Here is a 57,671-nt window from a genome sequence, read left to right on the forward strand (position 1 = left end):
GACCAAAACAGCGGAACTGCCCGGTGGCGATTTCGATACCCAGGACAATCTGGCGGCGCGCATGCAACATGATTTCCCATGGCTGCCCGATGCCATTATCAGCCGATATGTTCGCACCTACGGGACCTGTGCTTACCAGCTGCTGCAAGACGCGAAGTCCGTCGGTGACCTGGGGCAGCACTTCGGAGGCACCCTGTACGAAAAAGAGGTGGACTACCTGCGGGCGGAAGAATGGGCCGTTGATGCCGAAGATATTCTATGGCGCCGGACAAAACAGGGGCTGTATCTCGACGACGAGGGCGCCAGAGCATTGCAGGCGTTTCTCGACAACACATCCGGCGGATCGGATAAGTCAGCAACCACCCAGCAGCTCGCCTGAGCTATGCAGTATTAGATAGCACCATAGAGACCTGCTCTCTCAGGGCGGGTACGGCTTCGGCCTCGAACCAGGGATTGCGCCTAAGCCACAGATTGTTGCGAGGGCTGGGATGAGGCGTGGGCATCATCCGCGGCCAGTAAGTTTGCCAGTGCCTGACGGTGTCCGTCACCGTGTTTCTGCCCTCCGGCAGATGCCAGTTCTGGGCGTATTGGCCGATCAACAAGGTCAGTTCGATATTGGGCAACCGGTCCAGTAATGCCTGCCGCCACGTCTCAGCACACTCCGGCCGAGGCGGCAGGTCGCCAGACTTTCCCGTTCCCGGGTAGCAGAAGCCCATGGGCAAAATCGCCAGTTTCTGCTCATCGTAAAAGGTATCCCGGGTAACCCCCATCCAGTCCCGCAGACGATCTCCGCTCGGGTCGTTAAAAGGCAACCCGGTTTCGTGAACCCGGCGCCCGGGTGCCTGACCCACGACCAGAATGCGGGCGGATTCGGACAACTGGACCACCGGCCTTGGACCCAGCGGCAACACATCCTGACACAGCGTGCACGCGCGTACCCGGCGCACCAGCTCATCAAACGGCAATTGTGCAAGTTCCTCAGTCACGTCATCTGCCCGGCAAGTTGCATAGCTGTGTTTTTCCCGTAACCATAGGGCGACTCGATTCTCTCAACAAGCAGCTGACGCCGAATTCAGGCGCCCAAGGACAGACCATGAATGCAAAGGCCGGCGCACTGCCGGACATCAACGTGGATGAGTTTCGAAAGGTGGTACGCAGCCGCCGGTCCATACGCCGATTCAAGGACGAGCCCATCCCCCAGGAAATTCTGAACGACTGCCTGGAACTGGCCACCCTCGCGCCCAACTCCAGCAACCTTCAGCCCTGGGAGTTCTTCGTCGTCAAAACGCCAGAACTCAAAGCAAAACTGGCCGATGCCTGCCTGGGTCAGAATGCCGCCAAGACGGCGCCCCTTTTGATCGCCATCGTCGCCCGCCCGGATACCTGGCGCGACCACGCCCGGCTTGCACTGGAGGAGTGGCCAGAGACCAAGATGCCGTCCATCGTCGACAAGTATTACCGCAAAATCGCACCGATTCACTACAACCAGGGTCCGTTCGGCGTGTTTGGTGCCGCGAAAAAAGCCATCGGACTGGTGGCTGGCCTGTCCCGCCCCGTGCCCCGGGGGCCCTACTCGGTCAACGAAATGAAAATCTGGGCCACCAAGTCGACCGCCCTGGCCGCGGAAAACCTGATGCTGGCGCTTAGGGCCCATGGCTACGATTCGTGCCCGATGGAAGGTTTCGATGAATGCCGGGTAAAGAAACTGCTCAAGCTGCCGCGCAAAGGTCTGGTCACCATGGTGCTGGCCGCCGGCAAACGTGCTGAGGATGGCGTGTACAATCAGCAGTACCGGTTCGACCAGTCCCGCTTCGTGCATTATCTGTGACCGCTCTGCGCCACGACATCGTCAAAACAGACTGTCAGGGGTGGCCAACCGTCATTCCTGACAGGCTGGCAGCCGCGCCACGCAAGCCGGTGTACGGATCAGTGATAACGGTCACCGGCGTCGACGCCACCAGTGCACTCATCCGCCCCTTGCTTTCAAAGCCAGCGCGGAATGGGCTCGCCAAGAGGAAGTCCAGCATCCTGGGCAATATGCCTCCACACAAGTAAACCCCTCCTGTGCTGCCCATGGTGAGCACCGCATCCCCTGCTACCCGGCCTAGGATGTGACAAAACCGGTTCAAGGTATCCACCGCCAGCAAATCTTGGTTCCTCTGCGCAGTCTGGAGGATAGTGGCGGGCGAATCCAGTGGCGCCTCCCGCCCCTGAACCACCCCTAACGCCTGGTAGAGATTCACCAATCCGGGCCCACTGAGTATTCGCTCCACGGACACCCTTGAGTGCCGCTTTCTGAGTACGCCCTGGACTGCAAACTCCTCCTCATCCGCTGGCGCAAAAGCCACGTGGCCACCCTCACTGGGGAGCACGATCCAGTCGTCGCCAGACGGCACCAGACCGGCCATACCCAATCCGGTTCCAGGCCCCAGTACCAACCTTGGCGCATGCTGATCACCCGGGCCACCGCACACATGCTGTTGGTGATCTTCCCTGACCTGAAGAGCCCCCAGAGCCATGGCCGAAAAGTCATTGATGACCCGGAACTCTTGCCAGCCAAATCGATGCTTTATGTCATCGACCACAAAACTCCAGGGATTGTTGGTCATCTGGACGGGCGATTCGGAGACAATCCCCGCAACGGCCAGACAAGCTCTGGCTACCCTTCTTTCACCAACACGTGCGAGGTAATTGGCAATCACACCCTCAAGGCCGCTGAATTCCGAACACGGCAGACTTTCGATGGATTCCAGTGCGCCGCTGACGGTATCCGCCAGGGCGAAGCGGGCATTGGTACCGCCCACATCCCCCACCAGCGCATAACGGGACTCACTCATTCATCGTGATTCCAGAAAAAACTGGCGCCCTCTTCGGGCGTGCTTGCAGAACGGCGCATCCAGCCAAACAGCTCACGGCCATATCCATGACGATTCGCCGCCATATCGGGGGTGGCCGACGGGCGCTCCGCCAGCTCGGCGTCCGTGAGGGAAACCGACAGACTGCCGGTGGTGGCATCCAGGCATATCACATCACCATCGCGCAGTTTGGCCAGGGCACCACCGTCCAGGGCTTCTGGGTACACATGAATAGCCGCTGGCACCTTGCCCGAGGCGCCGGACATCCGCCCATCGGTTACCAGCCCAACCTTGAAACCACGGTCCTGAAGCACCCCCAGATACGGTGTCAGCTTGTGCAGCTCAGGCATACCATTGGCCCGAGGCCCCTGGAACCGAACCACGACGATGCAGTCCCTGTCCAGCTGGCCGGCGTCGAAGGCGGCTTTCAGATCATCCTGATCGTCAAACAGAACCGCCGGTGCTTCCACCTTATGATGCTCCTTCGCAACCGCCGACACCTTGATAACACCCCGGCCAAGGTTGCCGTCCAATACCCGGAGTCCGCCATCCGGCGCAAAGGGTTCAGCGGCGGTACTGAGCACCTCCGGATTTCCGGATTTCTCCGGAGCGGAGGTCCAGACCAGCTTGTCGCCTTCCAGCGCGGGCCCCTGGGTGTAACGCTCCAGCCCCTCGCCAACCACTGTGTTTACGTCGTTGTGCAGGAAACCGCCGGCAAGTAATTCACGAATCAGAAACGGGGTGCCCCCGGCCTCGTGGAACGCATTCACGTCCTCCTGGCCGTTCGGATAGATGCGCGTCATGGAGGGGACCACGGACGACAGGTCGGCAAAGTCGTTCCAGTCGACAAGGATACCGGCCGCCCGCGCAATGGCGATCCAGTGCATGGTGTGGTTGGTGGAGCCGCCGGTGACCAGCAGGGCGACCAGTGCGTTGACGATGCTCTTTTCATCCACCATGTCCGCCAGCCCAAGCTCACCCCCGTTGGGCTTCGATAACCGGATCACCTGCTCTGTGGCGTAACGAGTCAGGGCGTCCCGCAGCGGCGTGCCCGGATTCACGAAGGCCGCGGCGGGCAAATGCAATCCCATCACCTCCACCAACAGCTGGTTGCTGTTGGCGGTTCCGTAGAAGGTGCAGGTTCCCGGACTGTGGTAAGACTTGCTTTCCGCTTCCAGCAGCTCATCCTTGCCAATCTTGCCCTCGGCATAGAGTTGACGGATACGTTGTTTTTCCTTGTTCGGCAGCCCGGAAGGCATCGGGCCTGCCGGTACCAGCACGGTGGGCAGGTAACCGAAACTCAGGGCCCCGATCAGCAGCCCCGGTACGATCTTGTCGCAAATACCAAGCAGCAGGGTGGCGTCGAACATGTTGTGGCTGAGGGCGACCGCCGTGCTCATGGCAATGGTATCGCGGGAAAACAGGCTCAATTCCATCCCCGGCTGCCCCTGGGTCACCCCGTCACACATGGCGGGCGTTCCGCCCGCAACCTGAGCTACCGACCCCATTCCCCGAGCGGCTTCACGAATAATGTCAGGAAACTTTTCATAGGGCTGGTGGGCCGAAAGCATATCGTTGTAGGCAGTGACGATCGCCACATTGGCCCTGTTCATGAAGCGCAGGGTGTCCTTGTCACCGGGACTGCACGCTGCAAAGCCGTGGGCCAGATTACCGCACGACAGACTGCTCCGGTGGGGAGACTGGGCCTTCAGCGCCGCCATATGCTTCAGGTAGCCTTCACGACCAGACCGACTCCGCTCAATGATTCGCTGGGTAACCTTGTCAACCACGGGCTGCATCGCTTAACTCCCTTCACTCTCTTTTTGAAAGTAATTTTTACTATATTTAGTCTACAAATACACAACAAAAGCGAACTTTAACGGTATCATGTTGTCATATTTACTACGCACTAGGGATTGCAGAAAACGTCGCCAAGGAGGCCGATCATGACACTACGCATTGCTATCAACGGCTTTGGCCGAATCGGACGAAACGTTGTTCGCGCACTTTACGAGAACAACTACCGGCAACACATGCGGGTCGTCGCAATCAACGACCTCGCCGATGCCCCTGCCAACGCCCACCTGCTCAAGTACGACAGTGTTCACGGGCGATTCTCCGGCGACGTATCCGCCGATGCCGAATCCCTGACCATCAATGGCGACCGGATTGCCGTGTCAGCCATCAGAGATCCGAAAGAGCTGCCCTGGCAATCCCATCAGGTCGACATCGTCTTCGAGTGTACCGGCCTGTTCACGGATCGATCCGCCGCCGCGGCACATCTGCACGCCGGAGCCCGCAAGGTCATTATTTCCGCCCCCTCGCCGGACGCTGACGCGACGATTGTGTACGGAGTGAATGAGCAGTCACTCACTGGCCAGCACAGCATAATTTCCAACGCCAGTTGCACCACCAACTGCCTGGCACCGATTGCCAAGGCACTGAGTGATCGCGTAGGTATCGAGAGCGGATTGATGACAACCATCCACGCCTACACCAACGACCAGACACTCAGCGATGTCTACCACCCGGACCCCTACCGGGCCAGGTCGGCCACTCAATCCATGATTCCAACCAAAACCGGCGCCGCTGCCGCCATTGGCAAGGTGATACCAGAACTGGACGGCAAACTCGATGGTCTGGCAGTTCGGGTTCCCACCATCAACGTCTCGCTGGTGGACTTTGGCTTTATCGCCTGCCGAGACACCACTGTTCAAGAAATCAACAACACAGTCAAGGCAGCGGCGGAAGGCTCCCCGGTTCTTGGATTTAACATCGAAAAGCTGGTGAGCATCGACTTCAACCACAACGAGCTCTCCAGCATTTTCGATGCCAACCACACCCGCGTGCTCGGCCGTCATGTAAAAGTCATGGCCTGGTACGACAATGAGTGGGGATTCTCGAATCGTATGCTGGATAATGCTCTTGCACTTCAGCGGGCCTCCCGCCAAGGCTGACTGTCCGGAGCAATTCCACTAACCTAGACAGATAAACGCACCGTTAAGGACTTCCTAATATGCTCAGGCGTACCAAAATAGTCGCAACACTCGGACCCGCCACGGACTCACCAGAGTCGTTATCCGCCATCATTGCCGCCGGAGTGGATGTCACGCGACTGAATTTTTCCCATGGAAGCGCCGAGGAACACATCAACCGGGCCCGACTGGTGCGCGAGACCGCAGCCGCCAACGGGCGCTTTGTCGCCGTCCTGGCGGACCTGCAAGGCCCGAAACTCCGTATCGCCCGATTCGCCGACAACAAAGTAATCCTGAGTGCCGGACAAACCTTTGTCCTGGATGCGAGCATGGATAAGGAGGCAGGAACGGCCGAACGTGTTGGTATCGACTACGAACAGCTGATCGACGACGTGAAACCGGGCGATATCCTGGTTCTCGACGATGGCCGGATCGAGATGGAGGTGCGGTCAGTTGATGCACACAGCATTACCTCTACGGTCCTGATTGGCGGCCCGCTGTCCAATAACAAAGGCCTGAACAAGCGCGGTGGTGGACTCTCGGCCGAAGCGCTCACCGAAAAGGACAAGCAGGACATCGTCACCGCAGCCCGACTGGGCGCGGACTATGTAGCGGTCTCCTTCGTCCGAACGGCCGAAGACATGCATACGGCCCGCAAACTGCTGAGCGACGCCGGCTCCAATGCCGGCCTGGTCGCCAAGATCGAACGGGCCGAACTGGCCCACGACGAAGCCGCCCTGGATGCGGTCATTGAAGCCTCCGACGCCGTCATGGTAGCCCGCGGCGACCTGGCCGTAGAGATTGGCGATGCGGAACTGGTGGGCGTGCAGAAGCACATCATCGCCCGGGCCAGAACCCTGAACCGGGCCGTGATTACGGCAACCCAGATGATGGAATCCATGATCACCAACCCCATGCCGACCCGGGCGGAAGTATCCGATGTGGCGAACGCGGTCATGGACTACACCGATGCGGTCATGCTGTCAGCCGAAACTGCCGTGGGCGATTACCCGAAAGAAGCCGTCGAGGCGATGGTCCGCATCTGTTTGGGCGCCGAAAAGCACCCGTCCATGCACCAGTCCAAGCACCGCATCCACGAAAGCATGGAGCGGGTGGACGAGGCCATAGCGCTGTCCGCCATGTACGCCGCCAATCACCTTGAAGGGGTGACGGCCATCATCTGCATGTCGGAAACCGGAGCGACGCCGCGACTGATGTCCCGCATTAAATCCAGCCTGCCGATCTTCTCCTTTTCCCGGCACCACTCCACCCAGCACCGAGTTGTGCTGTTCCGGGGTGTACAGACGGTTCCTTTCGACTCGGCCACGGTACCCAACGAGCGTACCAACTCCCTGGCCATTTCGGAGTTGGTCAATCGGGAAATCGTGAAGGAGGGAGATCTTGTCGTAATCACCAAGGGAGACTACGTCAACGCCCAGGGCGGCACGAATACCATGAAAATCGTGAAAGTCGGGGCCGACATTCGTTGACCCGGCATCATCCCTGAAACGGATCGGGCGCCCTCACTTGGCGCCCAATCCAGTCAACCAAGCCAATAGAGTACCTCTAGCCCAAATCAGACAGACTGCCCTCGGCAATTTCTCTGATACGCGCCCAATCCCCGGCGGCCACCACATCCCTGGGCGTCAGCCATGAGCCACCGACCGACCGGACATTCGACAGCTCCAGATAATGCCCGGCGGTTTCTCGCCGAATGCCTCCAGTCGGGCAAAACGTCACGTCCGGAAATGGCCCCCGAAATGCCTTGAGCGCACTCACACCACCAGCCACTTCCGCCGGGAAAAACTTAAACTGGCGATAGCCCAGTACGTACCCCATCATCAACTCGGACACGGTAGCAACACCCGGCAACAATGGCGCTTGCGAGGTTACGCCAAACTCAAGAATGGCCTCCGTCACGCCCGGTGTAATCACAAACTGGGCGCCGGCGTTCTCTGCCTCCCGGTACTGGGCAACGCTGGTCACAGTTCCCGCGCCTACCCAGGCATCCGGCAGTGCTGCTCGCACCTCCTCGATAGCCTTCAAACCAAAGGGCGTACGCAGGGTAATCTCCAGCACCCGAATACCGCCATCAACCAGGGACCGGCAAAGCGGCACAGCCTGATCGGGGTCTTCAATGGAAATAACCGGCACCAGGGGTGACGCCTCCAACACCGCCTGGATGCGCTCACGATGGAAGTCAGACAATTGGGTCATGGTTGCTCTCCATAGCCAGTAACGGCAGACACAATCAAGGACTCCAGAACACCTGAAGCCCGGGTTTCAGGAAGGCCCTTATCGGCATCGCCAGAACATCTTCCGGTTCAGACAGGGCACGCTTGAGGGTTTCCAGCTTGTCGCGCCCTTTCAAATGCAATGCTGTGAAACGCGCTGCCTCCAGGATGGGCCGTGTGAGCGAGATGCGCGGATGCGGCTGTGAGGGTGGCGACATCTCAACGACCCATTCTGACGACTGAGCATTCATCGCCCGCGCGATTTCAGGCGCGTCAGGAAACAGTGACGCGGTATGGCCATCGTTGCCCATGCCCAGAATCACCACGTCCAGTGGCAACGCCAGGTCTTTGAGCCCCGCTGAAACCCGGGCTAGCGCATCAATGGGCGCCCGCCCCTCTGCTTTTAGTGGTAGATATCGCGCTGCGGCGGTCTCCCCTTTGAGCAGGTGATCACGGACCAGCCGGGTATTGCTCGCCGGATCTTCCTCATCAACCCACCGCTCGTCCGCGAGCAACACATCCACCCGATGCCAGTCCAGCGCCTTGTTTGACAAGGCTTCAAAAAACGGCACCGGAGTCGAACCTCCGGACACCACCAGGCTTGCCCGCTCGGCGCTGGCGAGCCGCTCACGGAGAAAGTCTGCCACTGCATTGGCCAAAATGAGGGCGACGGACTCGGGCGCATCCTCGAATCGCGCCTGAATCCCCTCGGGAAACTGTATATCAGGCGTCTTCATACCAACTCCTTCCGTCCCGGGTGATCATGGCGATGGATGCCACCGGCCCCCAGGTGCCTGCTGCGTAACGCTTGGGTGGCTCTCCTATGTCCTGCCAGTTCTGGATTACCTGATCCACCCAGCGCCAGGCATGCTCGACCTCATCCCGGCGCACAAACAGGTACTGATTGCCCTTCATAACTTCCCAGAGCAGCCGCTCGTAGGCGTCCGGGATGCGGTCCGTGTCAAAGGTTTCTGAGAACGTCAACTCAAGGGGCCCCTGCCGCAGCCGCATCCCCTTATCCAGCCCTTGATCCTTGGTCAGAATTTTGAGCGCCATACCCTCGTCCGGTTGCAGGCGGATGATCAGCTTGTTGTTGGCCAGATGCTTCTGGTCCGGGTCGAAGATGTAATGAGGCGCAGGCTTGAAGTGTATGATGATCTGGGAAAGCTTCTCGGGCAGGCGCTTTCCGGTACGGATGTAGAATGGCACCCCGGACCAGCGCCAGTTATCGATTTCCACCTTCAGGGCGACAAAGGTTTCCGTAGAGCTGCCCTTGTTGGCCCCTTCCTCTTCCAGGTAACCCGGCACCGGCTTTCCATTACTGGTGCCCGCCACGTACTGGCCACGCACTACGTAGCGCTCCATCATATCGGGCGTGATACGGCGCAACGCCTTGAGCACTTTTACCTTCTCGTCCCGAATGCTGTCTGCGGTCAGGTCTGACGGTGGATCCATGGCGATCAGGCACAGCAACTGCAGCAAGTGGTTCTGGATCATGTCCCTGATCTGGCCCGCCTTGTCGAAGTACCCCCACCGACCTTCAATGCCAACACTTTCGGCCACGGTAATTTCAACATGAGAGATATGGTTCTGGTCCCACTGGGAGGCAAAGAGGTTGTTGGCGAAACGCAACGCAATCAGATTCTGGACCGTTTCTTTACCGAGGTAGTGATCAATCCGGAACAGCTGACTTTCGTTGTACACCTCCCCAAGTTCGTCGTTGATCACCCGGGAGGAATCAAGGTCATGGCCAATGGGCTTTTCCACCACCACCCGGGTTTTATCAATACAACAATCCGCGGCTCTCAGATTCCTGGCAATCACACCGTACATGGACGGCGGTGTGGCCATATAAACGATGAGCTGGTTGTTCGCCGAATCCCGCCAATCGTTTAAATCCGAAAAGCCAGACGGATCGGTAAAGTCGAGGCATTTGTAATCCACCCGCGCAAGAAAGGTGTCGGCCACGGAGGCGTCGAATTCAGAGGGCTTTGCATGTTGCCTGAGCTTCGCCAGCAACTGATTCCGAATGTCCGGGGTGGATGCATCCGTACGCGCAATCGCCAGAATCCGGCTACCGTCGGCAAGAAGCCTGGCGCGCTCCAGCTGATACAGGGCGGGAAACAGTTTGCGCTGCGCCAGGTCGCCCAATGCACCGAATAGCATGAGGTCACAACGAGTGTGGATTAGGTTGGCCATCGAAGCCTCTCTCCTTGAGATCTGGCAGGCGTAGGGATGAGCGCTACCGTTCAGTGTAGTAATTTTAGGTAAAAGAAGACAGCGGAAACCCCACAATCCTGCCACTGGGGGCCCGCCTGATAGGTTTACTACACATCCAGACAAAAAAACGCGGTATACTCCCGATATTCTCACAATAATGCGCCAAGCTTTGGAGTACCTGCAATGGCCGAGAACCGGGCACATCGAGACGATAATCTGCTGGAAGACATTCAGGCCCGCCTGGACAACCTGAACAAATCAGAGCGAAAAGTGGCCGAAGCCATCCTCCGCGACCCAAGCGCGGCCACCCGTTACAGCATCGCTGCCCTGGCCCGTGCCGCAGACGTCAGCGAACCGACGGTGAACCGGTTTTGCCGCGGTTTTTCTGCAACAGGTTTCCCCGATTTCAAAATCCGCCTGGCCCAGAGCATCGCCACCGGAACACCCTACGTCAGCCAGAACGTGGAGCCGGACGACTCCGTTGCCGAGTTCTCCGACAAAATCATGCTCAGCACCATTGCCAGCCTGGACAAAGCCCGCCAGGCTTTGGACCCAAAGGCGCTGTCACAAGCAATCGATTACCTCATTCAGGCCAAGCAGATAAATTTCTTTGGCATGGGCGGCTCTGCGTCGGTTGCGCTGGATGCGCAGCACAAATTCTTCCGGTTCAACATCCCGGTCATGTCCTATGACGACGCGCTGATGCAGCGCATGGTGGCCGCAGGCTCCACCGTGGGGGACGTCATCGTCGTCATCTCCTATACCGGGCGCACCCGGGAGGCCGTCGACGTGGCTCAACTGGCACGCGCCAATGGCGCGACGGTGATTGGCATCACGAACCCCGACTCCCCGCTGGCAGAGATGTGCAGCGTGGTTCTGGGAGTAACCGCAGAGGAAGACACGGAGGTATACATGCCCATGTCCTCCCGCATCATTCACCTGACGGTTATCGATATTCTGGCCACAGGCGTCACCCTCAAGCGAGGCACCGACTTCCTCGGACACCTGAAAAAAATCAAGGAAAGCCTGAAACCCACCCGCTTCCCGCCTGCTGACTAATTAGCGAGCCAGAAACAAAAAAGCCCGGGACTCAGCCCGGGCTTTTTTCTTGGGATGAATCATCCCGAAAACATCAGCAGCGCTTAAGGGCGCTCCACATCAGCCTGATCCCGCAGGAACTCCTGATAAGCAGCGTATTCGCGCTGCCCCTCAAGAGAAGCCAGGAACTGCGCAAGCTGCTTGAACTCGGCTCCGCCCTCGGCCACTTCACCGTCATTAACGGCGTCCAGAGCAATCACGGTGGCCTCGTCGGCAGTCACAGAATGACCGTAAACCGAGCCAGACTCTTCCGGACGCTGCATGGTGAATACCGTCTGTACCACGCCCAGATCAAATCCGGTGGCACCGCGGGCAACCGCGTCGTTTTCTATCCACTCGCCGTCAACACCCAACTCCTCCAGAGACTGACCAGACTCAAGACCTTCAACCACCTGCTGAGCACGGTCCTGAAGCGCCTCACGGGTCTTCTGAGCCACCAACTGGGCACGAATGTCATCAGCTACCTGATCGAGCTCCAGTTGCTGGGCCTCGCGGTACTCGCGAACCCGGGCAACCACAGACACGCTGTCGCCTACATCAATCAGCTCGGTGTTATAGCTGTCCTCCAGCACATCCACCGAGAACAGCTGACGAACCAGCCCCTCGTGATCGAACGGAGCCGGACCGCCATTGCGAGTCACGCCCTCAACCTCACGGATTTCCAGTCCAAGCTCCTCGGCCGGGCCCGCCAGATCGTCAGCCGCGTAGGCCGCGTCCGCCAGACGGGTGCGCACCTCAATGAACTTGTCTTCGGCACGCTCACGGGCCAATTCACTGCGCAATTGCTGCTCAATCTCTGCCAGAGCCGGAACCTCGGATCGACGGACATCCTCAAGCTTGATCAGGTGAACACCAAAGCTGGTTTCCACCGGCTCGGACACCTCACCCTCGTCCAACGCAAACAGCGCTTCCTCGAAGGCCTGGTCGTAAACACCGCGACCAGCAAAGCCCAGATCGCCGCCTTCTTTCGCAGAAACCGTGTCAGCAGAAAATTCCTGCGCCAGATCGGCAAAGGATTCCCCAGCCGCCAGACGCTCCTGAATGGTGGCCATGGTTTCGTCGGCAGATTCCCCACCCTCGATCAGGATATGGGCCGCACGACGCTCTTCCCGGGCCAGGTCGCTGGAACGCTGCTCATAGTAGGACTGAAGGTCCTCGTCACTGACTTCAATGCCTTCGGCCAGTGCGCCCAGAGAGAGCGTAATATACGCGGCATCCACCTGCTCCGGCTGCTGGAAAGCCTGGCTGTTATCTTCGTAGAACGCCTCGATCTCGGCATCCGTCACTTCGACATCTTCCGCCACGGAATCGGCAGCGACGCTCAGGGTACGGAAATCACGCGTCTGGTTCTGAATACGCATCAATCGTTCAGCATTCTCGTTCGGCACCAGGCCGCTCTGCACGATACCGGCGCGGATCTGATTGATCACATATTGCTTGCGTAGTGCGTCCCGAAACTCCTGAACACCCATACCCATATTGCGCACGGTGCTGGTGAATCTCTCAGCGTTAAACTTGCCGTCTATCTGGAACTGAGGCATCTGGGTAATCAGCGCATCCACATCGGCCTTGTCCAGTGCCAGACCCTGCTCATCGGCATCCTGAGTCAGCACCTGCTGCTGGATCAGTGACTCCAGCACCTCCTGACGAATCCGGTCTTCATTCAGCAGGGAGGGATCGGGCGTCTCCATGCGCGACAGCCGGCTCTGGCTTTCGAGCTGGACCAGGCGGAGGAACTCCCGTTCTGTAATCTCTTCACCGTTGACCGTCGCCACTTCCGGCTCGCCGGCGATTCCGCCGATGATGGCGTCCACACCCCAGAGGGACAGCGTCACTATCAGCAGGCCAACAATAACCTTGGCAATGGTGCTCTGGGCGTTCTCGCGAATATCTTGAAGCATGTTTCTCCCGAATCCCCGTTCAAGGAAGTGCAGTGTCTTTCATTTCTTGTTTGACTGAACGTAAAAAGGCGCACCCTGTTCGGAATGCGCCTCGAATTCTTCTTGGCGACTCCGTCAGCCGGAGCCGCCTGAGAAAGAACCGTTACTTAACGGCGTCTTTCAGGGCCTTGCCAGCCTTGAAGCCAGGCACTTTGGAGGCCGGAATCTTGATCTCGGCACCGGTCTGCGGGTTGCGACCAGTACGAGCAGCACGCTCTTTAACAGAGAAAGTGCCGAAGCCGATCAGAGTGACCTGATCGCCTTTTTTCAGCGCGTCGGTAATGGAGTTGGTCATCGCGTCCAGCGCACGGCCGGCGGCTGCCTTGGAAATGTCTGCGGACTCTGCAATTGCATCGATAAGTTCGGACTTATTCACACTAAACCCCTTCGATTTCAGGTTGAAGATGTTCTAGATTGGTTTTTTATTTCTAGGACGTTCCCGACTATCGCACAGGCGATTCGAGAATTCCATTTTCAGTTTTTTTATTCCTGACGGTGTCTACCCGATGAACGTAATAAACACTCATACTGCGCGGGAGCCCTTGGTATTGGCTGCTTCACGGCGAAACAGTTATACCAACGGGCTCTCTAGCGTGTCAACAACTCATCCGGGCTTTAATGTGTATTTATGCGTTCTGAGGCGTCACTTTCGTCGTCGCGAGGCTTCCCGCTGGCCGCCGAAGAGCTCTTTTCGTCCGCCCGCGGCTCCGGCGGATACGCCAGTGCGAGATCAAGAACTTCATCAATCCACTTGACCGGCCGGATCTCCAGGGACTCCTTGATGTTATCCGGTATCTCCTTGAGATCCCTGACATTTTCATCGGGAATCAATACCGTCTTGATACCACCACGATGGGCTGCAAGCAGCTTTTCCTTCAGTCCGCCAATGGCCAGCACTCGACCACGCAGGGTGATTTCACCGGTCATGGCCACATCGGCCCGAACCGGGATTCGGGTCAGCGCAGAAACCAGAGCAGTGCACATGCCAATACCGGCACTTGGGCCATCTTTCGGGGTCGCTCCCTCGGGCACGTGGATGTGCAGATCATGCTTCTCATGGAAATCATCCGCCACACCAAGACCGGCAGCACGACTGCGAACCACGGTCAGAGCCGTTTGAATGGATTCCTGCATGACATCACCCAGGGAACCGGTCTTGACCACACGCCCCTTACCCGGAGTCAACGCGCACTCGATGGTCAGCAGCTCGCCGCCCACCTGAGTCCACGCAAGGCCGGTCACCTGCCCAATCTGGTTCTTCTCTTCCGCCAGGCCGTACTTGAATTTCTTGACACCGGAATACTCTTCCAGCATGTCCGGCTGCAGGATCACTGAGACCTTGCTGTCAGCCTCGACGTGCTCGCGGACCACCTTCCGGCAGATCTTGGCGATCTCTCGCTCAAGCCCCCGAACACCGGCTTCCCGAGTGTAGTAGCGAATCAGATCCCGGAGGGTCGCCTCTGTTATTTCCAGCTCATCCTTGCGCAGGCCGTTGGCCTTGATCTGCTTGGGCAGCAGATAGCGTGTCGCAATGTTGACCTTCTCATCCTCGGTGTAACCCGGGATACGGATGATCTCCATCCGGTCCAGCAGCGCCGGGGGGATATCCATGGAGTTGGACGTACAGACGAACATGACGTCAGACAGATCGTAATCCACCTCCAGATAGTGGTCATTGAAGGTGTGATTCTGTTCCGGATCCAGCACTTCCAGAAGTGCAGAGGCGGGATCACCACGATGATCCATGCCCATCTTGTCAATCTCATCAAACAGGAACAGCGGGTTCTTCACTCCAACCTTGGACAACTTCTGCAGCAGCTTGCCTGGCAGGGCACCGATATAGGTCTTACGATGGCCGCGAATCTCGGCCTCGTCACGCACGCCACCCAGCGCCATGCGCGTGTATTTGCGGTTGGTCGCCTTGGCAATGGACTGTCCCAGGGACGTTTTACCCACACCAGGAGGCCCGACCAGGCACAGCACCGGGCCTTTCACCTTCTTCACTCGGCTCTGGACAGCCAGGTACTCGAGAATGCGCTTCTTGACCTCGTCCAGGCCATAGTGGTCCCGATCCAAGATCTCGCGGGCCTTTTCGATGTCATGGCGAACACGGCTCCGCTTCTTCCAGGGCACCGCCAACATCCAGTCGATGTAGCCGCGCACAACGGTGGCCTCGGCAGACATCGGCGACATCATCTTGAGCTTGTTCAGCTCGGCTTCGGTCTTCTTGCGAGCCTCTTCCGGCAAGCCAGCTTCTTCCAGCTTCTGCTCAAGCTCTTCGAAATCATTATTGCCTTCCCCGAGCTGCCCCATCTCCTTCTGTATGGCCTTCATCTGCTCGTTCAGGTAGTACTCACGCTGGCTGCGCTCCATCTGCTTTTTAACGCGACCGCGGATTCGCTTCTCGACCTCGATAAGGTCGATTTCGCCGTCCAGCTTGCCGAGCAAAAGATCAACACGCTTGCGCACGTCCAGAGCTTCCAGCAGCTCCTGCTTCTCGGGAATACGCATCTCAAGATGTGCGGCCATGGTATCGGCAAGACGCTCAAGTTCTTCGATCCCGTTCAGGGAGTTGGAAACTTCCGACGGGACTTTTTTGGAGAGCTTGACGTATTTCTCGAACTCCTCCATCAAAGACTTGACCAGAACCTCTTCCTCACGACCCGGCAGTCCCTCTTCATCGAGCATAAAGGCACGACCAGTGAGATAATCACCCTCGTCGATCTGCTCGATATCAGCCCGGGCATTGCCCTCGACCAGCACCTTTACGGTGCCGTCCGGCAAGCGCAGCATCTGCAGGATCGTTGCCAGGGTACCCATGTCAAAAACGTCTTCAGGGCCCGGCTCATCGGTCGACGCATCACGCTGGGCTACCAGCAGGATTTCCTTGCCTCCTTCCATCGCCGCTTCGAGCGCCTGAATGGATTTTTCTCGGCCCACGAACAGCGGGACTACCATGTGCGGGAACACCACCACATCGCGCAACGGCAACAGGGGGTACTCTTGCACAGAATTCTCAGGTATGCGGGTCATAGGGAATCCTCGAACGGTGTTTCTTTCAGCATATCATTCTTGATTGGGGCGACCGCAAAAATTGCAATCTTTTTAGTTTACGGACAGGACGAAAAACTGAGGCATGAAAAACGCAAAAAGGGGCGCAATCGCCCCTTTTCACTGGTCGGAATCCTGAACGATGATCAGTCTTCCGGAACCGCCTTGGCGTGATCGCTGCTCGCGTAGATCTTGAACGGCTCGGAATCGCCATCAATCACGCTTTCATCAATCACCACCTTGGAAACGTCGTGCTCCGACGGAATCTGATACATGGTGTCCAGCAATGTGGCCTCCATGATCGACCGAAGACCCCGAGCCCCCGTTTTCCGCTCCATCGCCCTGCGTGCCACAGCGCGCAGCGCATCTTCCCGGAAGTCCAGCTCAACGCCTTCCATATCAAACAGCTTCTGATACTGCTTGGTCAGAGCGTTCTTCGGCTCGGTCAGAATCTGAACCAGAGCGGCTTCGTCCAGCTCAGTCAGCGTTGCAACAACCGGCAGACGACCAACGAACTCAGGAATCAGGCCAAACTTCACCAGATCTTCGGTCTCCACTTCCTGAATCATATCCGCCGCACTCTTGCTGTCATCCTGACTAACGACGGAAGCAGAGAAGCCAATGGAGCTGCGCTCTGTCCGCTCCTGGATAACCCGATCCAGTCCAGCAAAAGCACCACCGCAAATGAACAGGATGTTGCTGGTGTCGACCTGCAGGAATTCCTGCTGGGGATGCTTTCGACCGCCCTGCGGCGGAACGGAAGCCACCGTACCTTCGATCAGCTTCAAGAGCGCCTGCTGCACACCCTCACCCGAAACATCGCGAGTGATGGACGGGTTGTCCGACTTGCGTGAAATCTTGTCGATTTCGTCGATGTACACAATACCGCGCTGGGCTTTGTCGACATCGTAGTCGCACTTCTGAAGAAGCTTCTGAATGATATTTTCGACGTCCTCACCGACATAGCCGGCTTCGGTCAATGTGGTGGCATCGGCAATAGTGAACGGCACGTTAAGCATGCGAGCCAGAGTCTCTGCCAGCAGGGTTTTACCACTACCGGTCGGTCCGATCAGCAGGATGTTACTCTTGCCCAACTCTACATCAGCCTTGCCTTCGCCGTAGCGAAGCCGCTTGTAGTGGTTGTAAACCGCAACCGAAAGCACCACCTTGGCACGATCCTGTCCAATGACGTACTCATTCAGAGTGTCACGTATTTCGGTCGGTGTGGGGAGGCGATCGCTGGATTCTTCCTGTGCGTTATCCTGAATTTCTTCGCGGATGATGTCGTTACACAGGTCGACACACTCGTCGCAGATGAACACCGAGGGCCCTGCAATGAGCTTACGGACTTCATGCTGGCTCTTTCCGCAAAACGAACAGTAGAGCAACTTGCCGTTATCGTCGCCTCTGCCGTTTCTTTCATCAGCCATTGAAATACCTCTGATCTTGGTAAGCCGCCGTTATAGGCTTCTACGACGGCCAAGAATGATGCGATTAGTGCAAGTATTATTTATTCGGTACGCGCTTATCAAGTATGGAATCGATCAACCCGTACTCTTTTGCCTGGGCCGGATCCATGAAGTTGTCACGGTCGGTGTCCTTGGCAATGGTTTCAATATCCTGCCCCGTATGATGCGCCAGGATTGAATTCAGTGTGTGACGAATCTTCAGGATCTCGCGGGTGTGAATCTCGATGTCCGTCGCCTGCCCCTGGTAGCCTCCCAGCGGCTGGTGAATCATGACGCGGGAATTAGGCAGACACGCGCGCTTGCCAGCGGCGCCGCCAGCCAACAAGAACGCACCCATGCTGGCAGCCTGCCCGATACACAGGGTCGCCACATCGGGCTTGATGAACTGCATGGTATCGTAGATCGACATGCCAGCAGTCACAGAACCGCCCGGACTGTTGATGTACAGGTGTACGTCTTTGTCAGGATTTTCTGATTCCAGGAAAAGAAGCTGGGCCACAACCAGGTTGGCCATGTGATCCTCAACAGGACCCACCAGGAAGATCACCCGCTCTTTAAGCAGACGAGAATAGATATCAAAGGAACGCTCACCGCGAGCAGTCTGTTCAATAACAATTGGCACCAGGCCGGAGCTGGTTACCATAGCAGGGCCATCAATCGGTTTTTGCGTCATCTGCGCCTGAACTCCTTCTGGACAGTAGCGTGGACTCGCACCACAGCGTTATATTGTAGGTGTTATTGCACCCTATACTTTGCCAGCACCGGGCCCAGAAGAAAACAGCCGGACAAGCCGGCTGTTTTCAGGGTCACCAGGCGAGCCGGTCAAGTCAGCGGCTCCAGACGAATCAGCGCTGAGGCTGACCAGCCTGCACGGCCTCTTCGTACTTGACCTTCTTCTGCTTGACCTTGGCCTGCTCCAGGACAAAATCAACCACAGCATCTTCCAGCACAGATGACTCGATCTGAGCCTTCTGTTCGGCGTTGCTGTTGAAGTGGGCAATAACTTCCTCAGGCTGTTCATACGTAGAGGCGATCTCCTGGATCTTTTCCTCTACCTTGGCGTCATCCGCCTTCAGGTCGTTTTTCTTAACCACTTCCTGGAACAGCAGACCAGTTTTCACGCGACGCTCAGCCTGCTCCTGGAAAATTTCCTTCGGCAGCTGCTGGAAGTCAACCTGGCCGCCGAAACGCTGAACAGCGTCCTGACGGAGGCGGTCGATCTCCTGATCCACCAGGGCAGCCGGAACGTCCAGTTCGGTGGTTTCCAGCAAGCCGTCAACGACGTCGTTCTTGACCTTGTTGGACACCGCCTGCTTCAGCTCACGCTCCATGTTCTTCTTAACTTCCTCACGGAAGCCGGCTTCGTCTTCAGCATCAATGCCGAACTTCTTGAAGAACTCGGTATCGAGCTCAGGCAGCTGGGGCTCTTCAACCTTGTGGATCTTGATTTCGAACTTCGCAGGCTTACCGGCGAGATCTTCGTTGTGGTAGTCCTCCGGGAAGGTCACTTCAATTTCCATTTCTTCGCCAGCCTTACCGCCCTGGATGGCCTTCTCGAAGCCCGGAATCATCTGGCCAGAGCCCAGAGTCAGGCGATGGCCTTCGGCAGCGCCACCTTCAAATTCTTCACCGTCGATGAAACCCTTAAAGTCGATGGTCAGCACATCCTTGTTTTTGGACTTGCGCTTCACTTCTTTCATAGTGGCCTGCTGGCGACGCAGGTTGTCCACCATATTGTCGATGTCTTTCTCGCCAATTTCGGAGGTCAGCTGTTCAATGGAAATTTTGCTCAGGTCACCCAGCTCAATCTCTGGCAGCACTTCGAAGATGGCAACAAATTCCAGATCCTTGCCTTCTTCCATGGTCTTCGGCTCAAACTTCGGCCAGCCAGCAGGGTTGATGTCCTGCTCCTGAAGGGCCTTGATGTAGTTGTCGCGCATAACTTCGCCAACAACTTCCTGACGAACGCTGTCACCGAAACGACGCTTGACCACGCTCATGGGCACCTTACCCGGACGGAAACCATTCAAACGCACGGTGCGTGCAGTTTCCTGCAGGCGTTTCTGAACCGCCTGGTCAATTTCCTGGGCGGGCACACCAATCGTCATGCGACGCTCGATGTTGGAGGTCGTTTCAACAGACACTTGCATGGAAGATCCTCAAATTACAGGTTCGGTATGTGAATGAAATAAAACTAAAAGTCCTGTTCCGGACGGTTCCTCGCGGGGCGACCGAAATTTTAAAAGGCAGTAGTTTATCACGGTTTGCACTGCCGAGAGAATCACCTCTGGACCATACTTCTACCCCTCCAACCTACTCCCGGTCAGCCCAAACAGATATGCGGACTAGCCGAAAAAATGAGAAGCCCGAATAGAAAGCCGCAAGAATTCTCAAAGAAAAGTAAAAACTCGCCTCAAAACAAGAAAGCAGAATTAGCAGACCGCAGGCAGCGGCGCCAAGTTGCGGAAATAAATCTAAGAGAATATAGAGGAAGAGAAGGATAAATGGTGCGAGCGGAGAGACTCGAACTCTCACATCTTTCGATACTGGAACCTAAATCCAGCGCGTCTACCAGTTCCGCCACGCTCGCGTATCACTCGTTGAATTCCGAGACTGACGCTCAAAGGAGAAGCTCAACAAGCTGGAATCAAGAGAAAAGTGGGGTGGACGAAGGGGTTCGAACCCTCGACCGCAGGAGTCACAATCCTGAGCTCTACCAACTGAGCTACGTCCACCACATCGGGACATACCTTTCGGTATTTTCGATCACTCAACTTTGCTGGTTCTGATCGACGCTGGCTCTTTCCACACCGACCGCTTAATGGCACGCCCGGCAGGACTCGAACCTGCGACCCACGGCTTAGAAGGCCGTTGCTCTATCCAGCTGAGCTACGGGCGCATAACCGTTCACCCACCTGAACATTCAGAAAAGTGGTCGGGGTAGAGAGATTCGAACTCCCGACATCCTGCTCCCAAAGCAGGCGCGCTACCAGACTGCGCTATACCCCGATTCGCCTGAACAACAAGTGCCTCAGCAAAGTTGGCGCGCATATTACCGGCGCTGAGCCACCGCGTCAACAAGCATTTTCAAATCCACCCCAAAGGCACTTCTGCTTTGTTCCCCCGCCCTGGCAAAAGTTCCCCCGAAGCGCTGATTGGCCTACACCCGGAAGCATGAGACAATGCGCAGCCTTCATTTACTTACGTCCAACCGACAAGACGAAACATGAGTGCCAAACTGATCAACGGAAAAGAAATTGCCGCAAAAGTTCGCCAGCAGGTAGCCGCCGGCGTTGAAACTCGCAAACAAAAAGGCTTGCGAGTCCCGGGGCTCGCCGTTGTGCTGGTCGGCAACGACCCAGCGTCCGAAGTTTATGTTGGAAACAAGCGTAAGGCCTGCGACGAAGTCGGATTCCTGTCGCTATCTTACGACCTTCCAGAAGACACGACCCAGGAAGCTCTGGAAGCGCTGATTGACGAGTTGAATGAAAATCCTACGGTAGATGGCATTCTGGTCCAGCTCCCGCTGCCTTCGCACCTGGACGCAGCACCGATTCTTCTTAAGATCCGTCCGGACAAAGACGTGGACGGCTTCCATCCCTATAACGTTGGCCGACTCACCCAAAGATCACCGACGCTGCGCCCCTGCACGCCGGCTGGCATTATCACTCTGCTCGACAGCATCAATACACCTTATAAAGGCCAGCACGCGGTGATTGTGGGCGCCTCCAATATAGTCGGCAGACCCATGGCCATGGAGCTACTGCTAAAAGGTGCCACTATCTCCATCTGCCATCGTTTCACACCGGATCTTGAGAAGTTCGTGCGTGACGCAGACATTCTGGTGGCCGCGGCCGGCAAGCCGGGACTGGTGAAAGGAGAATGGATCAAACCAGGAGCGACCGTGATTGATGTTGGTATCAACCGCATGGATAACGGCAAACTGACTGGTGACGTGGAATTTGAAACCGCCGCCGAAAGGGCCGCGTACATTACTCCGGTTCCTGGCGGCGTAGGACCGATGACCATTGCTACACTGCTGGAGAATACCCTGCATGCGGCAGACGTTCTACATAGAGACTAGAAACAACAATGCTAGCCCTCTCTGCTAAGCTATCCACTTCATCATTACAGCCTAAACAAAGCCGCTCAGGAACTGCATTTTCCTGAACGGCTCAACTGCTCGCGATTTCGGGCCATGAGTCTGGCCATATCGAATCAACACTTTAATGTGCAAGGCGACCAACAAAATGCACTTACTTAACGAAAAGGCACAACTGGGATTTGAGCTATGCTCAGTGAGCTCGAAGAGTTGACAAGCCGCAACTAACTTCTCCCCCCCAATGCATTAAGTTATGCTCCGCAAAAGGTCGATAGCCCGCAACACCTCAGTGCCATTGCACAAATTATTGCAGCCCCCCCCCTAATCGACCTTCGCCACACAATTAACCGAAAATCATTCCTTACGCTCAGAAAATTCTGAAAATTTACCTGCTTCACTGACCCTCAATATTGACGTTTTGTGGAGGCGCAGGCGGGACCTCGTCACCATATCCTGCAGGTATGACCACTTTCGGCTCCGGCCTGGCGTCGTCCACGACAAGGGAATATGCAACCAATTTTGCAGGCTTGGGCCAAGATACTGTTACCCAAAGCAACTGCCGGTCGTTATCCCAGTATGCTCCGCCCAGCTCCCCCACATTCAAACGGGTCAAGTGTCCCTCATAGTCTGCGAACTCAAAGTCACCCTGGGGCCAATCAAATCGAAGCGGATCTAAATCCCAAGGATTGAGCTCTCCGTTCGCCACTCTTACAAGGCTATCCGGGTCATAAACCATCCCTATACGCGCATATCCACCAGGCGGGTATGCTTGGTTCAGAGTTTCTTCTTCATGGTTCTGCCGGTTAGTTCCCTCACTGTCTGCACTGTAAAACTTAGCCGGGTCTGCGACCAAGAAATACTTACCCGAGCCACCGTCACCTTGCGCTCGGTAATCGAGCAACCCTCGAGCGTCGTTGACTGTGAAAAGAACACCCTTAACCTCGGGATGGTTTATGTGGGCCACGCCGCCAATATCACCAGCCACCCAATCACCACCCTCGGCAGTCGGGTCAGACCACAAGCTTGGCTGTGCGGCCTCGGTATTAGTACTCGGGTCAAGACTTGGGAACGTGAAATACCGGTCACGCCGCAATGGGCTTTCGTTGGGGTAGTCAATCAGCATGGTCGCCGTAGTGTCACCGATATTCCAAGAACCCAAACCCGGCCCCCTCGGGGAACCCAACACATCGTAGCCACCACGCCCCATCAAAAATGCGTTACCGTTGGCAACAGCTTCGCTAAACACCGGATCGTTTATACGCATGAAGCCAGAACCCAAGGTTTGAATTACGTGGAAATTTTCATTATCAACTTCAAACTGCTGTAGGTTCGCGTCGTAAGGAGCCGAGACTGTGTAACGAGCCACCACCCCCGTATCCAAATCGACCTTAGAAATCCAGTCGTCCATAGGGCCCGCCCGATACGTCCGTCGCACAGACGTAAGCAGAGTTTCAGCATCTAGCCAAAACACACCCAGCGTCGATAGGTGATCTATTCCTGTGTACACTAACTGCGAACGACCCACCGCTAATTCCGGCCAAGTTTTCACATCTCCAGTACCGATCGGTCCCGGCTCAAGCAACTCGACGACATACCCTGCGGGGTGACTGAAAGCCCATTTGCTTGTACCCGGCAATTTATCCATTTGTAGCTCGGACCAAATCATCGTTGGGGAGCCAAGCCCACCAATTTCCGGGATGGTAAAGCCTCCTTGGAACTCCAAATAACGCCCCTTAAGCAGAACTTTAGCTTCTTGGCCATAAACCTGCGGAGCAAGCAAAGCCACGCAAGCCCCAAAAATAAACTTCCTCAGTAAACTCGACAGCTCAAGATTTAGCTCATTAGACATGGCTGGGGCTCCAATTAAAATTAACGGCACGCTTTGAAATGCAGAGATAAACGAAAATGCTCTCCACACACGTCATACTGGCCAACTTCCTTGACTGAAGATAAGCAAGCAAACCAGAGCCATCGAATGGCTCACCTCTCAAAACTGTCTTTCCGCCTCTGGTAAAGCTGTTTATCAAAAAAATAGGTCAAAACGCACAAAAATACTATGCCCTCCCTTTCTTCAACTGCACCGCTGAGCGGGAGCCTCCGGACATCCGCTCCTTCGTCAGGAATTCCAATGGCGGTAGGGTCTCTACTAAATTGGCGAGAATTCATCGCTGTATCCCGCCATCCATGATTAGATTCACTATCGGACTTCGGTGAGATTCCGGGAAATGGAAACCTCGCGAATTTCGTCGCCTCTCGAAATTGGACTCGCAATACAGCCGATGCACCCGCTTGCGATTTCGGCTATGCCCCTACCGACCTAACTCCTTGACCAAATTGGCGAAGCGGCAGGTCATGTAACAGAAATCGAACAAATCTCAATCCCCAACTCATCTCGGGAAGCACCCAGTCGATCGACACGACGGGTAACCGATGCAAGCGATTCAGAACGTCAACCTAAGACCAACATAAGGAACCCGCCTAGAAATGTTCAATCGATTCACTCCAAATCTTCGACTTTATAGCTTTGATCACGGCAACCTGATATCTCCACGCAAGCGTCCGCTTGGCTCTTTTTCAACCTAAAAACTTTAATTCCACATGATCCGCTTTAAGATATGGTGACATCACCGCCTCAATGGCTGATTTTGCCTACCAAAGATTCTAGTGATAAACCTTTTATGCCTAGGACTAAGCAAAAATCTAACAACACCTAATTTCGTCCAAAATATTTTAGGAAAGTAATAGCGACCCTTGAAAATGAATGAAATTGTTTGGATTAGGCTTAGACTTTCTCTAACCCCCAAAATACAACTTAAAATATATTCATCTATGTGATCCCTATCCTTCATAGACAACCTCCTGTTCTCAGAAAAAATATTCTTCAACTCAAATAAAGCAGAAGCATAATCCAGTGCTGCATTGGCACAATCTACCCTAAACTTAGGCAAAAGAACTTTAAATGAATCTGGGAATGTTGACGCTCCCACCTCATTTTTTATGTTAATCCAAGATATCCTTTCTCGAACTTCAATTTGATCGTTTCCGCTTATAGAACTGACTGCATCAGGATGAATCCTGTACTTCTGAAGAGGCTCCGATAGATTTTCTACATGGTGAAACCTGGAAACCCTAGACCATAGATCATAATCTTCCGCATATTTATACTCCTTACTATAAAAACCTATTTTTTCAACAATATCTCTTCGAAATACCGAAGAGGAATGGGCTACACAGTTATTAAAAAGCAAATTCCAACGAACAACATTAATGCCAGTTGGATGAATCCAATTTGAGATGAAGTTACCATTTTCATCAATCATCTCCAAACCACAACCTAAGACGCATACATCAGCATTTTTCTCTAGATAATCGACCTGTCTTTCCAGCCTATTTTCAAGAGATACATCATCAGCATCCTGCCTTGCAATATATTTACCTCTTGCAAACCCAATTCCTTTGTTGAGGCTATCTATCAGACCTTTATTGTTTTCATTTTTTATGTATAAAATCCGCGAATCACAGTAAGATTCTATTATCTCACCTGAATGATCGGAACTACCATCATTTACAATTATAAATTCAAAATCTTTGAAGCTTTGATTGAGAATACTTTCTATAGAATCTCGCAAAAATTCTTCACCGTTGTACACAGACATGACAACACTTATTAAAGGCACATTCCGAGCTTCAGAAATATTCCGCTCCACGACTACTCACCTTCAAAAAATCAAGAATCTTTCTCCCAAGACCACGTCTTTTCGGCGTGATACCCTAACCATCCGTGACTGATCCACGGAAAACTACCCAAAGCGCTACACCGCAACGTCATCCATCCTAACCTCCCCCACCAATTTTTAAACTGGGTTTGTGGCAAATATGAATACAGGTAGCCTCCTTAACGGTACATCATTATTCTGCGCTTCCCGTCTGGCTTACCGCCCTCAGAGAAAAACAAACGGCACTATATCGAAAACATGTCAGAGCGCATCAGTCCAGATGGACTAGGCGAGGCGCCTGAATCTTTGACGATACCAACACCACATCAAAACATAGCGAGCCAACGGATAAAGCATTCCTAAGGCAACACCTAAACCAGTCCACAAAAAGCGCCTCTGCACAGTAACGCCTATTTTCCGATCTTGTAATAAATTGTATCCTGCCAGAGGTGTAAGCAGTTGGCAGATGCAAGATGTTAAGGAAAACGCTAGACAATCTACCGCCCTCCAGGCCCTACCTCATCGCTACAGCGGTTGCGGCCATTATTTTCTATCCCACGTGGATCAGACTCGGCAAAGCTTGGCTTGAATTCGAGCAAGTTCTGGCCCACGGTCTTGCTACCGCAATCATCTTTCTGGCGCTACTGCTTATCCACCCTCCTGCCTTTCCGAACCACCAAGCACCCTCTAAACCGTATCACCTTGCCGGCGCTGTTCTGCTGATTGCCACAACGATAATCTGGGCCCTTTTGGAACTGGTTCGCCTCGATACACTTACCTATCTGGTATTACCAGCCGGCCTGGTGGCGACCGCTTGGGCCCTTATTGGACTTCAGGGAGCACTCGTATTTATACCTCACGTTCTCTTTTTTTCGCTGTCACTACCGATTTGGGCGGATATCGTTCCATTCCTTGTTGAACTCGCAAGCATCGTTGTTGGCTCATGGGTAAACTGGCTTGGCATGACGGCCCTCATTGAAGGCAACAGCATCACGCTACCCTATGGCCGGATGGTCATTGCCGATGGCTGCTCTGGCATTCGCTACTTTGCAATCTCGATTTTGTTAGCCATGATGACATCCATCCTGAATGATTTCCGCTGGCGCGGATGGCTCATCACCCTGGCAATCGCTGCAACGATAGGCCTTGTAGCCAACTGGGTCCGTATAACCATTCTGGTGGCGGTTGGCTATGAATCCAACATGCAGCACGACCTGATCAATGATCACGAAACCATGGGGTGGATTGTCTACGCAGGCTTTATTCTCCCCGCCTTTTACTTTTCCCCCGTGCATAAAAGAGAGCTCGACTCCTCTTCAAAACCAGCATTCACTTCACTCAATAGAACCAACGTAACTGCAATGCTATTAGCCATTGCGGTCGGCCCATTAGCCCTGGCGATTGCCCAGAGACCCACCCCACCCGACTCACCCTGGCAGCTTGAACTGCCGGACAGCAAAATCACCGATGCAGACGATCTCCCAATCACCCTAGAACTGCCAGAGTCATTGAAGACCGAAGCTCGGCGTTCGGGCGACCTCTGGGCGCTGTTAGCACAAAGCCAAAAACACACCGCCGAACAAAAACTTGTACCTTACCTGCCGAGAATGTTTAACACCTCCCTCTGGCAGTTAAAGCAAACCTTCGGACCGGGCCTCCATAGCTACCGAAACATAGAGACCAACGAACAGGTAATCGTCGGCCAATGGTTCCAGGTTGGCTCTAACCGCGGCTGGACATACAAGGAGGCAAAGCTCTTTCAAATACCTGCGTTACTGGCACAAGAGAAGCAGTTTGGAATGATCGTACTCCAGAACAAGTGCGCACCAAGAAATTGCGAGCGCGCCATAGAAAGTGTCCAGAACGCAATGAACTCAATTAAGTTGGCCAGGTGACCCATGGAAGAAGTCAGACGAGCTCAGGAAATTGGCGACCCCTCATCACCCGCCCGCCAGCCACGAACAAGAATCTTGCACGTCACGTTCAATATGGGTTTTGGCGGAACCGAACAGGTTATTCGCCAATTAGTCAACAACCTGGATCCAAACCGCTTTGAGTGCGAGATAGCCTGCATTGACGGTGAAGTAGGAGCCATCGGAAAGGAAATCGAAGCCAAGAACGGAATAAAAGTTCACTCGCGGCAACGAGGTTCCGGCCTCGACTGGAAAATCATCCTCTGGCTCAGAAAACTGATCAAACATCGTCACCTCGATATCGTACATTGCCACCAGTATTCCCCCTTTACCTACGGTTGGTTTGCGCACTGGGGTACCGGTGCCAAGGTTGTTTTCACCGAGCACGGTCGCTTTCACCCGGATCGATATCGAAAGAAAGCTCGCTTCATCAATCCCATCATCGCACACACGACTAAAACATTGGTGGCGATATCCCACGCGACTCGGGATGCATTGGCTGAATACGAATACATGCCGAGATACAAAATCGACGTCATTTACAATGGAATCGACCCACTAACTGTAATCGATGATGAACACCGCCACTTCCTTTCCACCAACCTTGGATTACAGCAAGGTGAACTGATCATCGGCACGGTTGCACGATTGGATCCAGTAAAAAACCACGCACTGATACTTCAAGCCACTCGAGCTCTTATTGACAAGGGTTACAAGGTTCGTCTGCTCCTCGTGGGTGACGGGCCGGAAAGAGAAAACCTTGAGGTCCTGGCAGAGGATTTAAAACTGGGGTCCGCGGCTATTTTTGCCGGCTTCCAAACCCAAGCCGCCGATTTTCTGAGCCTGATGGATATTTTTCTACTACCTTCGTTTACGGAAGGAACATCCATGACACTACTAGAGGCCATGAGCCTTGGGATACCCACTGTGGCAACCCGAGTAGGGGGAACACCGGAAATTGTAGTGGACGGTGAAACAGGAGTGTTGATCGAGAGTGACGACCTGACAGCCCTCACGAACGGTATTCAAATCCTAATCGATAATTCCGACCAAAGGCGCTCCATGGCCCTGAGAGCCAAAGCCCGATTTCACGACAATTTCTCAGCCAAAAAGATGGTTGAGCGATATCAGCAGTCGTACGAAAGCACCTAACGAATCGGCTGCTTAATCCTAAGTTTCATGAATCACTAATGAGCTTCCCCAGGAAATAGTATGTCCCAAACTCGAACAAAAGCCATAACACAAACCAAACCAGCCAAAACACCCACACCTTTTTTCGTGATGGGCACCCAGCGTTCCGGGACAACCCTGCTGACTCGCGCCCTCTCAGCCCACCCAGAAGTATTTGTTCAGAACGAAATTAACTTGCATAACGTTTTTGGAAAAAACTACAACAAAGAGAAACTTATCAGCGAGATCGAAGCTCGTGTGATTGACGACGCAAATATTTCAGTCAAAGATTTATTTGAGCAGGACAAAACCAAAATCTGGGGACTTAAAGATCCCCAACTAACTGAGCATATTGAGGAATTACGTCAATTTCTCCAAGACACCTTGTTTATTGTCATTGTCCGAGATGGCCGGGGCGTGACCAATTCCTATATTGAGAACAAATGGGGACTCGGCACAAATCCTTATACGGGCGCACAACGCTGGAAACGAGAGGTGGAGCAACAAGAAGCGTTTATTAATGAAGCACCTGAACGCTTCCTATATATCCGTTATGAAGATCTAGTCTACGACCTAAAGTCAAGTATGGAAAAGGTCTGCCGGCATCTCGGAGTCGATTTCCACCCCAACATTCTTCAATATGATATGCAACGTAGTTACTATCAGAAAATGAGAGAAAACATCCACACCCACCGCAAGCCCGATCCGAATCTGGCCGAAAAATGGCGTAAAACACTCACACCCTTTGAAATCGGTGTGATCGAAATGGTCGCAGGAGATACGTTGCAACGTCACGGATATGAACTCTGTGGCCCAGAGGTAAACTTAAATAAACGTCAGATTCTATTTTATCGCCTCCATCAAAAGATCATTGGTGAAATACAACTTCGATATCGGTGGCGCCGAGCCGAATTCATAAATTTAATAAAAAAAAGACACCGAAAAAAGAATCAACAACCTTGAATTTATTACGAATGACACCGGAAAAATAGACCGAATTAAATATATTTTTATAAAACCAACAGGCAATTAATCAATAAACCAAAGATTAGTTGAAATAACCTAGCCATACCCATTCCATCACCACAGAAATAAAATTATTTATAATCTAAATTTCCGAAAAACGTTGTAAAAACCTCTGTTTTACTTGAACTGCTGATTAGCAGTTTCCAGCCCATCGGAGTTTCTCAGATACCCTCATGAGTTCAAAACTTCCAATAACTCGTGGGGAGCTCGTAAAAATCTCGAAACATAATAGCAAATCCCCTCATTTTTCGGACCGATATTTAAGACCAAAGCAGCCTGCAATAATTAGAGAAACGGGAATCCCCCAAATAAGCCAGTATGACAAGTACTCGAAATAATACTTATTTCTTATGAAGTGAGATGGTCCTGACCAGATTTGGTGATCCGCTGAAAGAATATTAACGATCCTTGAGGCATCTAATATACCATAACCTGCACTTCGATAGGCTTCAACGACCTCACTCTTTCGATTCTTTAACTCATCGGCGGTCATATTTAAAGTTACACCAAAATCAGGATCTAGCACAAAGGCTCTATCTCCTATTGAAGCAGTTACCACTACGTGCCCTGGAAATGTCAAAATCTCATTTTCAATATTGTTTTTACTTAGAATCGTAGATAATGTCATAGAGGCGTCACCACAAATACCAATGCCCCTCTCGATACTTTTATCATATTGAACAAAATGGTACCTTTGGTACTCTGGTATACCACTTAAAAGCCCCATAAAATATAAAATAAAGTTTTCCCAAATGGGCACCCTTAAGTTATGTTCACTAGGATCGGTTTCATTCCAGTTTATATGTGCGAGGGCATCATCCACGTTTTTATTTTGCCTGATCACATATTCAATACGTGACTCTCCCGGCAAAATTTTAATATTTTCCATAGCTTCTGAAAATGGAATTGGCCTGTCACCCGAGAAGCGAAGCTCACTATCATCCAGCTCACCTACTCTTAAACTCTTGGAAAGACCATAGATATTAAGTAAAAGCAAAAGTAACCCTAAGATTACAAACGAAACACTTCCCATTCTTATTACGTTTGTCATTTCAGTTAACCCGACCATGCCCCCAAATTTGCAACTTGAGAGCAAGGTAAAAAATTATCTTAAAACCATCACGCGGAGCGTAGGCACCCATTAGTAGGACCAGTAGGAGCTCTTCCGACCAGCAACTGCTCCTTCCAAAACAAGGAAAAAGACACGGGATTCCATTATTTATAAAATTCACGCAAACCCCAAACGGCCCACCAACCTTTCACACCAACTTAAAAAGACACACTAACCGAGAGCACCATCATACTACCCCTGCCCGAACAATTTTGGTATAGCGGGAAGCAAAACACCTTCTGGAAAGATCGGCAAAATTGGCTTTGGAGGAGCTCCGTACAAAAAAAATTCCTGAGCAGTACCATACTGCAAAGAGCATCCATAGCACTCCCCCCGGACAAACATCACCGGAGCAATTAACTCAGGCGCTCACATTTACCTCCCCCTTCGTGAAAGCGCTTGCTTTTACTTCATCAGCCTCAGGAACCTAGGTAGGATCGCAAATCTAAATTAGATATTTTTTTCAGTTTTATTAGAGACCAATCCGATTACTGCAAGCGAACTCTTTATGCACGAATAACGGAGCAGCATTCACTAGAACATTATAATCCAAGCTATAAGTATGGAAAACCATCATAAATATTATAGTATTTAACTCTATTTTTTTAAATCCGATTTAACGCTACCAGTTTCGCTTTCGAACATTCGGTATCTCGACCTTAACCTCAGAAATTTAAGCTCAACTGTTCGATACAAAATTTCAGACATAAACAGAGAAAGGAGAAAAACCGAAACCATATATACCGAAAAACCAAACGCATAATCCACTTTATTAAAAATAGCGATAGCGATCGGATGTAAAAGATATAAAGAATAGGATCGAGTAGCAATATATTTGCTTCCCCACACCTTCCAAATTAGGCTACGAGAATTATTAACTGCAAATAGCAACCATGATGAAAAAATTAAAGCACGCTCAAAAATTCCGGGATCAGAGAGCCACTCCATAGGAAAATACCGTTGAATAAAATACAGAGCAAAAAAAGTTGACGAGATCATAAATAACGGTGTAGAAAAACTGCACAACCTGATCCACAACTCAGTATGCTGAGATCTGATATAAGCTAAGAGCACTCCTGCGATACATCCATCAATCCTGACGTGTGTTTGCAAGGTATTAGTGTAAAGATCCAGATATCGAAACAACGACGGAGAAACCAAAACTAGAATAACAATAGCAAGCCTAACCTTTCTTGGTAAGATCCACAGTGCACCGATTGCAGGAGCTATAACCAAGTAGAATTGCTCTTCGACTGCTAATGACCAACTCACGTGAAAAATTTCAAGTGGTTGATTATAATTTTGAAGAAAAAAGAGGTAATCAAGTGGAAGCGCCCACGATTCCTTCGTAAGCAACTGTTGGAGCGAAAGCGCCCCAAGCACGGCATAGTACGCAGGCAATGTACGCATCCAACGTCTATACCAAAACCGAAGAACGTTTATCCTATCGTTGTGGACCGCCTCAGAAAACAACTGGCCTCCAAGAAGCCAACCAGATAAAACAAAAAACAAATCAACCCCGATTCCCCCAAGCTGCAAAGGGGCAAGACTCGCAGGCGCTCCGAACCCCAAGACAATATGGGCAATTAGTACCAACAGGATGGCTATACTGCGTAAAAGATCGAGTGAAGCCAGACGCTCGTTTGTCATAACCTGGAATATTCCATCTAGTAGTATTATAGAAATTGGTTAACGGCCATAAACACCGGAGCCACATTCTATACATGGGCTCAACCAACGACGCCGAATCCTAACTCCCCGCCCCATTCATAGTAAAAATATTACAAATCTATCCGTCGAATTTCCTCGTCCAATTATTACCGCCGGCGATACACAGCCAGAATATTATTCTCAGGATAGGTAATACCAATGTTTTTGAGCGCCTTCCACAGCGACAATTCCAAAAGGTTTAGCAGCTTAAACTTACCAAACGCACTCAAATCACTTAAGTAGGAAAAGTAAACCTCATCGAAACCCGATCCTAAAAACAACCGTTTTAAGTCAGCCCTTGTATTCATTTTATAAGCTACTGGAAATGTATCTTTTTCCTCTCCGCCCCATAACAGTTTCTTTACCTTGTAATGAATCGAAAATGGTGTCAAGAATGTTATTATTGGAATAGGACTAAACTTATTTATAGTATAAATTATCACATGACCACCCGGAGTGACTAAATCCCGCAGCTTTCTTAAGGTTGCCTCAGGGCAATCAATATGTTCAGCGACCATCCTAAAGGTCGCAAGATCAAACTTCTCATTTACATTAAAATCTTCAATAAAAGAGTTGACCTTTTCGTGAGCAAATGGATTTTCAAAAACATTCTTACTTGGGTCAACCGCCACAAGCTTCTGGCATTTTTTTGCAAGCATATCGCTAAGCTTCCCATTATCCGGAAACACCGCCCGCCCGCCTCCAATATCAACCCATTTCGTTGACGGAAAAACCAAATTACTAACCATAGCCTCATACACGTCATCGGCACGATAATAGCCCCATTCATACCTTCGCCTAGGAGACCAGCCTGCGCTCTCAGGCCGCCCATATTTCAACTCGAAAACAGTATCAAGATCGTCGTTTGTTACATTGTAATCAATCATAATAATTTAACCTATCCGATTGAATTCTAGAAATTTGAAACCAAAATATAAATTAAAACTGTGCATTATTTTTTAATCAGATAGAATCTATTTATTACTAAAAACCAAAACTCTTACAAATAGGCCAAAGCACTTACTTTTCAATTCGATATTTTATATATCTACTCTTCCAAGCATCAAGATTAACTCCAAGCATAGATTCAATTTCTTCCACCTCGCTTCTAAGGATCCTTAGATAGTGATCATCGACTACATATCCACGTTGTTTATCCCGTTCTCTTTCAATAAAGATTTTTTTAATATATCGAAAAATTCTTGTATTCTTAAAAAAATTCAATTGCCTTCCAAGCCCCAGACGGATAACTTTATCTTGAATCTTTATAAGACCGTATCGATTTTGGAGATTTGGATAAATAGAAGCATTTCTTATGCTAAGAAGCGAATTGGGAGAAAAATCGGGGTTTACTCCAACGAACCTGCAAACATCCGAAAAAACCTTCTCCGGCTCAGATATTATTCGATCATAAAAGTCTATATATATATTTTCCACTGGAAACAAATTAATAATATTTTTAATCTGATCACTATATAAACTCTTTTCAAATATCCAAGGATGGTATTCCAATACTTCATTAAACTCGAGATCCAAGAATTTTCCGTGCGACTGAAACAAGCGATAAGCCGAATACGATCTTTCTAGCGGCTCTCTTAGCATAATAATTAATTTTACCGTTGGATCAAAATTATGGATTCTAATCATGGCCTCCTTAGATGAAATATAGTCAGGGGTATATTCTCCAGCTATTTTATTCTCTCCGGCCGCCTCAAATAGATTAACATAATACCCCACGCCGCATTCATAATCTCTATCAAAGAAATGAACCTCCTTTTTTGGCATATATATATCAGGATGCTCATTTAAGCATTCGTATAACCAACTCGTTCCACCGCGCTGGACACCGACACCAATAAAATCGGGCCCCTTTTTATCTTTTAACATAAATCTTCCTAACTAAAATTAGAAATTTAAAAAGGTAAATGTTACTTCTGCTGCTCACAGAAAAAATTATTAGGAATCTTTCACTACCAACACTTTAAATAAAATTTAAACATCTAGAGCACCGCAAATAACTAGCCTTTTTTTTCCTGAAACTGAGATCTCACTCGAATATAAGAGATTAGATTAATAATAAGAGCAATATAAAACGGCTCAAAAATAATCAAATCCAGGAATATAGAGCAGACAAAAAACCCTAAGACACTTACTGAAGAACACACTAACGCGTAATAGTCTGAATTATCGAATGACATATTCAATTTTCTCGCATATAGTAAACGGGACCACGACAACCAAATTAATGCTAAGAATAGCAAACCATTAGGTAATCCGGTATTAGCCGCAAAATTCAAGAAAGTATTGTGAGCAACATGAGGGCTCTCTCCGGGAAATAGGCTTTGCGATGCGGCCTGGAACATTTGAACCCCCGCACCAAAAATAGGATAAACAGAAACAATTTTTAGCCCAACGCCCCACGAAACCAGCCTTGGATTTATGGGCTCCTCATCAGACTGTTGCGCCAAATCAACGGTTTGCGTGGTTCGGTCTAGCAGCGTAGCTCCTTGGTAAGCGACGAATAGGACAAAGCATGTCCCGATCAGTAGGTTTAACTTAGTAGAACGAATGATGGATGAAACTATTAACAATGTAACAACGGATGCCAATAGTGCACCCCTAGAACTAAAAAGAACAATAGCATGCCATGATAACGGAACAACCAAAACCATTAATATTTTTAGCCACAACCTATTAACTCTAAATATCATAAATATAAGAAATGGCATGCACATTACAATCAAAACGGATAACGCATTACCATCACGATAAGGGCTTCTAGAAGGTCCATTCAAGCGTCCGTTTTCAAACATAAACCACTGCTGACCAAAGTATGCTTTGTTTGCCCAATAGATATAAAAAACACCAACACCAATGAAAATATAACACAAATATAACAAGGTTTTTTCTCTTTTACACAAACCCAAAATAACAAAATACATAATAACAATTGCATTTAACGTACTCAAAACTATCTCTGGACTGGTAAAGGCCACCCCCCCCTTAAACGGACTTAAATGGTGCGAGATGTGTGTCCAACCCCAAATAAAGATAATCATGAGGTTTTGCGGCCTATTATAGACATTAATATCCTCGCCATTATCGTAACCAGAGGAATAAGACAAATGAAAAATAGCAAGACCAAGAATTGATAAGGCAGCAGTAATATTAAAAATAGGAATACCTTCAAAAGCCCATGGCCAAATATATTGGGGCTGCAACAAACTATTTGCCACGTAAGCCAACGCAGTAATCCAAGGCGTAAAGAACAACCCGTATACGGTAGCCAACAACAAACTAAGAACTATGACCCTACCCATATTTACACCACAGAATCTATTTATTAAAAAAATTACAAATCAGCACCGTCATACTATGCCCCATTGATAATAGGTTGTTCACAACAGACCATGTACCAAAATTAAGGCAAGAGCTTATTCACAAACTTATTCCTGATATCAACGCTCCTAAATACTCCTAGTACATCTTCTATTTTACGCTCTTCCCCTGAAAAATCTGAAAAAGGGCCTAGATTTAACGAAAGAAAATATCGCAGATGACAACTCTTTATAGAGAGGATGTCCGAAACATTTTAGCAGTATTAGCCAAATCGGAGGTAGTATTAGGGAGATCAATAGAACGGGCTTCCAGGACTGCACCTGATCAAATGGAACTAACATTGAAATCAGCCATGCTACAAAACTACAAAGTGCTGCGATCAAGAGACTCGAACTCAAAGACTTGTAAAATAGGCCGACGTTTAATCCGAATAATCGAACGAGAAGAACTGTAACTAAAAAAATCTCTAGAAACCCAACTATAATAAATGCGTTGGCAACTGCCTGCAGACTTAAGGGATAGGACACAATCACCAATATAAAAACGGCAATCAAAAGGCCTGCCTCCTTAAAAATCATCACCCGCTCTTTTCCCAAAGTAATTAGAAGATTATTAGCAAAGTTATGGGTCGTACGCAAAATCAACCAGATCGCTAGGGCGGACGCCAATGGTGCAGCGGCATCCCATTGCTGCCCAAAGAAGAAACGTATGACTGGAAGGCTAGCTACTGAGGCAACGGCCAATACTGGCCAAGCGAAGCCGGTTGCAAGAACAGTCGCCCGAGTATACGAATCGACCATGCTCTTACCGGATCTTTGAGCCTCGGACAAATAAGGTAGAACCACTGGCTCAGCACCTTTTTGCACGGTACCAGCCACAAAATCCATAAGCCCTATTCCTCGCGAAAAAATCCCTACTTGGCTGGTTGTTCCCATCTTTCCAATAACGATATCCGGAACCACGTTTACACTATTTCTGAAGAGGTTCGCTAGGGAATTGTAAACACCAAATCTCGCGATCACGCCGAGCTTTGAAAATCTTGGTTGATAGTACAACGCAAATCGGGCAAAAATGACCAAGGTACCAAACTGAATGGTCAATCTCGCCACTTGCCCCCAAGCCAAAGAATAATAGCTCAGACCTAGATATATCAATGAAACTGTAACCAACAACGATGCAAGTGCAGATGAAAGATTTGATATTAGTATTATTTTGAAGTTAAACTCACGGGTTAATAGCGCAATACAAATACTTACAAAAGGACCTATAAAGAAACCTATAGAAAGTATATTGAATATTGACGATAATGATGGGAGATCATAGTAATTAGAAATAGTTGGACCGACTGCTAAAACGCAACCTCCAAGCGCCCATGATGTTATAATAGTTAGACCTAATGTCCTTCGTATCACTTCTTCATTTAGTTCTTTTTCGCGAATCAGATAAGCCCCTGCTCCAAGCATCTTGAATTCGCTTATCATAAGTACAAGCGCGCTGGCTATGGAAAAAGTTCCTACCTCATCTGGCGACAAAAGACGGGCAACGATCATCATCGTTACCAACCCAATAATTCGTGCACCATATTGGGAAATTGAAGAAAATATTACGGCTCTTCGTACCCTAGACATAAAATACCACCGGTTAATTCTGTTTCATTTTTTATTAGCAATAATTTAAACTAGCCCCCAAATAAAACAAATAACATCATAAAATAAGAAACTTTAGAACCTTAATACAAGAAAACTCTTCAGGCATGCAGCGCAAACGAATAACAATTATTAAATTATCATCTATAATTCTTTAAAAATAATTTCCGCCTTATTTGCGTGATTATTCCAAGTGAGATTGTCGAGTACATGCTGTCGGCAATCCTCAGGCCGAAATAAACCATTCATGATATTTCTTTTCAGTTCAAGGATGGCGTGGGTTATCGAATCTGGTGAAGTACACTCTGCTAATAAACCGGTTCTATTAACCTGCATGGTCTCTGCGGTACCGCCGGAATTGCCAGCAATTACTGGCTTTCCCGAAGCTTGCGCCTCGACGAGGACCATGCCAAAGCCCTCAATGTCATTCTCATCGGTTCGATTGGGAAGGATGAATAAATCACATTGCTGATAGCACTTGATCAGCACTTCATCGTTCAATTCCTGTAAAAACTGAACGTGATGTTGTAATTTCAAACTAGCGACAAGGCGTTTTAGATTTTCGTATTGCTCTCCGCTTCCAACAATAACGTACAGAAACTCAGGGATATCTTTGAGTAATTTGGGGACGGCCTGAATCATCACGTCGTGACCTTTTCGCCGCTGTAATCGGCCTACCGTGAGACAGACGAATCTACTGTCCCAGCCGTACTCGGCTCTGAATTCTGGATCTTTAGGTGCAGGGCAAAAACGATCTGGATCAACGCCAGGATTTAGAACCTCAATTTTTTCTCTCGGTACCTGCCAATGCTCTTCAAGCAGTGTACTAGTGTTTTGACTGTTGCAGATCAGTTGAGTGGCTCCACTTAGAACCCTTTTCACAATCCAAATAAGCTCCCGACTGGTTCGGGCAGTCTCAATATCTTCTCCGTGGACATAGCAAACGAGAGGCTTGTTGAGCATTCGTGCCAATATTAGCCCGATGAACCCCTCGGGAATCGTTCGGCCACAGTGAATCTGAGACAATCCACGGGGTCTGATTTTCCATATTTTGTATATAGACCTCAGATAGAACACGATGCCCTGACGGCTTATCAGCCCCCAACTTTCTGATTTCATTTGGAGTCGACGAATATCCTGTGGAAATTGGCGATCAATTTCCTGTTGCTCCGGAATCGAATGCTCATGGGTAATGATTCTGACGGTACCCGGTTCCAATCGCTGATAAAGCTCAAAGAACCATCGGCCGCTGCCCCCATGAGTCGGCGGGAATATTTCACTGAGCAATAAAATTGACATTAATAACTTCCTAGTTCGCTCTACGAACTAACGGGGCGTTTGGCTAGGGCTTCAGGTTCTGCTTTTTCTACTCGGGTCTCCCCTAAGTATCTTTGCCACCAGATTTCATACATCAGCATGCTCCATAGAAGAGCAGAGTGATCGAAAAGGCTCCTCTGATGCTGATCCCAAACAAGCTTCACATGGTCTTTACGGAATAGCCGGTCCAACCCTTCACCTTTATCAAAAAGATAATGCTCCGCGATCGCTTTCAACTCCCCTCGCAGCCATTGGGCTAATGGCGTAGAGAACCCCATTTTCTTTCGATTAAGTATTTCTGGGGGTAACAGAGGACTCAGCGCTGTCCGCAACACAATTTTCTTGTCACCTTTGTTGAATTTCAGAGCGCTCGGAAGCTGGTTAGCAAACTCTATGATCCGGTAATCCAACAATGGTGATCGCAATTCCAATGAGTTGGCCATACTCATTCGATCCGCTTTGACTAGGATGTCACCCGGCAAATAAGTGCGCATATCCGTGTACAACAGGCGCGACAAGTGGTCTTTTGAATTACATCGGTGGTAGGCTTGCTCGGTCAGTTCGCTTGGGTGGTAGTCACCCAGGGTTTTGCGAAAATCTTCATTAAGTAGCAACTGCCAGATGTGATCATCAAGGGATGAATTGGTGACGTAGAAGGCTTTTGCTGAATCAAGGCTCAAGCTTTGCATCAATGAGCCGGCCCGGCGAAGGTGTTTATTAGGGACTCTTCGCAGCGCGGGTGCGAGCTGGCCCATCACGGTTCGCAGTGCAGAGGGGCATTTGTTGCGTAGTTGGTTCTCCCGCCAGTCCGTGGCGTATTTTTGATAACCCGCGAAGATTTCGTCTCCGCCATCACCGGTTAACGCGACGGTTACGTCCTGCCTTGCCAGTTCAGACACCAAGAATGTGGGAACGAGGCTGGAATCTGCGAAGGGTTCGTCCAGAAAACGGCAGATATCCAGCAAGCGCTCCGCTACGCCATCCCTTACAGTATGTACACGATGGTCGGTGCGATACTGGTCCGCCACCGTCTGTGCGAACTCCGTTTCGTTAAAGGTCTTTTCCGCGAAGCCAATAGAGCAAGTAGTGACCGTGTTTCCACCTTTGGCCATCATGGCCACGACGCCACTGGAGTCCACCCCCCCGCTCAGGAATGCCCCAAGTGGAACATCACTGATCATCCGTTGCTTCGTGGCGTCTTCAATCAAATCCAGTAACTGGGCCTTGGCGCTTTCCATACTTATCGATTCGGGCTCGCCCATCTCCGGGGACCAGTAGCGACGGATTTTTATCAGACCAGCGCGCGTGCGGTGCAAATGGCTGCCGGGCTCCAATTTGAAGATATTCTCGAAAATGGTCTTTGGATCTGGCACGTACTGGTAGGCAAAGAAGTCGTACACCGCATCTGGCCGGATGTCCCGGGGCACATTCGGGCACACCAGAATCGCCTTCAGTTCAGAGGCAAAGATCAGCTGGCCGTCCCGCTCGGTGTAATACAAGGGCTTCTTGCCAATTCTGTCCCGAATTAGATCCAGCGTTCCCGCCTCGCTATCCCAGAATGCGATGGCAAACATGCCATTGAGCTTCTCGATCGCGCTCATCCCCTCGCGAATGAGCAAGACCATCACCACTTCGGTATCGGTTTGGGTTCGAAAACGGACACCTTGCTCTTCCAAACTCTTGCGCAGGCTCTGAAAGTTGTATATTTCGCCGTTAAAAACCATCGCGTAGCGGCCGTCCTCCGACACAAATGGCTGGTTTCCGGCTTCTGAAAGGTCAATGATGCTCAACCTCGCATGCCCCAACACCGCACCATTGAGTTGCATGACGCCTTGGGCGTCTGGCCCCCGATGGCGAAGTGCACCGACCATGGAGCGAACGAGATCTAGATTAGTGTCAGAGGGATATTCTGTTGTAAACCCTGCTATTCCGCACACGTGCCTAATCCCTAAAGACCAATTGGCTCAAGCCTGAACAAACCGTGTTTTCGTCATGAGCTTTTAGTTCCCCCCGCTCTCGCAACCCGAGTGCAGCATTGGTGATGGTTTCCGCCTTCAAATGGCACTGAGAACGCAGAAAGTTCACAACCTTCTCAATCCGCATCATGAGGCGGCTTTTGTCACTCTCGGATTGCACATAGCGGGTTGAACCGGGCAAAAGGCTGGAACTGTGGAGATACATATGAATCACCGGGCAGTCCGTTTCCAGCATCTGTTTACACAGGGCAATCATGTCTCTTGCTGATGATAGTTCCGGGCTCAGGTAGATTTTTCTGTGCAGTCTCAGTGCCCAGAGCGCGCCAATAACCCGGAAACGTGCCCACTCCGGCTTTTCTAGTGTTTGATGCAGGCTTTGGGCTTTTCCGAAGGGCCTGTGATTAAAACCGGCGGTGACCGGCAACTCAATCAACTCGGGTGTCGTGCCAAGATGCGACATCGTCAAAGGCCAGCTGTCGTAATCCGCGCAACTGAACCATTCCGTTTCATAGAAAGGGTAAATACTGGAATCCACCAGATAGCCCTGCTTGGCAAGCTCCTGGAGAATAGGATCGGTGATACCCCAGCGCCCGGAACGAAAGGATGTGGGCTTTTGGCCCGTCACATTTTCGATGGCTTTCGTGAGTGACCGGAGCTGAGCGGAAACCGTATCCATCGGCAAGTTGACGATGTGGGAGCTGGCTTCAGACCCGGCGTGCACAACCGGTGGTGTCACCCAGGGGTGCAGATGGGCGCCGTACTCAATCTCAGGCTCCGACTTGTAGAGATCAGCCAAAATCTGCCTCGAATACTCGTTCTCAATAACTGCATAGTCCAGAAAATAGGTCGGACGCAAACCCATGCCTCGGACCTGCCGCTGAAAGGTGGACAGGTGGCTGACATTTTCCACCGATATAACCCGGTTTGGGAATGGCCCTTCCCAGTCCCACTCCTCTTCGGTGTCAATGCTGAGTACAAACTTGATCTCACGCATCTTGGACTATCTTTCCCGTTGTAAGTTCGTGAAACAGTGCCGCGTATTCATCTGCCATCGCAGCGGCGGAGAACTTTCTGTAAACCCTGGCGCGGCCCGCATCTGCCAGACTCGTTCGTAAGTCGGCATCTTGCGACAGCTTAGTCCATGCCTTGGACAGTGCCTGGATGTTGCCGTAGGGAACCAGTAAACCGGTTTCTCCCGAAGTCACCAGTGCATCGACCCCAGGAATATCAAACGCAGTCACACAGACCCTTGCAGCCATGGCCTCCATCAGGCAACGTGGGATACCCTCAAGAGATGAGGTCAATACAAAGGCATCAAAGGTTGGAAGGAACGCGAGGCGGTCATCCCGAAACCCCAGAAACGCCACGGAATCTGAAAGCCCCAGTTGCTTAATCAGACCCATCAATTGTGCTTTCTCATCGCCATCCCCAATGAATACCAATCGGGCATTCCGGTTTTGCTGATGAAAAAGTTCAAAGGCACAAATCGTCGCCTGCAAGTTCTTTCGACTGATCAACTGACCGATATAGCCAATGGTGAAATCCGATGTCTCGCGAGGTTTTGGGCTCGAGATCGCGGTTTCGACCTCGGTGAGATCGACCCCATTGTTGATCATCCGGACTTTGCGACCGCCTAACCCGTAATTCTCAACGATCGTCTTCGCTATTCCTTCGGAAAGTGGGCACACCCAGTCAAACCAGTGAAAAGCCTTGCCTCCGAGCCACAGATAGGCCTTCAGCCACTTGTCTTCGGCATTCTCAAAACCATGCGGCGTACATACGGAGCGGATACCGGCAAGTTTTGCGGCGACAATACCGAGTATGTCGGATTTGTAGCCATGGGTGTGTAGAACATCTATCTGGAACTTTTTCAGCAGTCTGGTCAGACGGAGAACCGCTCGGGGGTCGAACTTGGAAGACATCTTCAGGCGATGCTGCCGGTCGTCAGGCAGCCCGGATCGTGTTAGCACTTCATCGGAAGCGCCGAGCTCATCCGTGATCGCAATATGGTATTCAATTTCGGGGTCGGTGTTTGCAGAGACCAGCGCGTTGATCCATCGCTCGGCACCGTAGTAACCGGTAGGACAGATAAACTGCAGCACTCTGATACTCATTCCGTGAGATCCCTTGTCAACAAAAGCCTCGTCCCTTTAACCGTGCCTGCGGCACGCGCCACGAAGTACACCGAGTAAAAAAGCACCAGAAAGTGCAGTGGCTCGTGGTTGGACTGCTGCACAAACAGCCTTACGCTATACAGAAGTATGGGTAACAACAGCATAATGAGGCCAATAAAAAATGCTGTCTGTGAATAGACCCCCATTACCGCCACAACAAGTCCGAGAAGCATCCAGAAAGGCAGCAGGATACTTGGCCATTCCCGAAGGGGTACCTTACGCCCGGAAAGAGAAAAAAGGTTGTACTCCGAACGCCAGATTTCTTTGGTGAACGTCTGCCGAAGCGTCCTGTCCTCGCCCAGATGCACATAGTGAGTCTGCGAGGTGTAGTACAGATCCCCTAACTGCGAGAGTTTCTCGGTGTAGTAGTAGTCTTCACAGGTTTTCAGGTGTTCGGGGAAACCTCCGACTTTGTCATGGGCTGATCGTTTTACCAGAAGATTCCGACCGGGGAGAAACTGGACGGGCTCATCGAGGCTCACATTGCTGAGAGCTACCCTCAAACGCTCCACTCGCCCCGCGTTTTCTGACGATTTTTGCATCGCACTGACCAGAACCCTCTCTGGCATCTGTGCCAGAAGACCGGTGCACGTTTCCAGCCAGTCCATGGCTAATCCTATGTCCGCATCAAGAAACGCAATAAGCGGTGCCTTGCCTACTACTACGCCGATGTTGCGTTGTTCGGAAATGGTTGAGGCAGTTGGCGCCCGGATTATATTGAGCTTGTCGCGTTCCTTAACGGCAAGCGGGGCCTCGTTTTTTGTCACCACGGTAACACTTGCGATTTGCTCTGGGCGGTTTTGAGCGAAAACCGACTCAAGTGTCTCCACCAGCAGTTCGGGCCTGCCCATGTGAGGGATTACAAAATCAACAGCATCCATACTGAATTTCTCCGACGGCTCAAGAACTCATCAAGCCAACTTGACCAGTTCTGCCCGTCAATGGTGCGGGATCAATCGTCATGGGTCTGATCTCTGCGAAGCATCGGAATAACGAGATTTCACAACAACCCCAGGATTGCCCACCACAATGGATCCGGCCGGGATATCGTGTGTGACGACTGTGCCCGCTCCGATGACACAGTCCCGACCCACGTTCGCCATGATCAAGGCGCCGTTGCCAACCCATGAATTCTCACCCAACGAAATTTTCCTGTACTCGCCCCCCTGAAGTCTCAGTGGGATAGCGGGATCGTCAAACCGGTGCTGGCCTTTTCCACTGAGGATGTGAACGCCGCTTCCAATGAGGCAATTGGGATAAATAACCGATAGCCCGATATTGCACTGGGGGCCGATATAAATACCACCGTACAATTCTGTGCCCCGGTGAGAAAAAAGACTGCCAAAACCGATCACGTTGTCGGTGTCGCAGCGCGCCATCAGGCACCGATAAAATGCCACCCTTAAATAACTGCCAGACAGTCCGGGAATCAAAGACAGAAACTGTGAAAAGCCGGCAAAAAGGTGCTCTTCTCGGCTTATGGGCCTGAGTAACCAAAAAAGCACAACGAGCGGAGCCACCAAGACCAGCGACAACAGGTTGGCCGCACCTTTTACCCGTTCCCTGAAGTCCGTCAAACGTACGTCCTTGTCTCAAGCGAAGCCACCAGGTCTTTGAGAATGGAATCCCAACTGTGATTCCGCTGGATGTAGTGGGGGCTATTTTCTGAAAAACGCTGCGACAACTCGGCATCCGTAAGCAATCTTCTTATCGCCTCAGCAAACTCTTCACCGGTATTAGCTACCAGAATCTCTTCGCCCGGCTTAGCATTGATACCCTCAAGACCCATTTGCGTCGTTACAACAGGCAGCCCACATGCGAGTGCCTGCAATATCTTATTCTGCACGCCCCTTGCGAACCGGAAAGGCGACACAAACACATCGGCTTTCTGGTAGTAAGGCACGATATCGTCAACAAAGCCAGTCACAACAATGCCGGGCTTTTTACCCAATTCCCTGATTTTGCTCGAAGGGTTCATGCCCGCAACGACAAACTGGGCTTCTGGCCACTCTTTCTTAATGTCGTCCCAGATCGTCTCCACGAACCATTGAACCGCGTCCTCGTTCGGCTTGTAATTCATAACACCCGTGAATAAAAATACCGGTTTACGGGGATTGGCAGTGCGACGAAGCGGGAAAAAAAGCTTCGTATCTATGCCATTCCCCAAGACTCTTAGCCTGCTGCTTTCCGGCAATTGGGCGGCAAACAAATCAATTTCATTCGCCGAAACGAAAAAGCACTCATCAAATACTTGGTAACTCTGCTTTTCTATGGCGCTGATTAGCTTTGCTTCTCTACTGTAGACAAGGCTCATCGGTAGGGACGAACTGGTTTGATACTGCCTCCACTTATCAGAATCAAGGTCCATGAAGTCCATGAGAAGCCTTACCTCCGACTTCCGGGGAGCCCCCATCAAGCTTTTGTTACGAAATACATAAGGTGCCATCGCCGACCCGGTACAAAGGACGGCATCAATGCTTCGCGAACCCAGAAGCTCGTCAAAGGTTCTTTGTAGTCGAGCACAGTAAAAACAGGAGGCTGTCAACGCCTGGTTAGTAACAAACCCTCGGGCCAGCCGAGCAATCTTGCTGTTGAGGGGGAACATTTGCACTCGGATTGCCAGTTTTTTTTCCAAGGCAACGGCATGCTCTATTTCCTTCGCACTCTCATACGGAGCAAGGACGACAACGTCATGGCCCCGAGATGCGAGGTACTGGATCTGATGAAATGTGCGGATCTTTTCTCCTTTGTTGGGAGGAAATGGGACTCTGTGGGACAAAACAATTATCTTCACGTTCGACACCACCCGTTTTTAATGGTTCGTACCGCACGTTCCACCCTGAATCTCCAACGCTCTCTTTGTAATTCGAGCTGAACCAGTTGTTGATGAGGTTCAGCGAGTTGGAGCTTGTATCGATCATCGCCACCCATGAAATCGTAAAAATCGGCCCCACGCTCCATGTAATCCTTGATACAGAGGCTGTGGCCAAGCAGTCCAGGCTTTAACTTGTTATCTTTTTCCGGCTTTACACCCGCCAGATAAAAATACACACGATTCTTAAAAATCAGGTTGTAAAAAGTGGCGAGTACCTGATCTCCGGCCTTCAGCGATACCAGATCGGCACCACCCGCTTCCCAATGTTCGCGGAGGTATGCCTTATGGAAGCGCACGAAATCCGGATTAGCAAATCCGCTTTGACCAGGTCCACTGCCCCAGCGCAAAAGATGAAGTGGGGCGATAGAATCAAACCTCGCTTCAGCCTCTTCCACGGTTTTCGGCCTTTCCAGAACCAACGGGCCTAGCGCTTCGTACCGGCCCAACGACCGCCGAACTTGATGACGGGTATTCCCCGAAACCGTATCGAGAAAGTCCACGCCGGAGGACCTCAGCGAATGCAAGTCCACCCCAAAACAAGGCGCTTCCCAAATAATGTGGGGAACCAGTGCAGAGGCTTTGGTTAACTCGCGTGCGTACACACTATCAACTCCGCTCAACACGATTTCATCCCAATCTGATCGCGTTTGATTAAGATAGTCTATAGCGGCTTTGGAAACCTCTGCCTCCATGCTCTTTTCTGCTAGAAAGCCATTATATTCAATCCAGATCTGGTCTTCTGATGCGTTTCCGGTCTGGTGCAGCCGAAGGCGCTGTGAGACCAATAGCCCGTGCCTTCGTTGGGAGGATTCAGTAAAAAGCCCCAAACCCACCAACCTCTCGCCTTCCCTGACCCGCAAGACGATCAACATGGGCTTGTAGACCGCAAGCCAGGTCCCGATCCATTGCCAGGACAAAAACACACTCGGCTGAGCGCGCTCCTCTAAGGACAGCCAATCTTCCCTGATCAGCCCTGGCTCTGTACCAGCTGTACCGCAGTGGACGCTCAGTCCCACACTGGGTTACTCCTGAAAAACCAAGCCAGAGAACTTGTCAGACCCCAGTGCGTCTACCGATTCAGTGATGACTTGCCCCGTCACCTCTCCAAACGGAACACCGAAAACAATCTGATCGGCAAACCGTTCCAGAATCCGTGCTTCCGCACTTATACGAAAAGGTGGTGCATTCAGAACAATGCACCGATCCGGATAACGGTTCTTCAACTCGGACAACAATTCCCGCATGCGTACAGAAGAGAACAGCTCAACCGCAGAAGAAGCCTGGGTTCCGGCCGGGATGACCGAAAGCCGCTCAACACCGCTCGGATAGATAATGGACTTTACGGTTTGTGATCGATCAGCCACGAAATCAGTGACTCCAGCATCCATGGGAACGGAAACAAGACCAGCCAGCTCGTCGCTATGGGGATCACAGTCCACAAGCAGCGCAGATGTATGTGAATCCAGAGCAAAGGCCGTAGCGAGGTTAAAAGCGGTCAAAATTCCGCCTGAACTCTTGCCAAGACTGCTGAACATCACAGCAAAGTTACCTTCTCCGGCACGCTTACGGAGCTGGATTCGCAGCTCCCGATAGGCGTCCATCACCTCTTTATCAGGCATGCCTGAGTAGATGATTTTCCGTTCCCGAAGCTGTTCCCGAGACCAGGGCCGGGGATTGCTGATGAGCGCCAGAGATACCGAAGGGTCGTAAATTTCAGGGGCTTGCATGCCCGCAGACTCACCTGTATCCACCTTAACCCAATTGGGATTTCCACCATCAGAGGCAGAGTGAGGTTTCTCTGTCCGCCCACCCTCCTGGGCACTGGACACATCGCGACTGCGGTTGACTTGCTGGCGCTCATCCTGGCTTTTCAGAAGCGCATTATAGAGTTTGCTGTCGTCCATCAGTCGCTCCCAAATCCAGCCATCACGCTCACCTGTTCCATCAGTTGTTCTGGAGCCATCCCCAAAACGCTGAAGAGTAATACGGCCATATAGGCTGCCATGAACACCGTCAGAAGGATCACCGTGAACAGGACATCCTTTCGCAACAAACTGTCTTTCCAGGTACTGCGGTAATGGGGAATGGTTGTAAGAACCGAGATGGACTCCGGCACAGCCATTTGAAGCGCTCTGGGGGACCGTACCCGCTGATCAAACATCACCAGCATTACTAGCAGGCCCAGCACAGCAGCACTGCCAAGGAAGGGCCCAGCAAGGCCTATCTCATGCAATTGAAGACCATCCCAAGTAGCGGGGTAAGAGGCCGGTTCCTGGATTTTGTAACTCACGCCCTCGCCCTGCACGTCCAGGGTCATTGATAATCGGGCCGCTTCACGACGCTGTAGCATGTCCTCATAGACTTCTCGGGTTACATCGTAGTCCCGTGTGAGCTCGGCAAGCTCCGCCTCGTTCTCTGCCACACGCTCGGAACGCTCGTATCCGTCTTCGAGAAGGCGTTCGAGCGATGCCAGACGATTTTTCTGGACGGTCAACTGGGTTGTGCTGTCCGAAAGATGAATTTTCAGGTTTTCGTAAACCGGGTTTTCCAGAACTTCGACAACGCTTCCTTCCCGGTCGTCGTCAGTCTCCGTGGAAATTCGATTCTCAAGGTCAGCGATCTGGGAACGGATATTGATAACATCCGGATGGAGTTCGCTATATTTCAACAAGGCAGAGTCCAGGGCCTGACGCATCATGACCAGTTGCTGTTCCGCAGCAGACTTACCGGGATCCACCGTGATACGAAGAACAGGCTCTTCATGATTGAGCTGGCGACGGGTGAGCTGAACTTCGGATTCAGTTTGCTGGATTTCAAGCTTAAGGCTTTCAATCTCATCACGGAGTTTTTCAATCCGCGCAAGCACGCTACTCTCGGTACCGTCTTGATTGGCTGTCTTAAATTCCTTCAAACGCTGCTCAGCTGCTTCTAACTGACGCTGGTAGGATTTCACCTGAGAGTCAATGAACTGAAATGCCCCCTGACTTTCGGAACGTTTTTTCTGTACCGTTCGTTCCACAAACCAATCAAGAACCGCACTCAGAACCTTAAAAGATTTCTCGGGACTCTCGCTGGTATAACTCAATTCAAGAAAATTCTGATTGGACACACGAATATTAATGTCATCTCGCAGAGTATTGATTTTCCTGTTGCGCACTGCATCCGATTCACCACCGGTGATAAGCCCCGTATCCCGCGAAACCTGCTCAAGGAAAGTCCGGCTTTGCAGCATCTCCCGGGCTTCATTGATGCGGTCTATCTGCGTTACTTCAGCTTTACCCCTGAGTAGCGGCTGGAGAATGTTGGATTGATCAGCATACAAGACCGCCCGAGAGGTATAGGTCTTGGGCATTATGTAGCCCAGCGACAACACGCTTGCCGTAACCAGCATGAAAATGATCGCCACAACAAACTTGTGCCGGTATAACTCGAGCTTTACAGCGCGGAGCATATCGAGAATGAATTGAATATCCATCTAGACTCTTCCCTGATCAGTGACTTGCAGCGACTGCTGAGTTACCCGGCAGCTCCCATAAGAAGACAGCGGCCGAGCAACAGCCACAAACCCAACCATCGGGTCTGTTCCTAAATTCTTCAAAAAGTTCGGCCGCAGAAAAATAATAAGTACAGCCCGGGCAGAGGCAGCCAAAGAAATCAGACTTGCAAGAAATACCTTCCGACAGCGGGCCGTCAACACCAAAATGTCAGGCCCAAATACAGAAAGCATCAGATCAAGAATAGCAACGTAAAACTCACGAACCCCTCTGCACGACACACTACGCAACTTCCCTGCCGCCATGTTCTTCCCCGTGGTCTGTTTGCCAAATCGCAACACACCAACCCTCCGCGACAGACTTAAAAAGTCATCTGTCGCTACATATTTGGTATGACCATATTCTGCGCCCAGGCGAAACCAATCTCAATCGATTTGTATCTTTTTGTGATCAAGATTACATTACGTCAATGTGTTGTACCACTTTCAATACAGACTCCGTTGTGTTCCCACTATTACTGGGTGAGACTACTGTGCTGTGGGACGGGATCAGACTGGGAGCGGGCCCACTTGCTGAGCCCAGATATTTTTCGACACACGGAGGATGGTCTCATAGGGGATCATCTTTGCCTGAGGCTGGAGATGATGGTCGGACGCGTTACCATCATCTGATCTTTCTGGCGCAAAAACGCCGTCGAAGGAACTGACGATGTACTTGGAATTCTTCGGTCTACACCGACACCCATTCCGAATCACTCCGGAAGATGATTTTATCTACATGAGCCGGCAACACTCCCGGGCTTATGTGTATATGTCCTCGGCAATCTGGTCATCCGAAGGATTTGTAGTCATCAGCGGCGAAATTGGTTCTGGCAAAACCACCCTCCTCAAGAAAACCATCCGAAGCCTCGATGCCGACCTGAAGCTCCTTAATATTTCTTACACCAACCTGGAATCGAGGGATCTGTTTGGACTGATACTGCGAAAGGCAGGCGTTAAGATTGAGGACGATAGCAAGGTGTCCATGCTGTTTCAGATCACCGAATATCTAGAGCGAATGGTTGCTGCTGGCACGCCTGTTGTTCTGGCGATTGACGAGGCCCAGAACCTGTCTCGTGAAAATCTGGAAGACATCCGCATGCTGACATCGATGGACAACATGGGCGGCCCCGCCATGCGGGTTATTCTTCTGGGTCAGCCCGAACTCAAGCAAGCGGTTACCGCCATCCCCCAGCTGGCCCAACGAGTCAAACTGTTCTTTCATCTTGAAGGGCTGACCCAGACTGAAACGGCCGAATACATCGATTATCGCCTGCTTGTTTCCGGACACGGCGGCAACAAGCTGTTCGATGAAGATACCGTTCGTGAAATCCACAAGCTTAGCCAGGGCATTCCGAGGCTTATCAACAAGCTGTGTGACGGAATGATGATGTGCGCCTACTCGGAAGATCGCCCTTTCATCGATCCTCACGATTTGAAGAGCATTCGCAAGGATTTACTCGGGGAGGAGGACTTTCCAGAACCTCCGACCTTGCGGCTTTCTGAAGCGGAAAAGTTTCAAGATACGACAGGCTCCAGAAGCTCCGGCGAGCTGGAATCACATGCAACAGTGAACGCTCTTGTGCGTATAGCCGACGCTCTTGAAAGAATCGAGTCCAGACTGGCAAAAGCGTTCCCGGAAGATCAACCACATAGTGACGATGCCACCGTGCCTGGCGAAAATGTCAAGCCGTTGGGTAAACGCTGATCAGGCAACGGCAGTCAACCGGTAAGGCTTGAACCAGGGAACACTCAACAAGACTTTGAGATGCCCCAGGGAATGATGCCCCATTCACTGCTGATGGCTCATAACTAGCACAGGCCAAGGAGAAGGGAAAATGAAAATAAAAAAAAGGAATTTGAGCTCATTATCGAAGACCATCCTGTTTGGCAGCCTTTTACTGACACTCACGCACCTGACCGGGTGTAATGAGCAGTCCACCACGTCAGATGCAAGTTCACACATAACTCGCGCCGAAACCTACGCCAAGCAGGGACAGTTCCGCTCTGCTTTTATCGAAGTAAGGAATGCCATCCAGGCTGAGCCGGGTAATGTCGACCACGTGCTTCGGCTAGCCAACTTATATCTCGACGCCGGTGCCTCGAAGGACGCCGCAGTTCTCCTTGAGCCATGGTTCGAAGACCACAAAGAAGCCGTCACTCTCACACTGGCTCGCGCATACGTAAGCCAAGGGAAGCACTTATCAGCGACGGAAACACTGGCCAAGTTCACGCCTGCGTCAGAGAGCGAACAACTGGAAGTGTCACTCATTCAGGCTGAAGCTCTTCGTCAGCGTGGCGAGTTTGAAGAAGCCATCGTACTTTTCCAGCAACTCAGTGAAAGCAACCCGTCCAATGTTGACGCCGTCGAAGGCCTGGTTAAGTCAAAATTGGGAGCGCAGCAGTTTGACGAAGCCGTCAAAACCGCAAACGAATGGCTCGAAACTAACGAACCGGAGCCGGTAGTACTTTACTGGAAAGCACTTGCACAGTACCAACTGGGCGAAATGGAACAAGCCGCAGCAACACTGACCGATGCAGTCTCGGTCGTACCAACCGCCGATATATTTCTGCCAATTCGAAGAAACATTCTGACAGCTCTTTCTCAAGTATTAACCGCTCAGGGCCGGATCACAGAAGCACAGATTTACAACAATATTCTTGCGGAGAACACGAATACCGCCGTGCAAGAACAGTTCGAAGCGGCTATGTCTGCCGTGAAAGAAGGACAAGTGGAAACAGCCAAAGCCCAGTTACGTGACCTGCTAACAGCCAGCCCCGATAACGAACAGATTGCCCTCATGCTGGGTGCACTGAGTGCCAGCACCGGAGAACTCGATGAGGGTGTTCAGCTGCTGACAGAAAATCTGGACCCGGAGACAGCATCTACGCCGCTTATTCGAGCCGCAACCGTTGCTCAGGTCGACGCAGGGGAGCGCGAGGAAGCCCTGAAAACTCTGGAGCGCGCGATTGAAGCCCGCCCAAATACCTCAGAACTCCTGGCTATGCATGGCATCCTCGCACTGAACATCCCTGACCACCACGACGCGGGGATCGAAAGCCTGACCAAGGCCATCCGCCTTACCCCCGAAAACACTCGCCTGCACCTCGCACTGGCGCGCCACTTCCAGCAAAATGACGAGCCTGATCAGGCGCTCAGCAACCTGCGCACGGCTTTTACCAAGGCTCCTGACGACTGGATTACGACAGCCTATTACCTAGACTTTCTGCTCAGTACCGAGGCTAAAACCGAAGCCGAAGAAATTCGAGACTCCTTACTCAACGGTTATCCGGAGGACCGCCAGGCACTGCTTCTTGCCAGCATGGCGGACGCCCGACTCAATAATCAATCAGCCGCAACCGAGCGGTTAGAGGCCCTCGTGAAAGCCAACCCGGACTGGCAACCCGGACTGAGAGCTCTGGCCAGCACGTACCTACGTAACGGGGAAAAGGACAAAGCCGTGGGAACGATGGTCGAGGTAGTGCGCTTAAACCCCAACGATGTCGGTCCACTGTTGCAGACATCGCGCCTGTACGCGCAGGATCGCACGCCAGAAGACGTGAAGAGCTGGCTGGCGACGCTGGGGCAGCAGCACAGTGAGCTTGAACCCCTGGCCGTTGGCTTGGTCGCACAGATCAATATTCGCGAAGGTAACCTGGCAGAAGCGTCGGATCTCCTCAAAACCCAACCCGACAACCACAGTTTCATCCAACAAACAACAGCGAATCTTTTGGCGGCTGAGGCAAGGCAGGCGTTGATTTCGGAAGATTTTGAGACCGCTCGCACCAAGATTACAGAGGCCATCGCCCTTCAGCCAGATAATATCAACCTCGCCCTGATTCCGGTCCGGATCGCTGAACTGGAAAAAGGCGCCCAGCATGCTCGGGATACTCTGAGAGATGTGGAGAACACATTCGGCAAACAAAGCATCACCGTCAGAGCGCAGGCAGGCTTAATGCTGAGAGATCAGCGGCCGGATGATGCGATCAAACTTCTGTCCTCTCACTATGAGCAAACCGGAGATTTGGACTCGCTGGCCTACCTCGTCAGCGTTTCCCAAGCAACGCAGTCAGAAGATGCCGGTCAGTTAAGCCTGGAGTGGGTAACCAAAGCGCCGAACAGCCCTGCCGCACACCTCAGGCGTGGCGACATCCTGCTTCAAAGTGGTAGTCAGGACGAGGCAGCGGACCATTACGAAAGAGTGTTGGAACTGCAGGACAACAACGTCACCGCGATGAACAATCTGGCCTGGATACTCCGCGAGAGCGATCGGAGCCGGGCACTGAAACTTGCTTCGCGGGCTGCCGAACTGGCGCCCAATAGTGCCGCTGTTCTGGACACCTATGGCTGGATTCTACATCTGGACGGCCAACACCAGGCCGCTGCGGAGCAGATCGAAAAAGCCCTGGAACTAGAACCTGATCAAGAGGAGATAGCCCAGCATCTGGAGCAGGTGCGTGAACTACTCTAGGTCCTCCCCTTCCTACCCTGCCCCATGATCCGACAGGGCTCTTGAGGGCCAAGCTCACATCCGTTAAAGCAAAAGGGCCGGTGGACAAATCCACCGGCCCTTTTTTCAGCCTGTTCCGATAAGGAAGGGCTACTTAGCCACCAAACTTGGCCTTCGCCTTAAGACGGTACGCGTGCAGCAGCGGCTCTGTGTAGCCGTTTGGCTGCTCACGACCCTTCAGGATCAGATCCATCGCTGCCTGGAAGGCCACGCTGTCGTCAAAGTTCGGGGCCATGTTGCGGTAAGCCGGGTCACCAGCGTTCTGCTGATCAACCACTGCCGCCATGCGCTTCATGGTCTCTTCGATCTGCGCTTCGGTGCAGATACCGTGGTACAGCCAGTTGGTCAGCAGCTGGGAAGAAATACGCAGAGTCGCGCGGTCTTCCATCAGGCCCACGTTGTTGATGTCCGGAACCTTGGAGCAACCAACGCCCTGATCCACCCAGCGAACCACGTAGCCCAGGATACCCTGTGCGTTGTTATCCAGCTCCTGCTGGATTTCTTCCGCGCTCAGGGCGCTCGGATCTTCCATGACCGGCACGGTCAGGATGTCGTCGAGGCTGGCACGGGCGCGGCTCTCGATATCCTTCTGAACGTCAGCCACGCTCACCTGGTGATAGTGAGTGGCGTGCAGGGTTGCAGCGGTCGGAGACGGAACCCACGCGGTATTGGCGCCCGACTTCGGGTGGCCGATCTTGGCTTCCAGCATACCAGCCATCAGGTCCGGCATGGCCCACATACCCTTACCAATCTGGGCGACGCCACGGAAACCAGTTTCCAGACCAATGTCCACGTTCCACTGCTCGTAAGCATTGATCCAGGCTGCCTGCTTCATTTCACCCTTGCGGATAAAGGGACCCAGCTCCATGGAGGTGTGCATCTCGTCACCGGTGCGGTCGAGGAACCCGGTGTTGATGAACACCGCACGCTCTTTCGCAGCGTGGATACAGGCCTTCAGGTTAACGGTAGTGCGACGCTCTTCATCCATGATGCCCACTTTCAGGGTGAAGCGCGGCAGACCCAGAGCGTCCTCCACACGACCGAAAAATTCGTTGGTGAAGGCCACTTCTTCGGGACCGTGCTGTTTGGGCTTAACAATGTAAACAGAACCCTTGGTGCTGTTCTGGAATTTGCTGTTACCCTTCAGATCGTGGATCGCGATCAGAGACGTCACCAGACCATCCATCAGACCTTCAGGCACTTCAGAACCGTCGCTCAGCAGAATCGCCGGGTTGGTCATCAGGTGACCCACGTTACGGATAAACATCAGGCTGCGGCCCTTCAGAGCGAGCTCGCTGCCGTCAGCAGCGGTGTAGGTGCGGTCGCCGTTCATCTTACGGGTGAGCTGCTTGCCGCCCTTTTCAAAGGTTTCTTCCAGGTCGGCCTTCATCAAGCCGAGCCAGTTGCGGTACGCCAGCGCCTTGTCGTCTGCGTCAACGGCCGCAACCGAGTCTTCGCAGTCCATGATGGTGGTCAGTGCAGACTCCATCAGAACGTCTTTAACGTTGGCTCCATCGTCTTTGCCAATCGGATGGCTGGCGTCGATCTGAATTTCGAAGTGCATGCCGTTCTTCACCAGCAGTACCCCTGTCGGCGCGTCAGCCGCACCGGTGTAGCCCACGAAACCGGACTCATCTTTCAGGCCAGTGGTTGCGCCGTTCTGCAATTTAACAGCCAGCTTGCCACCTTCAACAGAATACTTGGCGGCGTCCTTGTGGCTACCAGAAGCCAGCGGCGCAGAGCTGTCCAGCAGATTACGGGCCCACTCGATCACCTTGGCTCCGCGAACCGGGTTGTAGCCAGGCCCTTTGTCCGCACCACCCTCTTCAGAGATGGCATCGGTGCCGTACAGCGCGTCATAAAGGCTACCCCAGCGGGCATTGGCGGCGTTCAGGGCAAAGCGGGCGTTCATGATCGGTACCACCAGCTGTGGGCCGGCCATGGTGGCGACTTCCGGATCAACATTGGAGGTGGAGATTTTGAAATCTGCGGGCTCGTCAACGAGGTAACCGATGTCTTTCAGGAAGGCCTTGTATTCAGCCATGTCCAGCTTCTGACCTTTGTGGTCACGATTCCAGCTGTCCATCTTTTCCTGGATCGCGTCACGCTTGGCCAACAGTTCGCGGTTGCGCGGAGCCAGCTCGTTAACGATCTTGTCGAACTCGGCCCAGAATTTGTCCGCATCGACACCGGTTCCCGGAATCGCTTCATTATTCACGAAATCATACAGATTCTTCGCGACCTGAATGCCGCCGATTTGTACGCGTTCTGTCATCGTTGTCTGCCTCAATGGGTGATGTTTCCGGTGGCCTCCTCCGCGCAAACGCACGGAGGGGGACCGTCTATTTCTAATTTGAGGGCCGCATTGTAAGGGAAAACGCCTATGAGGTCATGCCCACCCTTACACCACGGCAATCGAAGCGCTGACACCGGCCGCTATGCCCTGCGCCAGGTCGTGCCTTCCCGGGAATCGTCCAGAATAATGCCTTTATCTGCGAGCTCATCCCGGATGCGGTCGGCTTCTGCAAAGTCACGGTTCTTGCGGGCATCTGCCCGGGCCTGTATAAGTCCTTCAATGTCCTCCGCACTCAATTCACCGCCCGTGTCCGCCTGAAGAAAGGCTTCCGGATCCTGCTGCAGAAGTCCGAGAATGGAACCCAGGCGCACCAGCACGGCGGCACTATGCTTGGCCTCATCTTCCCGACCTTCACGACGCTGCTGGTTGATGTCATTGGCCACGGCATGAAGGACCGAGATGGCCCCCGCGGTATTGAAGTCGTCGTTCATGACTTCCATAAAACGGCGGTCGTGCTCGGTTTCAGGGACCACCCCCGCCTTGGACGGCATAACCCCGCGCAGCGCCAGATAGAGTTTCGTGAGGCTGCGCCCTGCCTCGGCCAGATTTTCCTCCGAGTAGTCCACCTGGCTGCGGTAGTGACTGGACACCAGGAAGTAGCGCACCACTTCCGCCGGGTAGCTTTCGAGGATTTCTCGAATGGTGAAGAAATTGCCCAGGGATTTAGACATTTTCTCTTTGTTCACGCGAATCGCGCCGGCATGCATCCATGTCCGGGCAAACTCTTGCCCCGTTGCACACTCTGACTGAGCGATTTCGTTCTCATGGTGGGGGAACAACAAATCCGGTCCGCCACCATGAATATCAAAGGTATCCCCGAGGCAGCAGGTGGACATGGCGGAACACTCGATGTGCCAGCCAGGGCGCCCCTCACCCCAAGGTGAGGACCAGCTCACTTCGCCTTCACTCGCTGCTTTCCACAACGCGAAATCAGCGGGGCTGCGCTTGGCTTCGCGAACATCGATGCGGGCGCCAGCGACCAGATCCTCGAGCTTTTTCTTGCTCAGCTTGCCGTACTCATCGAACGAGTCCACGGCAAAGTAAACATCACCGTTGTCCGCCGAGTATGCGTGCCCGCTGGCCACCAGCTTGTGGATCATCGCGATGATTTCGTCGATATACGCAGTAGCGCGGGGCTCTTCGGTTGGAGACAACACACCCAACCGGGCTTCATCCTCGTGCATGGCCTCGATCATACGGTCGGTCAGGTCGGTAAAGACCTCGCCATTTTCGTCGGCCCGGCGGAGGATCTTGTCATCAATATCCGTGATGTTGCGAACGTAGTGCACGTCGTACCCACAATGACGCAGGTAACGGGTGATCACATCGAACGATACCAGGACCCGGGCATGCCC

General features: G+C 51.9%; 43 protein-coding genes and 4 tRNA genes (2 of these 47 only partly in view). 11 read left to right on the plus strand and 36 right to left on the minus strand.

Annotation, left to right across the window (positions count from 1 at the left end; all coding sequences use genetic code 11):
• Positions 1–379 carry the 3' end of a glycerol-3-phosphate dehydrogenase gene (gene glpD, locus QVZ43_RS12560; protein ID WP_223793226.1) on the plus strand. 1,151 nt of this gene lie to the left of the window's left edge, so the window shows 379 of its 1,530 coding nt (coding positions 1,152–1,530); the start codon falls outside the window, past its left edge; it ends in the stop codon at positions 377–379.
• Position 380: 1 nt separating this feature from the next.
• Here the strand turns inward: glpD and QVZ43_RS12565 are convergent, their stop codons facing one another.
• Positions 381–986, minus strand: a complete 606-nt coding sequence (locus QVZ43_RS12565; RefSeq protein WP_302910202.1) for a uracil-DNA glycosylase family protein — start codon at positions 984–986, stop codon at positions 381–383.
• A 107-nt stretch (positions 987–1,093) separates the two neighbouring features.
• Here QVZ43_RS12565 and QVZ43_RS12570 point away from each other — a divergent pair, with 107 nt between their 5' ends.
• Positions 1,094–1,828: a nitroreductase family protein gene (locus QVZ43_RS12570; protein ID WP_302910203.1), complete on the plus strand. Its 735-nt coding sequence runs from the start codon at positions 1,094–1,096 to the stop codon at positions 1,826–1,828.
• Between the two features lie 34 nt (positions 1,829–1,862).
• Here the strand turns inward: QVZ43_RS12570 and glk are convergent, their stop codons facing one another.
• Together glk and edd are read right to left on the minus strand one after the other, a co-directional pair.
• Positions 1,863–2,837 (minus strand): glucokinase, encoded by a 975-nt coding sequence (gene glk / locus QVZ43_RS12575; RefSeq protein ID WP_302910204.1) that lies wholly within the window; start codon positions 2,835–2,837, stop codon positions 1,863–1,865.
• Positions 2,834–4,654 (minus strand): phosphogluconate dehydratase, encoded by a 1,821-nt coding sequence (edd, locus tag QVZ43_RS12580; protein ID WP_302910205.1) that lies wholly within the window; start codon positions 4,652–4,654, stop codon positions 2,834–2,836. The genes glk and edd overlap by 4 nt, the downstream gene beginning before the upstream one ends.
• Before the next feature lie 147 nt (positions 4,655–4,801).
• Here edd and gap point away from each other — a divergent pair, with 147 nt between their 5' ends.
• Entirely contained in the window at positions 4,802–5,812 is a 1,011-nt protein-coding gene (gene gap / locus QVZ43_RS12585; RefSeq protein WP_302910206.1) for a type I glyceraldehyde-3-phosphate dehydrogenase, read from the plus strand.
• 59 nt (positions 5,813–5,871) lie between these two features.
• Positions 5,872–7,320 carry a pyruvate kinase gene (gene pyk / locus QVZ43_RS12590; protein WP_302910207.1) on the plus strand — a complete coding sequence of 483 codons (1,449 nt, stop codon included), beginning with the start codon at positions 5,872–5,874 and terminating at the stop codon, positions 7,318–7,320.
• Positions 7,321–7,396: 76 nt separating this feature from the next.
• On the opposite strand, the gene QVZ43_RS12595 is transcribed toward pyk, so the two are convergent.
• The 3 genes from QVZ43_RS12595 to zwf are packed head-to-tail and all read right to left on the minus strand — an operon-like array spanning position 7,397 to position 10,263.
• Positions 7,397–8,047, minus strand: a complete 651-nt coding sequence (locus tag QVZ43_RS12595) for a bifunctional 4-hydroxy-2-oxoglutarate aldolase/2-dehydro-3-deoxy-phosphogluconate aldolase (protein WP_302910208.1) — start codon at positions 8,045–8,047, stop codon at positions 7,397–7,399.
• Positions 8,048–8,081: 34 nt separating this feature from the next.
• A complete protein-coding gene (gene pgl, locus QVZ43_RS12600; RefSeq protein WP_302910209.1) occupies positions 8,082–8,801 on the minus strand; it encodes a 6-phosphogluconolactonase in 720 nt (239 codons plus the stop codon).
• Positions 8,788–10,263 carry a glucose-6-phosphate dehydrogenase gene (zwf, locus tag QVZ43_RS12605; protein WP_302910210.1) on the minus strand — a complete coding sequence of 492 codons (1,476 nt, stop codon included), beginning with the start codon at positions 10,261–10,263 and terminating at the stop codon, positions 8,788–8,790. The genes pgl and zwf overlap by 14 nt, the downstream gene beginning before the upstream one ends.
• Positions 10,264–10,467: 204 nt before the next feature.
• Between zwf and QVZ43_RS12610 the strand changes: the two genes are divergently transcribed.
• The gene (locus QVZ43_RS12610; RefSeq protein ID WP_302910211.1) at positions 10,468–11,343 is read left to right on the plus strand and encodes a MurR/RpiR family transcriptional regulator; all 876 of its coding nucleotides are present in this window, start codon (positions 10,468–10,470) and stop codon (positions 11,341–11,343) included.
• Positions 11,344–11,426: 83 nt separating this feature from the next.
• On the opposite strand, the gene QVZ43_RS12615 is transcribed toward QVZ43_RS12610, so the two are convergent.
• From QVZ43_RS12615 to QVZ43_RS12660, 10 genes are all read right to left on the minus strand, one after another.
• On the minus strand, positions 11,427–13,283 hold the full coding sequence (locus QVZ43_RS12615) for a SurA N-terminal domain-containing protein (protein ID WP_302910212.1): 1,857 nt from the start codon (positions 13,281–13,283) through the stop codon (positions 11,427–11,429).
• Positions 13,284–13,425: 142 nt separating this feature from the next.
• On the minus strand, positions 13,426–13,698 hold the full coding sequence (locus tag QVZ43_RS12620) for an HU family DNA-binding protein (protein WP_223793214.1): 273 nt from the start codon (positions 13,696–13,698) through the stop codon (positions 13,426–13,428).
• 239 nt (positions 13,699–13,937) lie between these two features.
• Positions 13,938–16,355, minus strand: coding sequence for an endopeptidase La (gene lon / locus QVZ43_RS12625; protein ID WP_302910213.1), 2,418 nt, complete (start codon positions 16,353–16,355; stop codon positions 13,938–13,940).
• Positions 16,356–16,519: 164 nt separating this feature from the next.
• A complete protein-coding gene (gene clpX, locus QVZ43_RS12630) occupies positions 16,520–17,803 on the minus strand; it encodes an ATP-dependent Clp protease ATP-binding subunit ClpX (RefSeq protein ID WP_223793212.1) in 1,284 nt (427 codons plus the stop codon).
• Positions 17,804–17,879: 76 nt separating this feature from the next.
• Positions 17,880–18,515: an ATP-dependent Clp endopeptidase proteolytic subunit ClpP gene (clpP, locus tag QVZ43_RS12635; RefSeq protein ID WP_223793211.1), complete on the minus strand. Its 636-nt coding sequence runs from the start codon at positions 18,513–18,515 to the stop codon at positions 17,880–17,882.
• Between the two features lie 172 nt (positions 18,516–18,687).
• Positions 18,688–19,992 (minus strand): trigger factor, encoded by a 1,305-nt coding sequence (gene tig, locus QVZ43_RS12640; RefSeq protein WP_302910214.1) that lies wholly within the window; start codon positions 19,990–19,992, stop codon positions 18,688–18,690.
• A 355-nt stretch (positions 19,993–20,347) separates the two neighbouring features.
• Positions 20,348–20,432, minus strand: a tRNA-Leu gene (locus QVZ43_RS12645).
• A 69-nt stretch (positions 20,433–20,501) separates the two neighbouring features.
• A tRNA-His gene (locus tag QVZ43_RS12650) sits at positions 20,502–20,577 on the minus strand.
• An 87-nt stretch (positions 20,578–20,664) separates the two neighbouring features.
• Positions 20,665–20,741 (minus strand) — tRNA-Arg (locus QVZ43_RS12655).
• 33 nt (positions 20,742–20,774) lie between these two features.
• Positions 20,775–20,851: transfer RNA gene (locus tag QVZ43_RS12660), tRNA-Pro, on the minus strand.
• Positions 20,852–21,068: 217 nt separating this feature from the next.
• Here QVZ43_RS12660 and folD point away from each other — a divergent pair.
• The gene (folD, locus tag QVZ43_RS12665; RefSeq protein WP_302910215.1) at positions 21,069–21,926 is read left to right on the plus strand and encodes a bifunctional methylenetetrahydrofolate dehydrogenase/methenyltetrahydrofolate cyclohydrolase FolD; all 858 of its coding nucleotides are present in this window, start codon (positions 21,069–21,071) and stop codon (positions 21,924–21,926) included.
• Positions 21,927–22,338: 412 nt separating this feature from the next.
• Here folD and QVZ43_RS12670 read toward each other — a convergent pair whose 3' ends face one another.
• Positions 22,339–23,793, minus strand: a complete 1,455-nt coding sequence (locus QVZ43_RS12670) for a hypothetical protein (RefSeq protein WP_302910216.1) — start codon at positions 23,791–23,793, stop codon at positions 22,339–22,341.
• A gap of 775 nt (positions 23,794–24,568) precedes the next feature.
• Positions 24,569–25,651, minus strand: coding sequence for a glycosyltransferase (locus tag QVZ43_RS12675; protein WP_302910217.1), 1,083 nt, complete (start codon positions 25,649–25,651; stop codon positions 24,569–24,571).
• Between the two features lie 482 nt (positions 25,652–26,133).
• Between QVZ43_RS12675 and QVZ43_RS12680 the strand changes: the two genes are divergently transcribed.
• The 3 genes from QVZ43_RS12680 to QVZ43_RS12690 are packed head-to-tail and all read left to right on the plus strand — an operon-like array spanning position 26,134 to position 29,706.
• Entirely contained in the window at positions 26,134–27,555 is a 1,422-nt protein-coding gene (locus QVZ43_RS12680) for an exosortase/archaeosortase family protein (protein WP_302910218.1), read from the plus strand.
• A gap of 3 nt (positions 27,556–27,558) precedes the next feature.
• On the plus strand, positions 27,559–28,725 hold the full coding sequence (locus tag QVZ43_RS12685) for a glycosyltransferase (protein WP_302910219.1): 1,167 nt from the start codon (positions 27,559–27,561) through the stop codon (positions 28,723–28,725).
• Positions 28,726–28,785: 60 nt separating this feature from the next.
• Entirely contained in the window at positions 28,786–29,706 is a 921-nt protein-coding gene (locus QVZ43_RS12690) for a sulfotransferase family protein (protein WP_302910220.1), read from the plus strand.
• Between the two features lie 304 nt (positions 29,707–30,010).
• Here QVZ43_RS12690 and QVZ43_RS12695 read toward each other — a convergent pair whose 3' ends face one another.
• The 16 genes from QVZ43_RS12695 to QVZ43_RS12770 all read right to left on the minus strand — a co-directional run bounded on the left by QVZ43_RS12695 (position 30,011) and on the right by QVZ43_RS12770 (position 49,392).
• Positions 30,011–30,820 carry a hypothetical protein gene (locus QVZ43_RS12695; RefSeq protein WP_302910221.1) on the minus strand — a complete coding sequence of 270 codons (810 nt, stop codon included), beginning with the start codon at positions 30,818–30,820 and terminating at the stop codon, positions 30,011–30,013.
• A 657-nt stretch (positions 30,821–31,477) separates the two neighbouring features.
• A complete protein-coding gene (locus QVZ43_RS12700; protein WP_302910222.1) occupies positions 31,478–32,530 on the minus strand; it encodes an acyltransferase family protein in 1,053 nt (350 codons plus the stop codon).
• Between the two features lie 167 nt (positions 32,531–32,697).
• Positions 32,698–33,477, minus strand: coding sequence for a class I SAM-dependent methyltransferase (locus tag QVZ43_RS12705; protein ID WP_302910223.1), 780 nt, complete (start codon positions 33,475–33,477; stop codon positions 32,698–32,700).
• A gap of 133 nt (positions 33,478–33,610) precedes the next feature.
• Positions 33,611–34,477: a sulfotransferase domain-containing protein gene (locus QVZ43_RS12710; protein WP_302910224.1), complete on the minus strand. Its 867-nt coding sequence runs from the start codon at positions 34,475–34,477 to the stop codon at positions 33,611–33,613.
• Between the two features lie 131 nt (positions 34,478–34,608).
• Positions 34,609–35,826 carry an O-antigen ligase family protein gene (locus tag QVZ43_RS12715; RefSeq protein ID WP_302910658.1) on the minus strand — a complete coding sequence of 406 codons (1,218 nt, stop codon included), beginning with the start codon at positions 35,824–35,826 and terminating at the stop codon, positions 34,609–34,611.
• A 258-nt stretch (positions 35,827–36,084) separates the two neighbouring features.
• Positions 36,085–37,557: an oligosaccharide flippase family protein gene (locus QVZ43_RS12720; RefSeq protein ID WP_302910225.1), complete on the minus strand. Its 1,473-nt coding sequence runs from the start codon at positions 37,555–37,557 to the stop codon at positions 36,085–36,087.
• Between the two features lie 162 nt (positions 37,558–37,719).
• On the minus strand, positions 37,720–38,874 hold the full coding sequence (locus tag QVZ43_RS12725; RefSeq protein WP_302910226.1) for a glycosyltransferase family 4 protein: 1,155 nt from the start codon (positions 38,872–38,874) through the stop codon (positions 37,720–37,722).
• A gap of 20 nt (positions 38,875–38,894) precedes the next feature.
• Positions 38,895–40,829, minus strand: a complete 1,935-nt coding sequence (asnB, locus tag QVZ43_RS12730) for an asparagine synthase (glutamine-hydrolyzing) (protein ID WP_302910227.1) — start codon at positions 40,827–40,829, stop codon at positions 38,895–38,897.
• Positions 40,830–40,833: 4 nt separating this feature from the next.
• Positions 40,834–41,862, minus strand: coding sequence for a polysaccharide deacetylase family protein (locus tag QVZ43_RS12735; protein WP_302910228.1), 1,029 nt, complete (start codon positions 41,860–41,862; stop codon positions 40,834–40,836).
• A complete protein-coding gene (locus QVZ43_RS12740; RefSeq protein ID WP_302910229.1) occupies positions 41,855–42,982 on the minus strand; it encodes a glycosyltransferase in 1,128 nt (375 codons plus the stop codon). Before QVZ43_RS12740 ends, QVZ43_RS12735 begins: the two co-directional genes overlap by 8 nt.
• Positions 42,979–43,923 carry a glycosyltransferase family 2 protein gene (locus tag QVZ43_RS12745; RefSeq protein WP_302910230.1) on the minus strand — a complete coding sequence of 315 codons (945 nt, stop codon included), beginning with the start codon at positions 43,921–43,923 and terminating at the stop codon, positions 42,979–42,981. Before QVZ43_RS12745 ends, QVZ43_RS12740 begins: the two co-directional genes overlap by 4 nt.
• Before the next feature lie 78 nt (positions 43,924–44,001).
• Complete coding sequence (locus QVZ43_RS12750) at positions 44,002–44,619, minus strand: acyltransferase (protein WP_302910231.1); 618 nt, start codon at positions 44,617–44,619, stop codon at positions 44,002–44,004.
• On the minus strand, positions 44,616–45,836 hold the full coding sequence (locus QVZ43_RS12755) for a TIGR03087 family PEP-CTERM/XrtA system glycosyltransferase (RefSeq protein WP_302910232.1): 1,221 nt from the start codon (positions 45,834–45,836) through the stop codon (positions 44,616–44,618). The genes QVZ43_RS12750 and QVZ43_RS12755 overlap by 4 nt, the downstream gene beginning before the upstream one ends.
• A complete protein-coding gene (locus QVZ43_RS12760; protein ID WP_302910233.1) occupies positions 45,833–46,933 on the minus strand; it encodes a GNAT family N-acetyltransferase in 1,101 nt (366 codons plus the stop codon). The genes QVZ43_RS12755 and QVZ43_RS12760 overlap by 4 nt, the downstream gene beginning before the upstream one ends.
• Before the next feature lie 6 nt (positions 46,934–46,939).
• Positions 46,940–47,821: a P-loop NTPase family protein gene (locus tag QVZ43_RS12765; protein WP_302910234.1), complete on the minus strand. Its 882-nt coding sequence runs from the start codon at positions 47,819–47,821 to the stop codon at positions 46,940–46,942.
• Complete coding sequence (locus tag QVZ43_RS12770; RefSeq protein ID WP_302910235.1) at positions 47,821–49,392, minus strand: XrtA system polysaccharide chain length determinant; 1,572 nt, start codon at positions 49,390–49,392, stop codon at positions 47,821–47,823. Before QVZ43_RS12770 ends, QVZ43_RS12765 begins: the two co-directional genes overlap by 1 nt.
• Positions 49,393–50,119: 727 nt before the next feature.
• Between QVZ43_RS12770 and QVZ43_RS12775 the strand changes: the two genes are divergently transcribed.
• Together QVZ43_RS12775 and QVZ43_RS12780 are read left to right on the plus strand one after the other, a co-directional pair.
• Positions 50,120–51,157, plus strand: coding sequence for an ExeA family protein (locus tag QVZ43_RS12775; RefSeq protein WP_302910236.1), 1,038 nt, complete (start codon positions 50,120–50,122; stop codon positions 51,155–51,157).
• 130 nt (positions 51,158–51,287) lie between these two features.
• Positions 51,288–53,921, plus strand: a complete 2,634-nt coding sequence (locus QVZ43_RS12780) for a tetratricopeptide repeat protein (protein ID WP_302910237.1) — start codon at positions 51,288–51,290, stop codon at positions 53,919–53,921.
• Positions 53,922–54,054: 133 nt separating this feature from the next.
• On the opposite strand, the gene QVZ43_RS12785 is transcribed toward QVZ43_RS12780, so the two are convergent.
• Positions 54,055–56,235: a malate synthase G gene (locus tag QVZ43_RS12785; protein ID WP_302910238.1), complete on the minus strand. Its 2,181-nt coding sequence runs from the start codon at positions 56,233–56,235 to the stop codon at positions 54,055–54,057.
• A 161-nt stretch (positions 56,236–56,396) separates the two neighbouring features.
• Positions 56,397–57,671 carry the 3' portion of a cysteine--tRNA ligase gene (cysS, locus tag QVZ43_RS12790; protein ID WP_302910239.1) on the minus strand. It continues 114 nt past the right edge of the window, so 1,275 of the gene's 1,389 nt are visible here — the last part of the coding sequence; its start codon lies off the right edge, out of view; its stop codon occupies positions 56,397–56,399.

This window comes from Marinobacter suaedae, assembly GCF_030519635.1.
Classification (GTDB): Bacteria; Pseudomonadota; Gammaproteobacteria; order Pseudomonadales; family Oleiphilaceae; genus Marinobacter; species Marinobacter suaedae.

Excerpts from the sequence above, each read along its gene's own strand:
- QVZ43_RS12680 (WP_302910218.1), top strand. The coding sequence starts at position 26,134 with ATGTTAAGGAAAACGCTAGACAATCTACCGCCCTCCAGGCCCTACCTC.
- QVZ43_RS12770 (WP_302910235.1), bottom strand. The coding sequence starts at position 49,392 with ATGGATATTCAATTCATTCTCGATATGCTCCGCGCTGTAAAGCTCGAG.
- QVZ43_RS12695 (WP_302910221.1), bottom strand. The coding sequence starts at position 30,820 with ATGACAAACGTAATAAGAATGGGAAGTGTTTCGTTTGTAATCTTAGGG.
- QVZ43_RS12615 (WP_302910212.1), bottom strand. The coding sequence starts at position 13,283 with ATGCTTCAAGATATTCGCGAGAACGCCCAGAGCACCATTGCCAAGGTT.
- QVZ43_RS12685 (WP_302910219.1), top strand. The coding sequence starts at position 27,559 with ATGGAAGAAGTCAGACGAGCTCAGGAAATTGGCGACCCCTCATCACCC.
- QVZ43_RS12725 (WP_302910226.1), bottom strand. The coding sequence starts at position 38,874 with ATGTCAATTTTATTGCTCAGTGAAATATTCCCGCCGACTCATGGGGGC.
- pyk (WP_302910207.1), top strand. The coding sequence starts at position 5,872 with ATGCTCAGGCGTACCAAAATAGTCGCAACACTCGGACCCGCCACGGAC.
- QVZ43_RS12745 (WP_302910230.1), bottom strand. The coding sequence starts at position 43,923 with ATGGATGCTGTTGATTTTGTAATCCCTCACATGGGCAGGCCCGAACTG.
- gap (WP_302910206.1), top strand. The coding sequence starts at position 4,802 with ATGACACTACGCATTGCTATCAACGGCTTTGGCCGAATCGGACGAAAC.
- QVZ43_RS12705 (WP_302910223.1), bottom strand. The coding sequence starts at position 33,477 with ATGATTGATTACAATGTAACAAACGACGATCTTGATACTGTTTTCGAG.
- QVZ43_RS12765 (WP_302910234.1), bottom strand. The coding sequence starts at position 47,821 with ATGGACGACAGCAAACTCTATAATGCGCTTCTGAAAAGCCAGGATGAG.
- tig (WP_302910214.1), bottom strand. The coding sequence starts at position 19,992 with ATGCAAGTGTCTGTTGAAACGACCTCCAACATCGAGCGTCGCATGACG.
- QVZ43_RS12775 (WP_302910236.1), top strand. The coding sequence starts at position 50,120 with ATGTACTTGGAATTCTTCGGTCTACACCGACACCCATTCCGAATCACT.
- QVZ43_RS12610 (WP_302910211.1), top strand. The coding sequence starts at position 10,468 with ATGGCCGAGAACCGGGCACATCGAGACGATAATCTGCTGGAAGACATT.
- lon (WP_302910213.1), bottom strand. The coding sequence starts at position 16,355 with ATGACCCGCATACCTGAGAATTCTGTGCAAGAGTACCCCCTGTTGCCG.
- QVZ43_RS12570 (WP_302910203.1), top strand. The coding sequence starts at position 1,094 with ATGAATGCAAAGGCCGGCGCACTGCCGGACATCAACGTGGATGAGTTT.
- glk (WP_302910204.1), bottom strand. The coding sequence starts at position 2,837 with ATGAGTGAGTCCCGTTATGCGCTGGTGGGGGATGTGGGCGGTACCAAT.
- folD (WP_302910215.1), top strand. The coding sequence starts at position 21,069 with ATGAGTGCCAAACTGATCAACGGAAAAGAAATTGCCGCAAAAGTTCGC.
- clpP (WP_223793211.1), bottom strand. The coding sequence starts at position 18,515 with ATGACGCAAAAACCGATTGATGGCCCTGCTATGGTAACCAGCTCCGGC.
- QVZ43_RS12735 (WP_302910228.1), bottom strand. The coding sequence starts at position 41,862 with ATGCGTGAGATCAAGTTTGTACTCAGCATTGACACCGAAGAGGAGTGG.
- QVZ43_RS12710 (WP_302910224.1), bottom strand. The coding sequence starts at position 34,477 with ATGTTAAAAGATAAAAAGGGGCCCGATTTTATTGGTGTCGGTGTCCAG.
- pgl (WP_302910209.1), bottom strand. The coding sequence starts at position 8,801 with ATGAAGACGCCTGATATACAGTTTCCCGAGGGGATTCAGGCGCGATTC.
- QVZ43_RS12740 (WP_302910229.1), bottom strand. The coding sequence starts at position 42,982 with ATGAGTATCAGAGTGCTGCAGTTTATCTGTCCTACCGGTTACTACGGT.
- QVZ43_RS12595 (WP_302910208.1), bottom strand. The coding sequence starts at position 8,047 with ATGACCCAATTGTCTGACTTCCATCGTGAGCGCATCCAGGCGGTGTTG.
- QVZ43_RS12785 (WP_302910238.1), bottom strand. The coding sequence starts at position 56,235 with ATGACAGAACGCGTACAAATCGGCGGCATTCAGGTCGCGAAGAATCTG.
- QVZ43_RS12720 (WP_302910225.1), bottom strand. The coding sequence starts at position 37,557 with ATGTCTAGGGTACGAAGAGCCGTAATATTTTCTTCAATTTCCCAATAT.
- zwf (WP_302910210.1), bottom strand. The coding sequence starts at position 10,263 with ATGGCCAACCTAATCCACACTCGTTGTGACCTCATGCTATTCGGTGCA.
- QVZ43_RS12670 (WP_302910216.1), bottom strand. The coding sequence starts at position 23,793 with ATGTCTAATGAGCTAAATCTTGAGCTGTCGAGTTTACTGAGGAAGTTT.
- QVZ43_RS12700 (WP_302910222.1), bottom strand. The coding sequence starts at position 32,530 with ATGACAAACGAGCGTCTGGCTTCACTCGATCTTTTACGCAGTATAGCC.
- QVZ43_RS12690 (WP_302910220.1), top strand. The coding sequence starts at position 28,786 with ATGTCCCAAACTCGAACAAAAGCCATAACACAAACCAAACCAGCCAAA.
- clpX (WP_223793212.1), bottom strand. The coding sequence starts at position 17,803 with ATGGCTGATGAAAGAAACGGCAGAGGCGACGATAACGGCAAGTTGCTC.
- edd (WP_302910205.1), bottom strand. The coding sequence starts at position 4,654 with ATGCAGCCCGTGGTTGACAAGGTTACCCAGCGAATCATTGAGCGGAGT.
- QVZ43_RS12780 (WP_302910237.1), top strand. The coding sequence starts at position 51,288 with ATGAAAATAAAAAAAAGGAATTTGAGCTCATTATCGAAGACCATCCTG.